The sequence below is a fragment of the Paenibacillus sp. FSL H7-0331 genome, assembly GCF_001956045.1.
This window is the reverse complement of record NZ_MRTH01000004.1, coordinates 1-57,671: the sequence shown is the minus strand read 5'-3', so window position 1 is coordinate 57,671 and position 57,671 is coordinate 1. Positions and strand designations below refer to the sequence as shown.

Here is a 57,671-nt window from a genome sequence, read left to right as displayed (position 1 = left end):
CAGCCTCGATCTGTTTATGATAAGTATCCACCGTATACTTGGCGTCAAAACCCATTCCTTTGAGAATATTTAATGCCATAAGAGCAACCAGCCCCTGGCCGTTCGGAGGAATTTCCCAGACATCGTAGCCTCTGTAGTTGACCTGGATCGGATCCACCCATTCCGGCTTATACGCGGCCAGATCCTCTTTGGTCAGGAATCCTCCGTGCTTACGGAAAAAACGATCCATCTCCTCAGCCAGTGTCCCTCGATAAAACGATTCCGCCTGCGTTTCCGCGATCGAACGAAGTGTGCGGGCATGTCCCTCGGAACGCCATATTTCTCCGGCATAGGGTGCGCGTCCATTTGCAGCAAAGGTTTCCATCCAAGGATCGTATAGACTGCTGTTCAAAGCGCTGATCGCCTCGAAGCCATGCTTCCAGTATTTCGCAATGGTCGGTGATACCGGGAACCCCTGTTCCGCATATTCGATAGCGGGCTGCAGCACTTCCGCCAGAGGCAACCGGCCGAATCGCTCTGACATCGCCGCCCAAGCTGCTGGCGTTCCCGGAACTGTGACTGGTACCATTCCATAAGTCGGCATAGCGCTGTGTCCAGCCTCCCTGACCTTGTCGACAGTAATCGCCGCTGGAGAAGGGCCGCTTGAATTGAGGCCATGCAGCTTCCCATCCACCCATATCAGAGCAAAGCAATCGCCGCCAATGCTGTTGGAATTGGGTTCAACCACCGTTAAGCAGGCAGCTGTAGCAATTGCGGCATCAATCGCATTCCCGCCTTTTTTCAGTATATCCAATCCTGCTTGTGCAGCTAAGGGCTGTGTCGTCGCGACCATACCTTTTCTGCCATAGGTCACCATTCTTTGAGAAGGGTATGGGTTAAATAACGGATCATAATTCAGCATAGTAGGATTCTCCTTGTTCATTCAAATTGAACATCAGGCCCTCATTGGAACCTGACTGTTCTTAGATGTTAATTATTATGCCACTAATGAACATCTGTCAATGTTAGCTTTATGGAACGAAATGGCTTTTGGACAAGCCAAAAGTGCTGACATCGCTGCTTCATTCTTCGGAATATCCCATCGTGGTTACTTCAAGGTAACTAATTGCATAATAAGTCAGTTCTTAAATAATTTCTTCTTATCCTGTATCATGAGGATCAGTATGAAAAAATCGAAAATATCGGCCGCTGCTAGTATCGCTATTAAGCAGACAGATTGATTAAACAGGAGGAATATAAACATGCAATATCGGAATTTAGGCAGAAGTGGATTAAAAGTCAGTGAGATTTCGTTGGGAAGCTGGTTAACCTACGGTACCGCGGTGGAGAAGCAGACAGCGATCGATTGCATCAAATACGCTTACGATAACGGCGTTAATTTCTTTGATACAGCCAACGCGTACAACCGCGGTGCTTCGGAAATCGTCGTCGGTGAAGCGCTTAAGGATTATGCACGTGAAAGCTATGTCATTGCGACAAAGCTGTATTTTCCAATGGGTGATGGACCCAACGATAAAGGACTGTCGCGCAAGCATATCGTTGAACAGTGCGAAGCCAGCCTGAAGAGGCTTGGAGCGGATTATATCGACTTGTATCAATGCCACCGGTTCGATCCGGAGGTGCCGTTAGAGGAAACGCTGCGCGCTCTGGACGATTTGGTCAGTCAGGGAAAGGTCCTGTATGCCGGAGTGAGCGAATGGTCGGCAGCACAGATTACTGATGCGGTCCATATAGGCAAAAGGTTGAACCTGAGACCGTTAATTTCAAACCAGCCTATCTATAACATGCTTGTCCGTTATATTGAGAAAGAAGTGCTGCCAACCTCCGTCAAAGAAGGCTTGGGACAAATCGTGTTTTCTCCGCTGGCACAAGGCATATTGAGCGGCAAATACAAGGCAGGCCAGCCGATTCCATCCGAAAGCCGCGCGGCCAACAGCGATATCAACCGCTGGATTAGCAGCTATTTGCAGGACGATGTTCTTGGGTGCGTGGGCAAGCTGGATGCCATTGCCACAGATCAGGGATTGACCTTATCGCAGCTCGCAATCGCCTGGATATTAAGACAGCCGGGTGTCAGCTCAGCGATTGTAGGAGCCAGCCGACTAACGCAAATTGAAGAAAATATCAAAGCAAGCGGCGTTACCTTGACTCCTGATGTTGTACAGGCCATCGATGGTATTCTTGACGAAATTAACGGTTTCGTGCCTATCTGGTAGAAAGTAGCAAAAAACTCGTCTTGAGCCGATGAAGCCAAGGACGAGTTTTTTTTCGTTATTTAAGAATATAAATATTCCAGAAAATGAAACAAATGTAGGACTTGCTACGTCTAATGAAGTGGAAAATATTAGCTTATATGTGAATGAAAAAGTTGATTTTACAGGAAAGAGGTTAGGTATGGCAACATCATCAATTCCCCATTCATACAAAAAAGACAGGGAGCGTGGAAACAAAGGTGATAAGGACAGGTCTCTCCTGTATTGGCTTTCACTCGCACTGATTACTGTTTTTTTATTCGTATGGTTGTTTCAAACCGGGCTTTTTTACGGTTACACGGTACAATATGAATATGCATTGAATTCTGCGTTATTTTGGGCGGGGATCATGCTGTTTGTACTTAGCATTTATCAAGCTTATCATTGGAAATTAACGGATGTCAGTGATGTCCTCGGGTTATGGATATGGACGATCCCCGCTGCTTACATCCTTGCATCTGTCCATGCCGTTTCAAGCCATTATGCTTCCAGTATGATTATGTTAAATGTGATGTACAGTATCTTTTTTGTCCTAGCCGTAGCTTTTGCCAAAAACAAGCTCGGTGCACGAATTATCCAAAATGGTATCGTATTAGCTGGTTACGTCGCTGTCATTTATTGTTTTATGAATATGTTTGGCAATGCTTATTTTAGGGATGCGGTGATGCTGTCCGATCAAGGGCTGAGGCTAAGCTCGGTATTTCAATATCCCAATGCGTATGCCGCTTATTTGTTAGCTATTCTATTATCTGCTTTGTGGTTGTTAATGAATGAACGCAAATGGTATATGGTCTCGATCCACGCGGTTATGATAGTGCCGCTGCTCGTGTCGTTCCTTCTCACACTTTCCAGAGGTGGACTGGTCGTATTGCCTCTGATTGCTCTGGCCATTTTACCTTTTTTCAGATTCGCACAGCAAATTTGTTTTTTTGTGTACGCGATGATCGGTGCCGTCGGTGCGCTGCTGATACTTGAGCCTGTCAGAAGTATTACGACCCGTATCTTTCAGCAAGTAACGGCAGGTGACCCCCTTCAACCCGCTCTACTCAGCCTGTTTGATTCTGAATCGTTAAAGGGCTGGCTGATTGTAGGCTCTGTATCGATAGTAGTGGGTCTGGTCATTACTGTCATTCAGCGTTATGTGGTGCCGAAGCTGGAGCAGCGAACGCTTGCGATTAACAAGTATCGTATAGCCAATCTTTTTATTCCGATCATTCTGATTGTAGCGGGTTTGTTCGGTGCTATACTGCTGTCAGGAAACAATTTTGTTTCCAGGCTCCTGCCCGTGGAATTACAGACTCGCCTGCAATCGATTAATTTCCAGCAGCATAGTGTTCTGGAACGATTGACGATGTACAAGGATTCTATGAAATTGGTGAGTGATTACCCCATTACTGGAGCTGGGGGTGGCGCATGGACGATTTTATATCAACAGTATCAAAACAATCCTTATATCGTTAAACAGGTACATAATTTTTTCCTGCAATATTGGGTTGAAACCGGCTTGATTGGATTACTGGTACTGACGGCCCTGCTTATTGCTATTTATTATTTATATATCAGGCAATACTTCAAACAAAACATTGAAGATCGCGGCAGCTATCAGGTTTTCTATATCGTGTCGGTATCGATTTTGATCCATAGCCTACTTGATTTTGAAATGAGCTATGCTTATCTGGCTTCGGTTGTTTTTCTTTCCCTTGGTGGTTTGGCTGCAGGTTTGAGGTTCGTCCCATCCTTAATCAAGGAAAAGACTTGGATCGGGCGAATAAATCAAGGAAAAACACGCTTGATATACCCGTTATTGATCGGTATCGTCTCGATTGTTGTCATGGTATCCGGACTTAAAGAGTTAAATGGTAATCGGCAGTACATGGCGACACTAGAAAAGCTGCAGAGTAGCGAACAGGTTCGTTTTGAAGATGTGATGAAACCGATGAATGCAGCCTTGGCAGCGACACCTGCTCATCCGGACTATGTGAATCTAAAGCTAAGCCTGCTGTATCAAGCTTATAATCAATCTAAAAATGCTAACATGTACGAAGAGGCCAAAACCTATTTGGAGTTGTTGAAACAAAAGGAACCCTATAATAAAGAAAGCCTTGAGACCGAGTATAACCAATACATCACGGAAGGGAAGTTAAACGAGGCTTTAGCAGTGACAGAGAGAAACCTGCGCAATAATAGCTGGGGCATTAATATCAGGCCAGGCGGACAGAACTGGTATGAACGTGCGATTGGTCTTTATGCTGAGCTGGGTGATCGTGCAAGAACGGACAACAACAAGGAATTGAATGGTAAGCTATGGAATCAAGCCGTTGAGACTTACCAGCAGGTGCTGATCCGTAAGGAGTCTTTAAAAAGCCTACCCAAAGGACAGATGCAAGGGGAGCCATTTGATGTTACTCCTGGCATATCATTGGCCATAGGGAAAATTTTTGCGGAACGGCAGGATTACAAAGGGGCGGTAGATGTACTGCGAGTGAATGCTGGCCTTCAATCGGATGCCCCCATTTCACGTATGATCGTGAGATGGTACTTGGCAGCCTTGCAAAAATTAGGGCAAAATGATCAACAAACCTATGATGCCTATATAGCTAAGTTCCCTGAGGAGAAATCAGAAATTGCCAAATTGGCAGCTTCGATATGATGATAGAACCCAGTTGCCGCGGTGGCAGCTGGGTTATTTTTTTGCCTCGTTCATACAAAATGGACATTGTAAAAGATTTGTAAGAATTTTAAGCATTTTTTTGTAAAACTTCTCTAGTAAACTAGTGATATCGTTCTCGTTCGCACGCAAACGAAAGTCATTTTCAAGCAAGGTGGTTACTCATGGAAAAATGCAATGTATTGATCGTTGACGACGATGCCGAAATTGTGGAGGCCGTCAGTATTAATTTAAGAAGGGAAGGTCTGAACGTGTTTACCGCCAGCAATGGTCTCGAAGCCCTGGAGGTGCTCGAAAGGAATGAAATCCATCTGATTCTTCTGGATGTGATGATGCCCAAGCTGGACGGCATTCAAGCTACGCTTAAAATCCGGGAAACCAAAAACATTCCGATCCTGATCGTCTCCGCCAAAACCGAAGATGCCGACAAGATTGTGGGACTAAACGCGGGGGCCGACGACTATATCAGCAAGCCTTTTAGTCCTTTGGAGCTGATCGCACGGGTGAAATCCCAATTAAGAAGATACACTCGCCTCGGCAACTACAAGCCGTCCGAAGATGTCATCTACACCCAAGGGCTGGCCTTGAACAAAAGCACGAAGACGATTACCGTTGACGAGGAAGTGGTACGTCTGACCGCGACAGAATACAAAATACTAGAGCTTCTTATGGAAAATAAGGGGCGCGTGTTTTCCATTGAAGAAATCTATGAAAAAGTGTGGAGAGAACCGAGCTGCAATGGTGAAAATACGGTTGCGGTCCATGTAAGACGCATACGGGAAAAAATCGAAATAAACCCGCGCGAACCAAAATATTTGAAGGTGGTATGGGGTATTGGATACAAAATCGAAAAATAAACACCTGCCCGCGTTTGCCCCAATCTTGCTTGTTTGCTTCGCGGCGCTAGCGCTACTGCTAGCTATCGATATTAATAATAAACGAGCTTACATATATGGCAACCCTTTCTTTCAAGGTGATTTCTTTTATGGTGTACAGGTATTTATGAATGTGCGTGACATAACGAAATACCGAGCTGAATACGAAAACTACAACAGGCTTAGCGAGAAAGAGAAAGTTAGCGAAGATACGATCCGGCAATGGAGGGAACAATTTGACTACCTAACGAACGAAACGCTGAGCGGGACAATCATGATTCCAGAGCTGGAAAGCTCCGCAGATGAGGAGTTGAAATTGTCGCCCCCTGTCGCCTCTTCTCTTCGTGCGCTTCAAGAAAAAACGGGACAATGGATGTCAGCCGAATGGAGTAAACAAGTTGAGGACGCATGGCAGTCGGAGCTTCTTGACAAGACAAAAAAATACATTTCAAAAAGAGACTCGGAATACGAGGAGTTGAAAAGGACCGCAGCCCGTCTTGATCCTATCATCAAATATTCGATTACCGATAAAAAGAATCATCAAACGTACACGAATAGATTGAGTAACCCTAACGGAGCATTGGAAACACAAGAGAATTCGGAAACCACGCATACGATGATATTTCCACTTCAAAAACCGAATAAACAGCTGATCTGGCTTAATGACTATTTCAAAGCGAATCAGTTGGAAGGAAGTTTTACCTTTTATGCAGCTGTAGAACCGGCAGATTTAGCTTTCGGTACCGAAGTCATCATGTTCAAGGACTACGTCACTTTGTTAGGAATCCGGAAGCAGCTGCAGTTTGAATTTGCCGGTCTTGTGGCAGTAGTGGTAGCCATTATCCTTCTTCTCGTCTACATGCGAAAAAACGGGGTAAAGGAGAATGTATGGAGTGGAACGTTCACAGCCACATGGCAGTGCATCCCGCTCGATATTCGCATCCTTATATTTATCTTAGCTTCCTTCTACGCGTTAACTTACGGAAGGACGGTCTATGATTGGGATATGCTTACGCCGTCCAACTCTGTTTACCGCTGGTCCCTGCTCGCTATGCTCATCGCCTGCATTAGCATTTACCTGAATGATGCGCTGCTCCTGTATCGTAGAAAGGGAGCTGTCTACGGGCAGTGGAAGGCAGGGTACATTCTAACGCTAAGCAGGCTGATGAAAGCGGCTTTTGTTAATAAAAAAATACTACTTAAATCCATACTAATCTTCCTATTAATAGCGTTACTTGGGCTGTCTGTATGCTTAGGATTACAGGAATCGGAATCAGGGGTCTGGTCGCTGCTATCCGTCATTTATATAGCTGCTTATATGTTGATCGCCGTTCCTTATCTCGTCAAACGGGTGGGAACGTTGAACTACGTGCTCGCCGGCATGAGCGAGATATGTGCCGGACGTTTGAACGTTGCGCTTGAGGAACGCGGCAAAGGCGAGCTGTCTCATATGATCCGGCAGTTGAACAACATGAAGCAAGGCTTTCAAACCGCTTTAGACCTACAGTTGAGAAGCGAAAGGTCCAAATCCGAATTGATTTCCAATGTTTCCCATGATTTGAAAACGCCGCTTACCTCCATGATCAACTACATCGATTTGCTCAAAAAAGAAAGCCCGCTGCCAGGTGAGTCCAATCACTACGTGCATATTTTAGAGAAAAAAACACAGCGGCTCAAAATGCTGATCGACGATCTTTTCGAGGTATCCCAGTTTTCCAGCGGCGCCGTCGTACTGGCACTGGAGACGGTCAATGTGGCTGCACTTTTGCAGCAGGCTCTCGCTGAATGCAGCGATAAAATCGAAGCGTCCATGCTTCATTTTCGAATCCATATCGAGCGTCCCCATATCTTCGCCCAGCTGGACGGCAATAAGACGTGGAGGGTATTCGAGAACTTGATTCATAATGCGCTCAACTACTCCATGCCGGACACCCGGGTTCATCTTTCATTGACCGAGGAACAGGAGCATGTCGTTCTGAAAATCAGCAATGTCTCAGCTTACGAAATTTTATTTGATGCGCAGGATCTGTTCGAACGCTTCAAAAGAGGCGATGCTTCCCGGAACACAGAAGGCTCCGGCTTGGGTCTTGCCATCGCTAAGAGCATTATTGAGCTTCAGGGAGGACGGCTTCATATAGAAATCGATGGTGACTACTTTAAAGTAACCGTTAACTTAAAGAAGTAAGCGCAAGGGCTTTTCCGAAATGACTGAGGAGTGGCACGTTCGACGCTTAGTAGAAGCTGTGGATAGTGTCAGGCTTGATACGGTCTTGGTATATTAAGCTCATTCCTGTAAATCGGGGATGAGCTTTTATATGGAATCTAATGGATGATTTCTTACACCGGTCCTTGCCCAGTCGTTGCATGTACAAAACCAGGTAGCCTTCGCCGAGATCGGTAGTGACAGCCCTCAAGGCTTATTGGAATACACCTAATCATATTGTTTGTTGTAGCTGCTTTCTTCTTATTTGTTCGTTATGCTATTAGCCTTCAGTATGATGTAGAGTATCTCCTGCCTTGGAGCCAAGCCTTCTCCCATCCATACTGCGAATAATCAGTACTGATTTGATCAGCCCCATACATAACAAAAGGATAGATAGGAAATAAAGGACATGTCCTAAGCCTGGTAAGAACGAAAATGTCACCGCCCACGGAGCTTGAGCTAGTTTGGGTACATAGAAAAGAATCAACGATGGAATTAGCAGATTAAATAGCAAAATGTACACACAATTGATAGCAATGCGCAAGGGTGTAAAGGTTGGCTTCAGTATCCATCTATATAAATTGTAGACGGATCGAGAGACCCAAGCCAGAACAGCCAGTACGATTAAATCAGCAATCATGTACGTCTTGTTAAAACTAGGCAGGTCAGCTTGTGAACGCTCTTGGCCGTTAAGAATTCCATTAATTCCGGCCACTATACTATCGTAGGGAACGAGCGGATCGTATGCGTTAATAAGAAGAACAATACCATAATCCCCATTCATCACCATCAGCGAAAACGTATTTTCTGTTGAACCGTTATGAAAAATGACATTCGTGTTTTGGTTGACAACCCAACCCATGGCGTAAAATGCACCGTCTCCCATAGAGGAAGCAGGCTGGTGCATGTGGTTGACACCCTCTTTGGATAATAAAGTCTGGTTTTTAAAATATCCCTGGTTTATTTGGGCAATTAAATAATTCGACATGTCCTCCGCACTTGAAATTAAATAACCCGATGCCACAGTGCCCTCATGTTGTAGTTGTTTGGTCGGAACCATCCATCCAAATATAGATTGGTACCCCGTTGCCAAGCCGTCTTGCTCAGCCTCTACTGCCGAAGCATAGCTGTGCTGCATGTCTAATGGCTTAAAAATGTGATTGTCTACATATTGGGGATAAGCCTCTCCCGATACCGTTTGAACAATTCCACCGAGAATATTATAGTTTAAATTCGAGTATTGAAATACTTGTCCTACAGGTTCGGTAAGCGGCGTATGCTTCAGATCTCGCAAATGTTCCTCTATGGACTTATGACCGTTCGTGATGCCAAGTCGTCCGTCATAAGTAGAGAGTCCGCTAGTTTGATTTAGTAAATGTTTGACTAGAATATTCTTGGACACTTCTTCATCGGCTAATCGAAACCACGGCAAATATCGCTGTACCGGCGCTTCGAGATCAATCTTACCTTCTTCAACCAATTGCATAATAGCTAAGGCAGTAAATGATTTACTTGTAGAGCCCAGAACAAAAGGGGTTTGTGACGTAACTGGCGAATGGTCAACGCCGGAATAGCCGTAGCCTTTCAGATAAAGCGTTTGATTGCCCTTTACGATCCCCAAAGCAGCGCCGAGTACGTGAAGTTTGTCTATAGCAGACTCCATGAACGTATCGATTTTTTCTGCATCCACATTCAATGGATCTGATTCAGCATAAACTGCAAGCGGTGAAAACAGAGCAAGTACCGTCAATATTATCATCTTCATAAAACTGTTATAAAAGTTGAAATTCATTTTCTACTTCTCCTTGGTATCATAATTCTAACGTTCCAATAAACTGAGGATGGTATCAACAACAAGAGAGGGCTCATCGTGAATGACCATATGACCGCTCTTCTTTGCTACAATAAGCTGACTGGCAGTGGAAATTGTAAGCATTTCTCGCTGTCCGGCTTGCCAGATATCCTCAAGCCTTTTACCGTTATCTTCGGAAATGCCAGCTTTGGCGTAGTCTTGAGGTACCCCTCTGGCAATAACTCTCACAGGTAGCGTATTCAAGTTTTGTCCTCGAATTGCGTCTTCTGTGCTGTTCGCCAGTTTTCCCTCTTCTTCTTTGGCCTCAAAAAAACTGGGTTTGGCAATAACGTTGATAAACCGCTCCCTGTCTTCCTTTGCAACCAGACCTTCCAGCAAAACATCCTGGAACAGTCGCAAGCTTCCCGACATCTTTAATAACTTTAAAACAGTAGCCGATGGGTTTCCTACAAATTTCTCCTGCTCGTAAATCGCCTTCGTATCCCGTTCATCATTTTCGGGTCTCGCATCAACAAGCACTAAACCAGTGACTTCATCTCGATAGGTTTGTGCAAATAACCGGGCGTACATCCCTCCAAGCGAATGACCGACAAGTATATAGGGCCCGTCGATACCCTCTTTCTTCAAAGCGGCATGCAGCTCTGAAACAACGTTGGCTCCTGTCCGTTCCCTATTCGCTTTCTCGCTCCACGCATATCCGGCACGATCATAACTCACGACGGTTGCGGATTTAGCCAGCTGGTCGGGGATATCTCTCCAGGATAAACTCGTTTCTCCGCTTCCTGCTTCAACAATAATGGTGGGGGAACCAGTACCGATTTTGTGGATGTGCAGACGATATCCACCAACATCGACTAGCTTACCTGGGGGTGGATAATTTCCTTCAGCTTGCTCAGATGAAATCCATTCATAAACAAATCCTGATCCAATGATGAACATAATGACAGATACAAAGATCAGCAGTATTCTTTTCCACTTTATGATTTTGGATGATTTCTTTCGTAAGCTAACTCTACTCATTTGGCAATATTTCCTCTCATGGTTATCTTTTATTTAATACATTGTATTATTTAAATGATTATAGCACACTGTATTATAAAAAAGAAACCATGTATAATGGAGCTATGCCAAAAATCGTAGATCATGAAAAACAGAGACATATCGTCGCCGAAGCAGCCTTAAGAGTCATCGAAAGATCGGGCCTTGAACAAGCCACCGTTCGCAATATCGCAGAGGAAGCCGGATTATCCGTAGGATCAATGAGACATTACTTCTCCACACAGGTGGAATTGTTTGCCTTCTGTATGAACCTTTTTGTTCATCGCATTCAGGAACGGATTGAAGCATGGGATTTTGAAGGACCGATTCTGTTGGATTTGAAACGTTTGCTTTTGCAGTTTTTGCCCGTGGACAAGGAAAGAATAATGGAAATGGAGGTTTGGTTTTCATTTAATGCCAAAGCATTGATTTATCCGGAATTGAAAAGATTAAGCGAGGACATGCAGGATGGCTTATACAAAGCTTCGAAGTTTGTGATTGATACGCTGGTGGAGCAGAAGCTGATAAGGCCGGGATTGGATCCCGATTTGGAAACAGAGAAATTGTACGCGTTAGTCGATGGGTTAGCCGTTCACCAGCTTATGCAGCCAAAACGGCTGACAGCAGACCGACTTGAAGCTATAATAGACCAACACTTGGCTTCGTTATGCAAAAATGAGAACCCCTGACCCTATCAAATATGGGAAATATCTGATAGAATCAGGGGTTCAAACTCACTAAATTGATTGTTCAAGACTCATCTATTAGGTACCATTTTCTTCAATTTACGGGTCCTCCAGATACCAGTGGCACATTGCCAAGCGCCCAGCTAATTAGAAAATAAATCAACGGGCCGAACGTAATCACACCCATCAGGAAAATAACAAGGCCAAGTCCGCTAAATTGGTTTTTCGGTTCTGAATTTTTCATTAATTCCATAAATCATACCCCCACCTATTCATTATTAACTTTAGCTGCTTATAGTAATGAGTATAAGTCGTTAGGTTAAGAACGTAAGTGATATAAATCATAGAAAATTAATAAAAACGCTGATTGAAGCGTTTCGAGAAGCCGCTTGTCCTTGAGGAAAATCCAACCCTAAATGGCAAGCTCCATCCAAATTCGCAGATTGTCAATATCTATTCAAGCGACGGCCACTTACGTACACAACTCCAGCAGCGGCAAGCAGCATGCTGGCACAAACGCTATACATCAACGAATATGACCAATGGTCAGCGATGGGTCCCATTGCCATATTGCCGAGCACGACGCCGAAGTCTGACACCGCAATAAATACACCGATAAGCGTATTGCGGGAAGCTGCTGGCAGCACAAAGGTTAAATACGTCATCAACGTTGGATACAGCAGTGCCATACCAAACCCGTTTAATACAGCCGACGCATACATAAGGGCAGCTCCATAATGTATAGACATGGCTAATAGCTGAATGCCTACGGTTAAGCACAGCAGCAGGCCGATAACTAAAGGCGCATGCCAATTCCCTTCTGAAGGCACTTTTTTGCGAAGAGCAAATCTAGCTAATACGATGACGCCAGCTTGAACCATGAGATAGAGGCCAGCATTGCCGACTCCGCTTTGTTGTGTATACAGCACAATGAACGTTACAACAGCGCCAAAGCCAGCGGAAGCAATGAGCATAGCCATACTGCATACAAGAAAGGCACGATTGCTCCATAATTGGCTGAGCTGGGCCATCATGGAGCTTTTTGGCTTCATGTCATCGTTGCTGATCAAACGGGACGGAAGCGGCGAATGGTATCCTATAATGCTGGCTGCAAGGCCAATAATGAGCATGGCAGAAGCGAACGCCTTCATCCCGCCCCAATCCCACAAATATAAAGCGGCTATGGGTCCGATTACGGTAGGCAGCATGCCTGCTAACAAATACAGCGATATGCCTTGCGAACGCTCTTTTTCGGGTAACGTGTCGACAATGCCCATTTGCAAGGCTAAGGAGAAAAAAGCTGTCGTAATGCCTTGCAACGCACGAAGAACGAAATACCACTCCAGACCGAATTGTGCATACAGAACCAAAATAACAAAGTTTGCAGTTAACAAAATACGCAGCACGAATAGTGGGCCAAAGCGGTGGACAACGTTGCCCGCCCATGGACGGAACAGCATGCTGGTCATCATATAAGCGCCCATCATGATACCAATTTCGGTATTGCTTGCCCCTTCGGCTTCACCGCGCAGGGGAACAACAATATTAATAATGGGATTTGCACTGAAAAACAAAAACGTAATGACATAAAGTCTAATAAAAGGCGAGGATACGGACATATTTGTGCTCATTGCGGGATATTAGCTCCTTTCAAGTACGGTATAGTGGCCAGAGGCCATCACGTAAAAAAAGTGTGGGGCCCCCACGTTGAATCGCCTCGTGGTTATGCCTCACACACTTAAGTAAATTGCTGCACGTTTCTCACTTTCCGATTGCCAGGATGGTCAGCTAGAACAGATTGCAGCAGACTTTGTACAGCAGGATGTGGCGATGTTAAGATTTGTTCCTTTTCTTCAAACATTTCAACCAGCTCGCCATGGTCTAACACTGCTAACCGATCTGACAGAAAATAGGCGGCTTCCAAATTATGTGTTATAAATAAATAAGAAAGCCCGAATGAACGTTTTAAATCGTTTAACAAAGCTAAAATTTGGGTTTGAGTAACCATATCGAGGCTGCTTACCGACTCATCAAGCACGATAAGCTTCGGCTTTAAGGCAATCGCTCGGGCAATATTAATTCTTTGCAGCTGTCCACCACTGAATTGATTCGGATATTTGGCCATATCCTCCGCTTTTAAACCGACCATTTCCAACAGCTCACCAATTACATGCTTTTGTTTGCTGGGTGACCTGATTTCGTAGTTATCGAGCGGCTCTCCAATGATCTGTTCTACGGTCATTCGTGGATTTACCGAGGAGTAACAATCCTGAAAAACGACTTGCAAATCTCTTCTGGCCTGCTTTCGATCAGAAGCACTCATGTTGTAAAGATCTTGTCCTTGAAAAATAATTTGGCCGTGTGATGGCTTCTCCAAGCCCAAAATAACTTTGCCGAGCGTACTTTTCCCTGCACCGCTGCTTCCAAGCAAACCGAGACAAACGCCCTCATCAATCGTTAGTGAGACATTGGAGAGGACAGGAATGAGTCGGCGCGGCAAGCCGAACAGTCCGGCTTTTCCATAGGCAAGGGTGATTTCTTTTACATGCAGCAAGCTCATATGGTTCTACCCCGTTTGCTAAATTACATTTACGGTCATGTCCTCATTTTCAATGAAGCAGGCAGCTTCAGCCTGGCGTTTAACAATGTTTTCGTATACTCATTCTTGGGAGCATCGAACAGTTCAAATACATCGGCTTGTTCAACGATAGACCCTTGATGCATGACGATAACTTCATCCGCCATCTCCGCAATGACGCCCAAATCATGGGTAATTAATAAAATCGTTGTACCACATTCCGCTCTCAGCCGTTCAAGCTGCTTTAACACCTGAAGCTGGTTGACCACATCCAAAGCAGTCGTTGGCTCATCGGCGATTACGACGGCAGGCTTCAGACACATGGATAGGGCAATCATGACCCGCTGAAGCATTCCCCCGCTCAGTTGAAAAGGATACAGCTTCATGAGCCTTGAAGGCTCAGGCAAGTTTACATTTTCCAGACAAACCGCTACCAGCTCGAATGCTTGCTTTTTGCTCATTTTGCAATGCATACGGATAGTTTCCATAAATTGATGGCCTATCGTATACACGGGGGTGAAGGCATTCATCGGATTTTGCATAATAAAGCCAATCTCTTTGCCTCGAATGCGCTGCATCTCTTGCTGGGGCAAGCCGTTCAGCTCACGTCCGTTTAATTGAATGCTGCCTTCCCTGATAGCTTGTTGACTTGGCAATTGCAGCAAGGAACTGCAGGTTACAGTTTTGCCGCTGCCGCTTTCTCCGACAAGACCAAGCACCTGACCTTGCTTTAAATCAAAATGAATATTTTGAATGAGCGGGAGCAAGCCCTGCTTCGTCTTCATTGTGACGTTCAAACCGCTTACCTGCATCACTTTGCGAGGCTCTTCCATCGTAGGTCTCATTCCTGTTCAAAAATGTTTTTTTACCCCAAAATGACTGGATAAAGCTTCTCCCAGCAAATTGAAATTAATAACAACAAGCAAAATAAGCAGTCCTGGATACAGCATTAATTCGGGATGGCTGCGAATAAAAGCTTTGCCTTCATGAATCATGGCTCCCCACTCGGGTGTAGGTGCTTGAATGCCCAGACCGAGAAAGGATAGAGCAGAGATATCCATAATCGCCCAGCCCATTTCCAGAGTGCCGATGACGATAATGGGTGGCAGTACATTTGGAATTATATGTAATCTAATAATCTTCCATGAAGAGGAGCCGCTAATCCGGGCAGCAGTTATAAACTGGCGTTCTCTCAAGCTGACAACGAGACCACGAAACATTCGCGCATAATATACCCATTGCACAAACAGGAGGGCTAGCACGACTTGCATAATTCCAGGACCAAAGATACCAACAATCCCCAATACGAGCACAAGATTTGGAAAAGCCATAACCCCATCGCAAAACCGCATGACAGCATAATCGATCCAGCCGCCTCTGTAGCCTGCCGCCGTTCCAACGAGAAGCCCCATTCCTAATGAAGCCATAAAGACCATGAAAACAAGACCTAATGATATTCGGGCTCCAAACAGGAGACGAGATAAATTGTCGCGTCCTAAGTGATCGGTTCCTAATAAATTGTCGGGTGAAGGCGGCTGCAGCTTAAGCTCCAGATTGACCTTGACTGGATCATGTGGCGAGATCCATGGCGCTAGAATCGTAATAAGAAAGCAAAGCAGCAGTACAGCGGAGCATACCGCAATTGTCTTCCTTCCTTTGAAGGTATTGTGAATGGTTGCAATCAATGAACGCTTCTTCCCTTCAACGAAATTCTCGGGTCCATATACATTTGCACCAAATCAACGAGCAGATTGCTTATGAGGAACAGACAGGCTGCGAGAACTACGTAGCATTGAATAACGGGAATGTCCCGATTAAAAATGGCCTCTACGAAATACCGTCCAAATCCGGGCCATGAAAACAGCTGTTCTACGATAATCGTTCCTGTCAGCAATTTGCCTAAATTCATGCCAAGACCGGTAATGACGGGGGAAATCGCAATTTTCATAACATGCTGCAAAATAATCGTTTTTTCCTTCATTCCCCTCGTCCGAGCGTACATCACGTAAGATTCCTGCAATTGCTCCAATATGCTTTCCCGCAGCAGTCGAGTATAGATGGCAATGAGTCCCAAAGACAACGTTAATGAAGGAAGAACGAGATGTTTCCAAGTGCCGATTCCGTCTACAGGCAGCCAATCCAGCTGAACAGAGAAGAAGAAAATCAATAAGTACCCAAGCCAAAACTGTGGGATCGAAGCGCCAAAATACGAAAGCAATCTGCTCAAATAGTCCACCCAGCTATTTTTATAAATAGCCGACCCATACCCAAGCAGGACGCTGACCACAATCGTTAAGCACATACTGCTTAAGGCAAGCTGCAGCGTAGCGGGCAAGCGAAGCCTCACTTCTTGCCAGACAGGTTTACCCGAAAGATACGATGTGCCAAAATCAAGCTGGGCTATACGTGCCACAGCATGCCCATATTGCACAAACAGCGGCATATCCAGCCCCATCTCATGTCGTTTCTCGGATAGCAGCTCTTCGGTCGGTTTAATATGTGCTGCGGAAAAATAAGCTTCCGCCGGATCGACCGGCGAAAGATGAATGAGTATAAACGTGATGAGTGTCGCAAAAAGAACCATGGGGATAATTGCCAGAAATCGCTTCCCGATATAGCTGCTCATAAAATGGAAGGGACCTCCTGTTCGTTACGGTTTGATTGTAATTCCATCAAAGGGATGATCCCAACGGCTAGCGGGAAATTTAAAGTTTTTGATTTTTTTCTGGTAAACTACCGTTTGTTTAATATAAGAAATAGGCAGGATGACCGACTGCTCATGCAATGTTTTCAAAATAGACGTGTACAACTCCTGGCGTTTGGTCTCATCAGTTGAAGCCAGTGCCGCATGAATTTGCTGATCCAGCTCTGCCTTCATCGGGATACGGCTGTGAGCTTCGGAAATGCCGAAATTCGGCTCACTTACAGAATTGATCAACGAGTGCGGATCATAAGGTACACCATAATTGAACCAGAAGTGGATGTCGAATTGGCCCTCTCTCAACCGTTTGGGTATAACGGCTAACTCAACGCTTGAGAGGTTCAGCTTAACCCCAATTTCTCCCCATTGAGACTGAATCGTTTCTGCCATCGTTTTTTGAATGAGATCTCCCTTATCATACATTAACTCTAGTTCCAGCCTTTGTCCGTCCCTTTCCCTTACGGTTTGGCCCGCCTTCAGCTTCCATCCTGCTTCTTCCAGATAGGCCTTAGCTTTATCAATATTATAGTTTATCGGCTGGGCGTTGATATTGGAGTAAGGATAGTTTTTGGACAAAATGTTGTCTGCCTTTTCCTCTACGTCTCCCGTTATCCCTTTCACCATGGCTGCTTTGTTGAAGCCGTGCTGAAGAGCAAGCCGCACCCGGTGGTCTGCCAGCTTTTCATTTAATGTATTTAGCAGCAGGCTTCTTGTACCTACAGGCTCGGATAATTCGGTTTCATATTTGCCCGAAGCTTTCAATTGCTGGAAGGCATCCATGCTAATGGCCCCTTCGCCAAAAATCAGATCCAGCTCGCCCTTCTCAAAAGCCAGCACTCGCGTTTCGCCATCCGGTATGATTTTAACGGTTATCTTGTCAATTTTGGGAGCCTCTCCCCAATAATTCGGATTTCTAGTGAATACCGCATATTGATCTTGCTTATAATCGGCAAGCAGCCACGGTCCAGTACCTATTGGTTTCTTTATGTCTTTGGTAGTGTTCCCATCATCCGGGAATCCAGCTTCGGCAAGAAAACGGAAAGGCCGCACGATCGCCAAATCCTGCAAGGTCGGATAGTAAGGATCAGTCAAAGTTATTTTAAACGTATGTTCGTCCACAGCTTCCGTCTGTTTAAGCACTTTTACTAATCCAACCCAGCTATGAACGCTTTTGTTTACCATGATTGCATCGAAATTCTTTTTTACAAGAAAAGCGTTAAAGGATGATCCATCTGAGAACTTGACATCTTTGCGAAGCTTGAAGGTGTATTCTTTGCCATCAGCTGAAATGGTCCATGACTCAGCCAAATAGGGCTTAAGCTGACCGCCTTCTTTATAGCTGACCAGTGGCTCGTAAAGCATGGATTGGGCAAATAATTGCGATGGATAGTAAACATGAGGATTCAAGGGTCCTATATCTCTCAGCCACGCAACGGTGATCGCTTTATTCGTTTGGGCTGTATCGCTTGTTACCGTCTCCTTGGTGTCGGTCGAAGCAGCGTTTTGCTGTGTGCATCCCATTGCCAGCATAAGTAAGGCTAGAAGGATGACTATCTTAGGGATGAATGTGTTTCCTTTTATTCTGAACATTTAAGTAGGTACCCCTTTTTCTATTGAGAATGATTATTATCATCAATAATACTATGAATTCTCTTCGATAATAACAATAGAGAAATGTCTGATTTTTTTTTGGACAAAATGAAGAACGTGGCTAATTTCTTGATAGGCTATTTATATTCCGATATACTATTATAATCATGATGATAAAAAGGGGTCCGCTGATGAATGACTATCCATTGTTAGAACCAGATGAAACATCGGCTTCCCCGCTACTTCCTTATTTGTACGTTCCTGTGAAAGTTCATATAGTAGATTCAGCACTCAATTCATCCGCCAAGTCTTTACAGCGGTCGGGTCATCGTATCGTCGCCTTTGTCCAGAGCGAAGGCAAGCTTCATCTAGAGGGCCATTCCATCCATGTCGATAAAGGAGTGTGCCTTCTGCTCGCACCAGATGCGAAAGCAGAAATTGAATTGAGCGGCAATGGCGATTATTTGGATGCGGTGTACGTCATTTCATTCGATGCCTACCGTCTGGGAGAGCCGCAACCAGCTAATGAGATCGGATTAAAGCTGCCTTATGAGACGAAGATCGATGTGACTTCCATGTCCCGTTTTGTTGATTTGCTGGAACAAATGGCAGAGGTGGCTTCAACCGATCAAAGCCATCAAGAAGTAGAGAAGCTCAAGCAGCAAATTCGCCTGCAAGAGCTGCTTGTTATGCTTATGGACAATGTCACAGCTTCGACTTCCGCATCAGATGCGACACTGGCTGTAGAGCGTACCGTAGCCTATATAGCTCAGCACTACCGGGAGGAAATTACCGTTGAACAGCTATCCAGAATGTCCGGCGTAGCCCGCTGGCAATATAGCGCTTTATTTCAGTCTTTGACAGGCAAGAAGCCTCTCGATTATTTGACAGAGCTGCGAATGAATCGTGCGAAGGAACTATTGCTGCTGACCGACGATCCTTTGCGGGAAATTTCCCGTAGGGTCGGTTATAAGGATGAATATTATTTTGCACGCAGGTTCCGGCATACGATGGGCTTGACGCCGAAGCAATATGCGAGGACTAGAAGCTACAATCAACCGGTGAATGACCAGGGCGCTAATCCCTTCTCAAGAGTAGTTGCGGTTGGTTATGTACTTGGGGATTTGCTTGCTCTGGGCATCAGACCCGTTGGTGCGGATATGACCGTTATCGGTAAGAAGGTTGTTTATCGCAATGAACTGCACAACATTTCAGATATTGGCTTATTAGGGGAACCAGGCAAAATAAAAGCGCTGAACCCGGATTTGATACTGTACAGCAGCTTTCGGCAGGATGAGATGGAGGATCTGTCCAAAATTGCGCCTACTGTTTCTATTGACAGAAATGAACCGACTTATACTCGGATTCTCCAGGTAGCTAAGCTGTTCGGCAAGCAAAACCTTGCTCAACAGTGGATTGAGAGTCATAAGCGGAAATCCGAGGAAATGTGGCGTCATCTTGCTGCCCATAAAGGAACAAGGGAAACAGCTGCAATTTTCGTCTATGCGGAAGGCAGATTATTTGTGATGGGGATGAAAGGAGTCGCTTTGACGCTCTATCACCCAATGGCGTTTGAGCCTGCTGACAAGGTGAGGAAGATGATCCAATCGGGAATTCCCTTTCATGGAATAGAATTAGAGCAAATGAGCGATTATGATGCTGATCGTTTGTTTCTGCTAGTGGATGAGAGCGAGCGTTCCAGAAAAGAAGCAATGCGTGTAATGAATAGCGCCTACTGGAATTCGTTTGACAGTCAACACGTTTATGTGACTGAAGCCAAATGGAATTTCGACGATCCTATTACAATGGACAGGCTTCTTCCGGCATTGCCGCGTATTTTTCGAATGTAACCATCGGCATACGCCATTACCGGATATTCCACATTCTTTGAACCTCTACTAATGTCTGACCATTAAATTCCATTCTGTATACATCTGGTTTGGATGTATGCAGTAAAAAATCCAAATCGTATTGTTTGTCATAATACCCCATCATTAAAGTCATGACCGCTCCATGTGTACCTAGTGCTATTTTCCGCCCTTGATAGACCTTTAATAGTTGTTTCAAGACCGTTATAGCTCGATTCTGACAAGCTGTATTAGATTCCCCTCCCGTTAAAGCATAGCGTGGATCAGAAAAAGACTTCTCCAACAGAGGGAATAATTCCTTATCGGGCATTCGGTTGTCTTCATTGGAAAAAATTCTTTCTTTAAGATCTTCGAATACTGTAATTTCTTGTCCTGAGCATCGAGCTAGCTCCTGAATGGTCAGAATGGCTCGTTGGTATGGACTGGAAACGAAAATTTCAATCCTCTCACCTTTTAGTAATTCAGTGATTTGATTAGCATCTGATTTTCCTTTTTCTGTTAATCCTCTTGTTCTTTCATATCCTTCCGTCTTCGGTGATTCGCCATGTCTAACCATGTAAATGATAGTTTTCATCATAGCCTCCATAAAAAGTTAATGGGATTACTTACCTTTTCGAGAATGTGAATGCGACTTGACCTGACATATCAACAGACCCAGATGTAAAGTTGGCATCCTTGTAGACAGTGCAGCTTGCCGATAGCGTATGTAAGGTATCCGGCCAGCTGCACTGGTCTTTGTTCTGATAGTGTACTAGCCTTCCTCCCGGTATTGTCCCGGAGTCATACCTACAGTTTTCCGAAAGGAGCGAATAAAATTGGCGGAGTTATTGTATCTCAACCGCTCTGCGACTTCAGAAATTTTCATGTCGGTTGTCTTCAGCCATTTCTTCGCTGTTTCCATTCGATATTGAGTCAAGTATTCACCGAAATTAATGCCAGTCTCTTGACGGAATACCCGACTTACATAATGAGGATGGTAATTAATGCGTGAAGCGCACCCTTCAAGCGTTAGCTCCGAGTCGAATTCTCTATGAATTATATCAATGATAGCTTCCGAAATATGTTTAAACTGAGATTCCCTTCTGCTGCCAAGCTCAAGTATGAATGGGGCTACGAACGTGGTCCAAAACCATTGTTCAATCTCCTCAATGGATCTGAGATTAAATAAGGTTTGAATTAATGTAGCCTCGTCTTGATTAATAAGACCTGTCGGAATTGAAAATTCCTGACCAAATCGAATAATATCCACCAATAACCGAAGTAAGGATAACTGATAGTCCTGATGCTGTATGCGATGCTGAAACAACTCCCCCATAAATTCCTTTAAGGACCTTTCGGATTGCTCCAGATTGCCTGTCCGCATAGCATCAAAAAGCGATTGCTCGCGCTCCTGCGGAAATAAATATAAATTGCTTCTTTGCGGCTGAACGTCTTCGATAAAAAGTATCGACTCCTGTCCGAGCCCGACTCTGTACTTCAATGCTGTTACGGCTTCGTGAAATGCCTGCGGCGTTTCGGACATCGTAGTAAAAGGGCGGCTGATCCCCATACTTACCTTAATTTTCAAGTATTGTACAATTGCTTTTTGAATCGTGTCGGAGAGCGAAAAAATTTGCTCTTTGAAATCGGCATCGCCTTCCTGCGATCCGATTATCGTGACTTGGCAATCTGCCGTTACAATAGGTACAAGCCTTTGCTCGGCGGGGATCAATTCACCGACAATATTGTTAATGGCAAACATGAGCAGGTCCCGATCCGTCTCTTCAAATCTGGTATCTTTAAGCGTGTCAATTTGCACAGCAAGAACGGACATGACAGGCCAATGACGCTTAAAACCGTACAAACTCAATTTTGCCTTGAATTCGTCAGACTTGATAGTGCCATTAAACAATTTTTGCATAAAAAATTCCTTAAGCTGAACTTGCTGACCCTTCAGCTCATTCATCAGCAGGGATTGATTCTGAATTAAGTAATCGACGCGTTCGCCAATGAACTGAAGTTCGCCTCTCTTGTTTTCGGTAGAAGCCGCAAAGGGTTCTCTTGTAAGAGCCGTATAGATGGATTGAATGGGGCTATACATTTTTTTCGACCCTAACCATGCGAGGATCAGTGTGACCAGCAGAATGCCCACGCTGACTAATAGGGTAAGCCAGCCGATAATTTTGTTGTGTTCATTGATTTCCTCAATTGAAGCGATAGAGACATATTTCCAGCCGTTGTATAAGGACTTCCGGTAAGTAACGGTAACTTCTTTACCCTCCTTGGAGGTTCTGTATTGCCCATTGGCATCATCGGTTTCCACAATGGGTTTTAAGTAAGCTTCGCCGGACAAGTTGTTCCCCAGCATCGCACGATCGTGGTGTCCAATGATGTTGAAATTTTGATCCAAGAGAAACGTGCTGCCTGTCTTTCCGTTATGTAACGTAACAAGCTCTTTAATCGTATCCGGCAAAAGCTCAACGCTTATTATTCCTTTCGGGTTAATGGCGTTAAAGGGAAATTTTTTAACAAAATAAATAGAGTGTATCGAGCCTTGGGAATCTGCGCTATTATAAGCAATGTCCTTATTCAGGCCGCTTGTCCAGAAAGAGCCTCCCGCAAGCCGAGAAAATGCTTCCATCTGAGATCTAGCACCTGGGACGCTGTATTCATTAACCCCACTTCCATTAACAATCCATTTTTGGGATAAGCTGTATAGAAATACATCCTTGGTACCGAGCTCATAGGTTTGAATTAGCGAAATTCCTTTGAACAGCTCGCGTACTAATTCGAAATCCTTACTGGAAATCTCATTATCAAAGGCAGATGTGACAACTGGTGATTGCAGCAGCTGCGTAGCGGAAGCGTCTATCGTCTTAAGAATTTGCTCAACTCGCATTTGGGTTTGCTGCAGCAGCTGCTTATTGCTTTCGTTTACTTTTTCTTGTACCGTCTGGGATGAGTTTAAGTAAGCAAAGGTGCCGAGTACAACAACGGGAACGGTTCCGATCAGGACAGAAAATAACATAAGCTTGATTAAGTATGAGGGGGATCGAAGTTTCATAATGCCTCCATGTATTGGTTCCTTGAGTATACTTAAAAACGCTATATTATACCACACTATTAGTGAGTGCGTGTTCAAAGACGGCGTTCCAACCTCTTTTAGGAACATGAAAAGGAAGAAGGAAGAGTCTTATGACCCTTCCCGGTAAACCCTACTTTTTTGCTTGTTTCGCATGCTCGGCGTTCATTTCTTCAATGACTTTATTTCCGCCACTTTGCTGCCACTTATCAAGCGCTTGCTTCCAACCAGCTTCGTCTATTGAACCCATGATGTATTTTACTACGGCATCATCGATAATTTTGGAAATCTCTTTACCCTTCTCTACTTCGGTATTAGAGATATACGGAGCAGCAGGATTTGCAAGGGCAATAGTCGCATTGTCTTGAAAGAGCTTATAGCTGAGCTTTTCAAGATCATTGCCGTAGCTTATAACTTCATTTTGCATAACCATAAATTGGTTGCCGTCCAGGATTTCCGTTTTCAATTTGGGATCGGTGCTTTGCTTATAATTTCCATTTTCTACGGTGTACTGCTTGCCTTCGAAGCCATATTTCATCAGGTTCTGAATTTCTTTACCCGATACTTTATCGAAATATTCAAGGATTTGCTTGAATTCCGCTTCTGTCTTCACACTCGTTTTTGGAATCATGTACATTCCCAGATAACCGGCTCCCGCGCGGGTCTGCTCACCTTTCGGACCCGAGATGCGATTAATCAAATTAATTTGGGCTTTCGGCTCAATTTTCTTAATATTATCATCGATCCCTTTACCGTCGAACATATTATCGATCCAAACACCTGCTTGACCCTTATTTATCACTTGCCTGCCGTCTTTCACGATAGCAAAGTCTTGATTGATGATTTTTTCGTCATACAGTTTTTTGTAAAAATTTAGCGTATCCAGGTAAGCAGGAGTCATATGGGCCGGAGACAGCTTACCATCTTTCAACTCCCATTCATTTGGACCACCCATATAAACAAGAATATCTTTGAAACCTGCTATGGTATTGCCCTGCATCCCAACGGCAAGCCCGATCGTATCTGGTTTGCCATTCTTATCCGGATCACCCGTCGTAAAGGCTTTCAGCACATTGTAGAACTCATCCATATTCTTCGGCGTCTTTAATCCCAAATTATCGAGCCAATCCTGACGAATCATCAGACCGAAACGAGCGAGATCCCGTTCACGGTAAACGCCATAGATTTTGCCGTCTATGGATATGTTTTTAAGCACGATATCGGACATTTTGCTCAAATTCGGATAGCTTTTCAGATAGGGACCAACTTCCCAAAACATACCCGAACGGGCGGCGTTTACAATAAACGAGGCTTTCGGCTCCAACGCAACGAACGTCTTGGGTAGCTCTCCGGATGCAACCGTAGCGCTTAATTTATCCGTGTAAGATGACGAAGGCACCCATGAAACTGTAATTTTGGTGTTTGTCTTTTCTTCGAGCTGCTTCAAGACCGAGCTGTCTGTCGGCATTTGTTCGGGATTGTAGGTAGGTAACATCATAGTAAGATTAAGCGGTCCCTGCTGCCCGGCAGCTTTTGGATCTCCTTGAGGATCCTTCCCGCCGCATGCCGTAACGGCTAAAGCTACTATCGTAAGCAAAACGGCGGCCTTTATTCTGGTTTTCTTCTTGTGACTTCTTTTCATTTTAATATCCTCCTAGAGTTTTGTTTCAGTAAAACGATCCTTATAACCAGTAATTATATCTTCTATCCTTTGACTGAACCAAGTAAAACTCCCTTGGCAAAGTGCTTTTGTAAAAATGGATATACAAGTAGAATCGGTAAGGTCGATACCACAATAACAGCCATTTTGACGGATTGCTCCGGGGGAGCGACATAAGTCGCATCCATCTGGGCCGAGTCACCGACTCCACCTGAGGATAATATTACGATCTGTCTTAACAGCACTTGAATAGGCCACTTGGTGTTGTCGTTGATATAGAGTACTGCATTGAAAAACGTGTTCCAATGTCCTACCGCATAAAATAATGAGAATGTAGCGATAGCAGGCAAGGATAGAGGCAATACGATCCGAAAAAAAATGCCTACGTCGTTACAGCCATCGATTTTCGCTGATTCCTCTAACCCATCCGGCAGCTGCTGAAAAAAGTTACGCATAATAATTAAGTTAAATGCGCTGATCGCGCCAGGAAGCAGTAAGGACCAATACGAGTTGATCATCCCAAGCTGCTTGATAACCAGAAACGTTGGAATCATCCCACCGCCAAATAGCATCGTAAACAGAACGAGCATGATGATGGGTTTCTGGAAATCCATATCTTTCCTGGCAAGCGGATAAGCCATCAGACTCGTAAAGAAAATGTTAATAAAAGTGCCTACAACCGTAATGTAAACGGTAACCCCCAAGCTCCTGACAAGAGTTTGCGTAGAAAAAATGTATTTGTATGCATCAAGCGTAAACTCTGTGGGAAACAGGATGAACCCTCGTAGCAGCAGTTCTTTCTGGGTGGCAAACGAGCCGGCGATTATGTAAATAAAAGGGGCAACGGTCATTATGGCAAAAAGGGTCAGCACCGTAGTGTTCAGGCTGTCGTATATGCGACTCCCCCAGGTTGGTCTGTGAAGCATGGCGTTTAGACGCTCCTTTTTTTTAACTCTCATTAGTAAATGCCTTCTTCTCCGAATTTTTTGGCCAAATAGTTGGAAGCTACTACAAGAATCAAGCCAACAACTGATTTAAACAAACCGACTGCTGTACTGAAGCTGTACTGCCCTTGACTAATACCGACAGCATACACATAAGTATCAAACACTTCGCCAATATCGCGATTCATCGCATTCAGCATCAGGAAGATTTGCTCGAAGCCAGTATCGAGGAAATGACCGAGCCGAAGGATTAACAGTATGACAATCGTGGTACGGATAGCGGGCAATGTGATGTGCACTAGCTGGCGAAACCGATTTGCTCCGTCCATGCGGGCAGCTTCATATAATTGCGGGTCCACTCCGGCCAGTGCGGCAAGGAATATTATCGTACCCCAGCCTGTTTCTTTCCAGATGACCTCGGCTGTAACTAACGTTCGGAACCAATCGGGACTCACCAGAAAATTGATTTTTTGTCCGCCAAATCGCACTAGCAGCTCATTAACAATCCCATTTTCAGTAGTTAAGAAAATGTAAGCTATCCCGACAACAACAACCCAAGACATAAAATGCGGAATGTAAATCAGGGTCTGAAAAGTCCGCTTAAGAAACTCTTGTCTCAATTCATTCAACATGAGCGCAATAATAATGGGAAGCGGGAAGAAAAATACAATATTATAGAACGCTAAAATCAGAGTATTTCGAAAAAGTACAATAAAGTTGGAATCGTTAAAGAAACGCTCAAAGTGCTTGAGTCCGACAAAGGGGCTATCCCAAAAGCCAAGAAAAGGCTGATAGTCTTTGAATGCAATAAATATTCCGTACATAGGCCAGTACTTAAAAATCAAAAAGTACAGAAGACCAGGTAAGACCATGAAATAAAGCCATCGGTTTCGCAGCAGTTTTTTCCATAGCATGGATGACTTCGAAGCTGCCGGGATACGCGCTTCCATACTCGTTTGCATATTGCCTTCTTCCTCTCATTTCTCATGACTGATGTAATGTTTACACACTTAATGACTGATGAACTGATTACAAGTTTCGTAGCCTTATCATAATCGTGATGCCCAATTGCCGTCCATAGTCTCTACTTGCTCACCTTGCAAAGCCCCCTGCTCCAGAGGGGGAAACACGGTCTGATAGTCATTTGTTGCACATATTGTCACTGGTTGTTCTATGCTATCCGAACGGTAAAATATGAGGCTTGTGCGGGTTCTGTGAAACAAAAGGAATGAACCCCAAAAAACCGTCAGGGTAACTTTGAAGTTACCCTGACGGTTCGGTTTCTTTAATCGGCTCGACTATCGTTGCTATATTGGTGATTTTAGGTTAAAACAACACCATTGTGCAGCAGCACCTTCTGCAGCTGAGCCACATCGACCTCAGCAGCCGTAGTACCCGCAGCGCTGGCTATAGCTGCTGCTGTCCCTGCAGCTTGGCCGGTGGCCATACAGCTTGGAGTCAATCTTGTTGTTGCCAATGCTTCATGGGTAGTTGACAGGCAGCGACCAGCTACGAGCAGATTGTGCACCTGCTGTGGCACCAAGCAGCGATAAGGAATATCATAAGCTCCATCACCTCGGACCAAAGCCTCCGTAACGCCTTTGCCGGATGGATCGTGGATATCGATCGGATAACCGCTGCGCGCAATAACATCTCCAAAGCGTCTTCCTGTAACCACGTCATCCATACTAAGACGATATAACCCATCAATTCGTCGGGTCTCGCGAACACCAATCTGTGCAGCGACAGAGGAAATGGAAGCTTGTGAGAATCCGGGAACCGATTTTTGCAAAAACTCGGCCATCATCAACACCTGTCGAAGACCTTCCTCTTCGGCTAAAGTCAAGTCCTCGATGTCCGTACCATCCAGACCTTGGACACGGGTACAGTTGACCAGAATTTCGTCAGGCTCCGGTCCGGCGAATAGCAGCACCTGATCCCGATTAATCGGCAGCTTGGCCGCATTCCATTGGGAGTAAAAGCCTTGAATGCCCGTTAACGGCAATTCATTCAGCTCATGAAACGGTGTTTTATGATAAAAATTAGTTGGATTGTTGATCATCTCCTGGCGAATGACTTCGAGATCTACTCCGCGCATACGAAATTTCATTGTCATCGGTTGGGTCCGTTTATCACCCTCACGCCCTGTCTGTGTAGGGGCTCCGGACAAATAAGCCATATCCGCATCCCCGGAAGTATCGACGAACATTTGACCAGTAACCTGAATATGTCCCGATTTCCCGGAAAGCTGAACGGACTGGATAACCTTATTTTCAACTTGAACACCGTCTACAAAGCTATGCAGGAGCAGCTTTACCCCAGCCTCCTTCAGCATATCGATGGCAAGCAGCTTATAAATCTCCGGGTGATAAGGAGTCACTGTACGGACAAAGCCGATTGTATCGCGTAAATGTCCAGGTGATCCACCGCGTTCAATCAGCCGGTCGATGATTTCCTGAGCGATCCCTTTAATAACCTGCTGCCCGCTTTCCGTATGAAAGGTCATCCAGGGGTAAACCGAGGCGGCGGTTGACATCCCTCCAAGGAAACCATACCGTTCAATCAGTATGGTGCTTGCTCCTTGTCTTCCGGCGGCTATAGCCGCATTAATTCCAGCGGGGCCTCCTCCGACAACCACAACATCCGCCTGTAGCTTACGAGTCATTATCATCACTCCTATTCCTTTAATCCTGTCATCGCTACGCCTTCAATAAATTGCTTCTGCGCGAAGAAAAATACGATTAGCAGCGGCAATGTTGCCATGGTTGAAGCACTCATCAAATGATGCCACGATGTGCCGGCTTCATCCGTAAACAGCGATAGTGCCAACGGCAGCGTCATAAGCTTACGGTCATTAATAAAAATGAGCGGTTCAAAAAAATCGTTCCAGCTGGTTAAAAAAGTAAAAATAGTTAAGGTCGCGATGGCCGGCCTGGCTAAGGGGACCATAATATTCCAATAAATACGGAACTGTGAGCATCCGTCGATCATCGCGGCTTCTTCCAGGTCCTTGGGCATTCCAAGAAAAAATTGGCGCATGACGAAGACACCAAAGACACCGCCCGCCCCGAAGATCGGCAGTATAATTAGAGGAAGATGTGTATTGATGAAGCCGATATCCCGCATGAACAGGAACAAGGGAATAGCTGTTACTTCAGAAGGAACCATCATGGTGCTTAACAGCAGTAAAAATATCAGGTTTCTGCCTGCGAAAGGAATTCGACCGATTGCATAACCGGCCAGAGAAGCAAAGAATATTGTTCCAATGACAACCACAATGGCAATATACAAGCTGTTAAAGTAAAACAGATGAAACGGTATGAGATGTAGAACTTCCGTGTAATTTACCCAGCGGATCGGCGACGGTAAAAATACCGGAGGAAAAACAAAAATTTGGGACGGTTCCTTTAATGAGGTCGAGATCATCCAGATAAAAGGGAACAGCAGCAGGAGCGAGAAAAGCGTTAAAATGGCATAGTGTGCAGTAACACCCATCCGTCTGGAGGCCGTTTCCAGTAAGGATCTAGTTTTCATGAAAAATCCACCTCTTCCTAAGCGCCCACTGAATCAAAGTGAAAGCCATAATCAGAAAGAAAAGAATATAAGCCAAAGCCGAAGCATAGCCGAATTCAAACAGCTTGAACGCTTTTTCCCAAATGTAGTAGACCATCACCTTGGTGCTGCTTCCGGGTCCACCCTGAGTCATGACATAAATCTGGCCAAACACCTTCATAGAGCCAATGACCGTCATGATAATGGTGAGAAACAAGGTCGGCGTTATGAGTGGAATCGTAACTCGTATAAATTGAGTGAATCGGTTGGCACCATCTATTTTTGCGGCTTCATACAGATGAACAGGCACCTGCTGCAGAGCTGCAATAAACAGTACCATGTTTAAGCCGACGTTCTTCAGCACGCTCGTAATGATGACAGCCGGCATCGCCAATTGAGGGTTATACAACCAGGCAGGCCCCACAATTCCGATGAGCTGCAAAATCTGATTAATAAAGCCGGAATCTGTAGCGAACATGTATTTCCAGACGATCGACCAGACGATTAACGAGGTCATAACAGGAACGAATATTGCCGTGCGGAACCAGCTGATGCCTGGCATGCTTTTGGCTAGCAGTACCGCGAAAAGAAGAGCAATAGCAATATTGAGTGGCACCAGCCCGGCTGCAAAATAAAAGGTATTGCCGAGCACAACCCAAAAGTCGTGATCGGATAGGATGGTTACGTAATTATCAAAGCCGATAAACTTGGCTTCTCCAAGTAAGGGCCAATCCGTCAGGCTCATGTAAAAGGCTTGGAACAGTGGAACCATCAATATGGCAGCAAACCCCAAAACCATAGGTGAAACAAAAATCCATCCAGTAATATTCGCTTCACGCTTCAATGGATTCATTGCCTTTTTTCTTCTTGCTGAAGGCGTGCTTTCCATATATATTCACTCCTAACTGTCGATCGCATTGCGAAAGTCGTGTATCGCCCGTCTTATTTCATCGACGCTTTTGCCAATGACGACAGCGCCAAGCAGCAAGGCTCGAACTCCGCTATCCTTTAGAGCCGGAACATCTCCAGGCACCAATTTGCGCTGAGATGGAACGATTACAGGCAAATCAGCTGTTTGCACCAACCAACGATATCGAAGCAGATCAGCAAAGTTTAGGGGTGTTCCATATTGCTCTGAAGGAATAACGGAAGCTTCCAGGGCTTGGATCGGAAAAGCTTTGGCTGCTTCGAGCAGTCTGGTATCAAACGTATGATCAATAGCAAAGGTAGGAGCCAATTGTGGATAGTTTAATAAGAACGTTGGCATGTGCCAGGCATAAATCGAAAAGAAGTCTATGCCGAGTGAGATCAGCTGCTCGATTTCCTGCGGATTAATGGCATCAAGCGAGCCTCCAGGAACGATGCCTAAAGGTCCATTCAGCATGGAACGAATTTGACCGAATGTCTCTGCATACTCGGATAAAGGCCCAAAGCTGTTCCCACTGGCGCGATGATCTACATTGATATGTACCTTCAGTCCATCAGCACCTTCCTCAATGGCTGCTTGCGCCAATGCCAAATCATTGGAAGGCAGGCTGACGAAGAGTTGAAGCTTAGGTTCATGTAACGCTTGGCGTAACCGATTCATAGTAGTATCCCATCCTGTAGAGCTGCGGCCCATTATGAAATGAACCACAGCTTACATCATTGTTATTTTTTGAGCAGCGGAGTAATTTTATCTTCCATCGTTTTCATAATCTGTTCTGGCTGTGCAGTTTGACCAAAGAGCTGATCAAAGCCACCCAATATCTCATTATCGATTTTTTGCCATTGAACATGTCCTGGCTGTACGACGGCTTTCTCCATCTCGTCAATTACAACTTGTTTAATGATGGACGGGTCGGGGCTGTCAGGCTGTTTAAGAAATGAATCCGAGTTCAGCACAGTCTTGCGTGGTGGTACGAAGAACGTGGAAGAAGTCTGAATGCCTTCCTGACTGGCAAAAAACTTCAGCAAATCCTTTACTTCTTTTTGATGCTTGCTTTCTTTAAACACAACGTATCCTGCTTGGCCCATCATAGGAACCGACCCTTTTGAACCCGATGGCATTGGAGCAATACTCCATTTAAAATCCTTGATCGTACGGGCTTTAGACATATAGCTGTATCCATCGAAGAACATACCGATTTTTCCGGTTTCAAAATTGATTTGTTCTCCTGCTTTAGGATGGGATTGATCAACAAACATCATATTTTGAAGCATTTTCATAGTCTCTACACCGTATTGGTCAGACCATGTGAATTTCGTCATATCTTTATTGAACGGTCCACTGCCGTTAGACCATGCGTAGGAAGCAAGCATAATCCAGGTTTTCCAATCACGGAAGAAATTGGCCCCGTATACTTTATTGGCTCCCGTACCGCTTGTTAGAGCTTTGGCGGATTTGGTAAACTCCTCCCACGTCCATTTCCCTTGCTTGGCCAGCTCATTAGGAGAAGCAAGTCCTGCTTTATCAAATAAATCCTGGTTATAGAACATCACGCTTGGAGGTGTTGAGAACGGCAGTCCATACAATTTCCCTTCCTTCGTAAACAAATTCAAGGTGGAAGGAATAAAATCGTTCAAATTGAAGGCTGCATCACTTTTGATATCAGACACATCGGCCAAAATGTCATTGGCCATGAATTGCGGCACCATCCGCTCGGATACCCAGGCAATGTCAGGCAGCTCTCGTCCGGCAGCAAGCACGGATACCTTCTGCTGATAGTCTGCGAATGGGATGGATTCCAGCGTTACTGTGATGTTGGGATTTTGCTTTTTGTAGGTTTCCAGCAGCTTGGCATACATATCCAGATGTGCCTGGTTCCCCCACGTCAAAAACTTCAATGTTACTGGTTTATTGCTGGCATTTCCTGAATTACCACCCGCATTACTGGATACGGCTGCTTCCTGCTTGGAACATGCTGTGGACACGATGACCATAGCTACGACTAGAAGACTGCTTAACCATTTCTTTTTCTTCATACAATTCCCCCCTTAATAATAAGTAAACCTCTACAGCCCTCATTATACGGGTAGCCCTACACCAAAAAAATCACGCAGTTTTCAGATTTGGTCCGTTATTTATATATATTTTACAAACCTTGATCCTCTCGATATGCGCCTGGAGACATGCCAACCTGCTGTTTGAATACAAGCATAAAATGTTTGGGACTCTGGTATCCCGATAGCCGTGCTACATCGTAAATTTTTAATTGGGTCGAGATAAGTAAGTATTTAGCTCTCTCTATTCGGGTTTCCATAATGTAATCAGATAAGTTCATAGCGGTTTCCAGTTTAAATAATTGACTGAGATAAGCCGGATTTAAATGGACGTATTCAGCTAGAGCCTGCAGCCGCAAATCCCCTTCCGGATGGCCCTGTATATATTCCTTGATTTTGCGAATAAGTCGTTTTCCGTCACTGTTCTTGATTATGGTTTCATCTGGGGCTCCTTCAGTATGAAGGACAGCCCGAGTCGGCTGCCCGCCGTGTTCTTGAAGCTCAAGAGTTTGATAAATGCGTTCGAGTGCGGATACCAATGCCAACCGATTAATAGGCTTGAGCAAATATTCCGATACTCCGAAGCGCATCGCTTTTTGCGCGTACTCAAAATCACTATAGCCACTTATAATTAATAGCGGCATATGCGCATAGCGCTCTCTCACTTTGGCAATTAGCGATAACCCATCCATTTCGCGCATTCGTATATCTGTAATGACCACATCCGGTATTTCAGCTTGCAAATATGCTAAAGCTTCTTTTCCATGCGAAGCTTCTTTGACAACTTCAAATTTACTGGATACTTTGGTAATGAGATTTTTAATACCTGTACGAATGATTTCTTCATCCTCAACCAGCATGATTTTATACATCTTCCTTCGTCCTTTCCGTAATCGGTATGGTAATGGTAAAAGCGATTCCTTGGTCAGGACTTCCATCAAATTGAAGCTCATAAGAAGCGCCAAACATTAATAAGAGACGCTGGTAAATATTTCGCAAGGCAACACCTCGCTTCTGAACGTTATCGTCTGGCAAGGAAGACCTTAAAGACGATCTCAATTGTTCGATTTCATTCTCCGTCATGCCGATTCCATCATCTCGAACCGTCAGCAGCAAATCATCCTCGAATCGAACGGCAGAGATCCATATCGTGCCACCTTGTGGCCTGTCCCCAACACCATGAAAAATAGAATTTTCAACGAGCGGCTGCAATAGCAGCTTGGGGACCAGGGCGTTCTCAAGCTCTGGCTCGATATCAAAAATAAAATGCAGTCTATTACCGTATCGCAGCTGCTGGATTTTTGCATAGGAGCCTACAGAAGCCAGCTCTTCCTTTAGCAGCACCAGCCTGTCGTAGGGATCAACCGAATATCGCATCAATTGTCCTAGCGTAGAGATCATGTCGGATACCTCGTAATTTTCTCGTTCTAGTGCTTTCATATTGATCGATTCAAGCGTGTTGTAAATAAAGTGGGGGTTGATCTGGCTCTGCAGCGCCGCTAATTCGGCCTCCTTCTCTCTTAATCCTATCACATAGACTTCTTTGACCAGGTGATTGATCTCCTCAGACATCCGGTTAAAGCCTTTGCTCAGTTGTCCAATCTCATCCTGCGTTACGACCGGCACGCTTTGATCAAACTGTCCCATTTCGATCAGCTGCATTTTGCGTTTAAGCTGAATTAAGGGACTGCTTAGGTTATAGGAGAAAATAAAGGCCAGAATACCAGTGGCAACAACGAAAATAACGGCTATGATGATGGTGAAGTTGCGTAAATTTTTAGTCTCTAACAGTAAGGAATCCACTGGAATAAAGTCAATAACCTTAAGCCCAGAATAATCGGAATAATCAACAATGGCTATAAAGGGCCTTCCACCCAGAACCAGATTCTTGACCTTATTCTCATTGGATGGATTCGTAGAACGGATAGCTGCTGCTAGACGGGGCTCCAGCGTGGGGCTGCTTTCTTCAAATAAAAACTCATTACGGTCATTCACTACGAGTATGCTGCCCTTATCCTCAAACTTGACATTGGACAATATTTGCCGGAATACGTCCAGCTTTAAATCTATTTTAATCATACCTATTACGTTATTGGTGTCAGGCTCACGAATCATACGGGCTACGGAAAACACTTGCGTGGAGTTTTGGGCGTAATAGCTTGGTTGATGCTGCGGGATGATGACCCAGGCTCCATCTGCTATCTGCGCTCTTCGATACCAATCTTCCTGCCGTACATCCACGTAAAAATTCATCAGAGACGAGTCTACATTGGAAAATATAAATCCGTTATCAGCAATAATCTGAATGCCTTTTACTTCAGATCGATTGTAGGCGGAGCCTGAGATATACAGGAACATTTTTTCCATTTCCGCAAGCGAAGGACGGGTTTGAGCATATTCGGGCTGGCTGTATTTATGCAAAATGGTTAATACTTGTGTATCGTATAGTGGCATAAGAGAGAGTCGCTGCATTTCCATTAGCGTCCGGTCCAGATTGCGGTTAATTTGCCCGACAATTTGCGTTGAATAGTCAGCCGACCTTCTTTGGACAGAAGCTGAAAATTCATAATAGGTGAGGATTCCCTGCAAGCTAAGCGGGATAACCAGAATCAGTATGAAGATCAACAAGATCTTGGAGCGCAGACCTAACTGGGAATATAAGGAAAAAGAAGGATTTCTTCTGTGATTCATAGCGCACTCTCCTGTAAATAATCAACTAAAATCAACCTGCTCAAGGGTGGATGTTTTTTCTATGGTAACAGATTTATACGATATTTGTTAATTAACTTTTGCAAAAAAATTATTTCCAGATGGTATTGTTGCTGTTACATACAAATAGAACCTGCCACCTTGGCAGGTTCATTAATACTTGGTATTGCCTCCAAACAATCTATGCATTCCTTGCTTATATCTGGATTGTAGTATCCAATAGTAAGTTTCTCAATAGTATATTACTTTTTTTTACACATTGAATCGAACTTAACTGCCTGTGAGACTTATATTTTAAAGAGAGAAGGGTAAAATAATATAGTTGACAGTACTTTTGTATGGCAGTATAGTATTTTTACTAATCCTATTGTATAAGTGGGTAATGAAGGGGTGAACCATGTGAAAAACAATTTACTTGATGCTTTTCTAACCAATTGGATCAGCTTGCTTGTCTCTGCCATTCTGATAGGTCTGCTTTATGTGCTAGCAAGAAAGCGGGTCAATTTCGGATACCGTGTGTTGTTGGCGCTTGGACTTGGATTGGTTGCAGGGATATTCTTTAATACTTTTAAAATTGATGCAACCAGTGTTGGAACCATCGGGACAATCTATGTCAATTTGGTCAAAATGCTTGTTATTCCCTTAGTATTCGTTCTGGTTATTACAAGTATCACCTCAATATCCAGTCTCGGGCAGCTTCGTAAAATCGGCATTAAAACCATTTCACTATTTCTAGTTACTACCGGTATTGCAGCATTGATCGGCTTGCTAGTGGCTCTGGCCTTCGATCCGGGTGCTGGAATTTCGCAAACCATGCCGTCTAGCTTTAAGCCGCGGGATATTCCAACATTTTCGCAGGTTATTCTGGACCTGATTCCGACCAATCCGATCAGTGACATGGCAGGAGGTAAAGTCGTGCCTGTGCTTGTGTTCGCTTTCTTCGTAGCGATTGCCATTGTCCATGTCGGCACAAAAAAGCCGGAAGCCGTGAAGCCAGTCAAGCAGGTGATCGATTCGTTTACCCAAGTCATGCATCAGGTGACGAAGTACATCATTCGTCTGACACCTTATGGCGTATACGCGCTTATTGCGACTATGGCTGCCAAATACGGACTTGAGACGTTAGCGCCATTAGCTAAAGTGATTGCTGCGACCTATGTAGCTCTGATTATTCACTTTATTTTTACTTTTGGTGGATTGGTTACTTTTGTCGCCAAGGTGAATCCTTTTAAATTTTTCCGTAAGGCATATCCAACGATTGCGATCGCATTCACCACACGGAGCAGCTATGTCACGCTCCCGGTCAATCTGGAGGTCATCACGAAGCGGCTGCGCGTATCGCCTCGTATCGCAAGCTTCGTGGCACCTCTTGGTGCTACGATGAATATGAACGGCTGCGGCGGCGTCTGGCCGGCTGTAGTGGCGATCTTCGTTGCTCGGGTATACAATATTCCATTAGGTATCACCGAATATGTGCTGCTGGTGCTGGTCAGCATGATTTCCTCGATCGGGGTGGCAGGCGTACCCGGTCCGGCATCGATTTCGACGACAGTGGTGTTAACGGCATTAGGACTGCCTATCGAAGGCCTTGGACTTGTTCTTGCTATTGACGCTGTCGTTGATATGGGCCGGACCGCAGTGAATGCAACAGGGACGACTGTCTGCGCTCTGTTGGTGGCCAATTCTGAGGGCGAATTCGATAGGGAATCATTCAATAGGGATGAAGAAGACCAGTTGGAACTTAATCATACTTGATTGGATTTATGAAGGGAGGAGCTGTAATCGGCTGCCTCCCTTTTGTCAGCTTATTTATACTGATTATTTACTACTGGTCTTCGCCCACTCGTCCAGCTGCTTCTGCTTCTCATTGATAACTTTCTCAAGCCCCGCAGCTTTCAGCTTCGTATTAAGCTCCGTCAGGTTCGCAGCTGGATCCAGTTGTGTTCGCTCCTCGCTTCTTCCTAATTCCCTATTGAGTAAGTCGAAGGCTGACGGAGTCTAGACAGCGAAAACACCAGCACACCAAGTTCGGCAGCACTCCCAATGGACTGGGCCAATGCACCAATCGCTCCATTCCAATCTGGAACAAGCCAAATGCCAATCAGGAGTACAACTAAAGTCATAACAATATTTGAACCCTGGGACCACACCATAATACCGGTTTGGCTGCGCAGCATGACAATTCCGTTGCAAAAGTCTACCCAAGGAAAAATAAGCGAGAACAGTACAAATATTTTTAGCGCTTGTGCGGTAGCTGTCAGCAGATCACCGTTAATTCCAACGAGATTCTGTAATACCCAATGTCCCAGCGGGGTGAATCCCAACAAGCAGAGGAAAAAACCTGGCATAATTCCAAAGATGATTCCAAACTTAAAAACAAGATGAGGTGCTTTTTTGTAATAATTCAGAACGATCTGATGCATATACGTCTGAAAGCTTATCGCAAGCCAGGTAATACTGAATGCGATAGTGTAAGAGGCAATGGCTAATTCCATATTAACCGTTTTGCCCAGCAGCACATTAATCGCAGGAGTGACACTAACAGCAAGAAATACGGATATGAGCATCGGCCGATAAAATCGAAAAACACCTCGAACATCCCGTGATTCGCCATCATCCGAAAAAGCCGGCAGCTTGTTTACAAGCATACGCCCCTCCGCATAACTCACTGCCGCTTCTACAATCATACCCGCCAAAAAAATAAAAGCACCCGTCCTGCCGCTAATTAAATGCGGATTGCTGATAAATAATAAAGATAATCCGTACATTACGGATAACCGGATAATCATGGCAATCGTTAGCCACTTGGTACGCATTTTGGAAATGATAATTCCCTGGTAAATACATCTAAGTACAGAAAAAATAGTGACCAGTACCAAAATCCTATAGGTACCGAGAATATCCGTTTGAAGTTCCTTAGAAGCCCCGAACACATATCCGAACAACCAGACTCCGGCAGGAGTGTATGCAACAACGGAAGAAATCAAAAGAATAAAAATAATCAGGAATAAACAAACAATTAAAAGCGATTTAAACGTACGTTTATCTTTTACCAGCACGGTACACGTTTGCCTCATTAGGACAGCTGCTTCTTCTGTCAAACCAAAAATGCTGAAAGCCATCGCATACCCCGTTATCACGATTTCAGGATTTATGATCGCATGGGCCAACGTACTATTAATTATGACATGAGAAACCGATATCAGTAATGCGGAAAAACCCAAAGGCAAAAAAAATGCAATCATTGCCCTAAAACGGATAGTTTGGTCTAGTTGAGCCATACCGCAATTAACCTCCATGTTCATGCTGTTTTGACAACGACATTATCATGAATTTCCAAAAGTTGCAAAGAAAATTTCAGGCACAAACATGACTTATGTCATATAAATTAGAAAATAATGGTAAAAAACAACCAAAATACAGCTGTCCTGATGAATTTCTTCATCTTGGTAAGCATATTTGATTCATTTATAATAAGAATAGTCAGATAATTTAAATAGTGGTTGCAAGTTAAAATGACTGAGGATTTGGTAGATTTTGCTGGATAAAAATGGGGGTAAACAATGAAGAGAATATCTTTGGGTAATGTCAGATCATTAAGGAAGATTAGGATTTATATGGATGGATCCAAAAGATACTGCGTTGAAGTCGTCGGTTCTTATTTAGATAATTCAAAAGTAAATGGAGTTTACGATACATGGAACACTTTGGAAGATGCATTGGTATGTGCAAGAGGCATCTCCAAAATGTTCACATCCAAGTTTGGCGTAGTATCCATTGAAATAGGCATCAATGAAATTCGAAAAATTGATTAAAGACGTGCAAAGCATTTCGCATTTTATGATTTTACCAACACACGACGAAACCATTCATAAGTGAGTTTACCCGATATTTCATGCTCACCCTCGAATAGATCTAATTCCAAATTATCAACAGCACCTAATAAGTGATAAATGTTTTGAAGCTTCTCATATGCCTCTTTGGTGGCGTGAACGGGGAAAATCGGGTCTCGCGTTCCCGCTTCAATGAGCAAAGGCTTAGGGGCGATCAGACTCAGCAGATCAGGCATTTCCGCAACAAGTGACAACCCAGGGACGTAATTATCCACACAATGATGCATAGATAAAATACTGGCTTGGAAGGTGTTGGTGAACCCGCTTACAACAGCGGCAGAAATCCGATCATCTAAGGCAGCTGCAAATGAGCAGACAAGACCTCCACCAGAAATGCCCATACATCCTATTCGTTCCGCATCAACATCTTCACGTGTAAGTAAGTAGTCCACACAACGCAGTGTCTCAAAAACTCGATATCCCGCCATCGTCTGGCCTATTGCCAGGAGAAACGTAGATAACCTATGGCAGGAGTTCGCTGCCTTGGTATCCTCTTGAAGCTTGCGGTCTCCAAATCCAAACAATTCGGGCGCGATGGTAAGAAAACCTCGATTGACCAGCTCAACGGCAAAATCCTTTTGGTACCCTGGATTGCCCGTTTTTGTCGTGCCATCGGGGTTTAGACCCACGATATCCTTACTACCGTATCCGTGACCGTGGCAGGCGATAACCGCCCCAAGACGGCCTTTGCTTTCTTTTGGGATAAGGACATAGATGGGCATATAGAGTCGTGGATAGGTTTGAATTTGAATGCGCTGACGGATATACGTTCCGCAGTCCTCCGATTCGAGCAGAACCGGTGAAAGACTTGGCACCTCAGTAGGAAAACCGCCAAGCAGTTCAACCAACTGTTTCTGTAAACGCCCTCTCCACTCCTCCCATTCCAGCTGCGAGTCCGCACGAAAGCTTTCAATGGGACGCACGCTATCATATAAATCCTTAAGATACTCATCCGGGTTCCACACCAAATATCCCTCCTACGATTTGTAATCGAATTCATACTTCGAACAATTCGAGATCGTTAGAAAAATACCTTCAAATTTGCAATGCATTTCCTTAATGGCTGCTTTGCCCTATCTTAACCTAAGACTTCCTAAAACAGAGTTAGTGGCTTACTCATTACTCATCATATTCCGGATATAAATTTCCTGTTGTTTGAGCATATAATCCGAAGCATTTCTCATCATCTCGGCAAAGAGCAGGCTTTCTTCCTCACCTAGATGCTTAACGAGACCAACGAACATATTGAGGCGGGCCTCATTAATACGTTGTATATGCTTTTTACCTTTATCTGAAAGCTGGATTCTGACAACTCGCCGATCGGCAGGATCGGCATGACGCTCGACAAGTTCCTGTGCTTCCAGACTGTTGATATGCTGCGATACCGTTGGCGAAGTGACATTCAGTTTTCCGCTTATTTCCGAAACCATCAATCCCGGACTGTCATCCTTGACATTCATACTGATGAAATAGAGAACCATGATCTCGCCTGGCTTTTGATTGTATACCGTGCGATTCTGCATCATATTTCCACCAACCTGCGATTGGAAGTACGATTCCATTAACTGCTTTGCGATTTCCTTCTGCTCTTTAGACAATCCATTCACTCCTCGAATACGAATACATTGGAAACTACATAGCTTAGTAGATCGGTTCAGATGCAATGACGATAGATTGTTCTAAGACTCCATTACGGCTGCATATCGCGTTGCGATGGTGTAAAATACTTCCTTGGGCTCCCAAGGCATGTCGGCGTATGTCGCTCCCTGGCTTTCTTGCAGAACCCGCACGATCCCATAAGACGCTCGATCAAAATCGTGATTGGGGTCTTCGTCGTACGGCAGGTTGTGGCAAGCAAAGGTACACCAGAATGCTGTGTCGACTCCAGCTTCTTCGAAAATGTTGACGCTATCGTTGAAGTATTGGCTCTGTTCGGACTCATCACGCTCGTAGCTGCCTGTCAGACGAACGGCACGCGCACCGTCCCACTCGACGATGAACATGCCGCGTGCGCCCAGATCGTGTGCACCCTTGAAGGTCTTACATCCGAACTCGGAGATCACCAAAGGCTTATTTGAACTGGAGGCCAGCTTTTTGATTGAATCAGCATAGAGATGAGCAACCTCAGTAGAGTTGTAGGCGTCGACAGCGATGAAGTCGAAAGGCTCCCAGTTCACAGGTTCGATAGGCAGGGCCGCGTACGTGACACGACCCCCGAACTGGGCTCGGACTACGTCTACAGCACGTGCTAGGAAGTCGTTGAGAGGAGTCGGTAGTTTCGCGAACGCAGTACGGCTAACCGTCGGTTCGGACAGAGCCGCAATGCGCTCCGACAAAGTCTCGCCGGGCAAGAAGCCGCGGGTAAAGAGCATGAGTTCTGCACCCGTTACCATGACAACCTCAGCTCCTGTAACCCGGAGGCGTTCGGCGCGTTCGGCACAGTCCGCGAGCAAGGCAAGCAACTCTTCTTGGTCAAGATCGTTTGTGAACGGTGAGAACCATACCTCAAGGCCTGCTGCTGCTGCCGCTTGTGCAGCGATCTCCAGACGATCGGGCTCGCCGCCTGTCACTCTTACGGCAGTGCAATGCAGGTCGCGCCGTATAATTTCCATCTCCCTGTACATTCTCGCCGCATCGAAGATGGGGTGTGTGCTGGTTCCTTCACTTAGAAATCCCGTGTCATAGGTCAATCCACGCATGCGCATAATGAATAAACTCCTTTCGTTTTCAAGATACATAGTTTATCTAATAATTTGATTACTAATTAAATAGGTAACCTAAGTATATGTGAATAAAAGTAGATAATCAACTAAATTGTTGCTTAAACACTGCCTTAAATTCACCTTGAGCTTAATAAAAACAAGGAGCAATTGCCACGGCATACTGCTCCATCTTCAATAAATTAAAGTAATAAAATGTTATGACCTCAACTTCAAGGACTTACGACATTCGTGACAGATTTAATCTTTCTCAGTTTGATTGAAGACAGGGCATCCTCATTTAAGGCAGCAGACAAATCACAGTTAGATCCTAACCAAAAGTCACCATAACGCTCCATGACCAATACGTCCCCGCATCGGTAAAATGTATGAGTAGGTCCCTCTTCTTTGGGGCTAATATAGTACCCATTTAGCCACACATCTTCAATCGGCTTATCAAACAACATCTGTATATTTAGTGCGTTCCTGTGACATACATAACCCAATGCTACTTGCCAATGACAAGAAATGAGAAAAGCACCTCGTAGGGAAGGTGCTAATCCCGTTTGACTATTTGTCATTGTGAATAATCAGTTTTTTCAAAGCCGTTCTTGCATATTGTCCTTCTCCATCAGACCACCTATTTATTTTTCTAAAATCAGTGTTGTCTGTAATCTGATCTATGTTACCGATCAAGCGTTTATCTGCTAACAGCTTAATATCAGCATCGACAATTTGATTCGCAATAAGTCTAGCAACGACTTCACCATTCATCACTTTGAAGGGGCGATCATAAAAGCATGAAACGTCATTAGGAATCTTTTCTGTGACTTTAAGTCCGTTGTGCATATTTGATAAATGCTTGTAAGCATTATTAAATGCATGCTCACGTTCTCTCCATGTAGTTGCCGTTTGCGCAGTCCAAAGATAAGGCATTAATTGATCACTACATTTCAAATGCTTGAATGCCGTACCAAACCATTTCGGATAGGGGGCATATTGACGCTCCATTAGAAAACAAAGGTTTATGATATCACGGACAAGGCGTGAAGCAATAATAGCTGAGCCAAGTTCGTCGCCTATAAAGCCTGATCGAAGCATTAGATGTTCTTCTTGACCGATGCGTTGCCAACTTGATGCCATTAGGTATAACCAGACATCTTGAGGGTAATAATCGAGTTGATTTCGTAACTTGTATAGTAGTCGATGATCGTCCCTGTAAACTGCTCCCCTAATTATCTCAAGAAGCGACTGCGAAGGAAACGTGAGCCAATCCACTGACTCTATTGGTCCATCTTGGTTAACAGCCAAGTAGCTTTCAATGAACCTTGGCACCGTCGTAATTACAGTCATTCGTACATCAACCGAGAAGCCATAAAACCGCCCCGGAGCTCGTTCCTGTAGAGAGACTTGTATTTGATGGGAATACCCGATATCTTGTTCGTTAAGAAAAAGATATACCCGGGGTCCCCAATCGTGATCCGTTGACATTTCTGTATCATAGCCCAGCACTTCACTGCCGGGACCCAATAGAGCCGATGAATAGGACAAAAAAGGGTAGGAGTCCGTCATGACAGGCTCAACGACTTCCGTATGAAATCGACGACATAATTCTATTCCATTTATAAAAGACATCTTCATTCCTCCGTAAAAAGCAAGTTATGCAACGGCATAGCTGCCATGTAAGTATGTCCTCTTCCCGACATCAAACCCACTCATTCAAATGAATCCGAGCTATCACGCACACACCGACTCCATCGCTCCAGCTCATTCGTGCATACAAGCACATTCGGAAATCTCGCCCGAAAAGCCCGCATCGAATTGCTGAAGCTCCTCCCAAGTGTAATCATACACCTTGCCAGTACCGTTAGTCGTGCGATTAATAGTAGGATCATGAATGACAACAGGAATTCCATCCTTGGTCACGTTAACATCCAGTTCAAGATAGCTGAAAGAGCGTTCGATCGCTGCACGAAAAGATGCCAGCGTATTCTCGGGAAACTTCCCCCGGATCTCCACGATGTCCCAAACCTGGTATAATTGTAACTAAAGTGCACCTCCTATGCATGAAAACAAAATTATACAGTCTTCCATACAATATCACCACAATCGAACCATCTGAAGTTATAATCTGTCTACAAGAGCTGTGTTTGTGAAAGGGCATAATTAATGGCTTTGGCCATCAAGTTCTCATCGTTGATCGTATAAGGGTACACCTGCTCGTTACTTCATGTCTTTTCACGATAAATGTGACTAATGTCAGTCTTCGTCAAAGTAATGCGGCAATATTGAAGCTCTAATTCTAATGGTACAAAAGAAAATGGTTGGAACGGAGGACTACTGTATTGAGAAGTGAACAAGAAATGATGAATATCCTTGTAGATTTTGCTATGAATGATGATAGAATCCGATTGGTAACTTTGGAAGGGTCACGTACAAACAAAAATATTCCCCCTGATACATTCCAAGATTATGACATTTCTTACTTTGTAACAGATGTTGATTCTTTCAAGGAAAATGATCAATGGCTTAAAATTTGGGGGGATCGTGTTATGATGCAAAAACCCGAGGATATGGAGCTTTTTCCGTCAGAATTAGGTAATTGGTTTTCATATTTAATTCTTTTTGAGGATGGTAATAAAGTAGACCTAACACTTATTCCAATTAACGAGGTGGAGGATTATTTTACCAAGAGCGATGGTTTAGTTGAGGTCTTGCTTGATAAGGATACTCTAATCAAAAATGAAGTGATCGCTGATGATCGTCAATATTGGATTAAAAAGCCAAATGCAAGAGAATTTGATGATTGCTGCAATGAGTTCTGGATGGTTTCAACTTACGTAGTAAAAGGATTAGCGAGAAAAGAAATACTTTTTGCTATTGACCATTTAAACGAGATTGCAAGACCTAATTTATTGAGAATGATGGCTTGGCAAATTGGATCAGAGCAGGGATATACCTTTAGTGTGGGGAAAAACTATAAATTTATAAATCGTTACCTTCCAAATGAAGATTGGGAATCATTACTATCAACCTATTCTGAGAATGGGTATCAGGAAATGTGGCAGTCTTTATTAACTAGTTATGAGTTATTTAGAAAATACTCAAAGGCTGTGGCAGAAAGTCTCGAATATAAGTATCCAGATTACGATGAAGCCATTACTAAGTATACTGAAAATATTTATACCTCATTGACTTGAACTAATGTGAATTAACAAGATTTCCGCTACGCTTGCCGCAGCGTTCAACACGGGACGGAGCAAGCCGGACACGAGGTTAAACTGCGTTTCGTGGATGATTATATTATTCTGATTTCCGGATCGATACTCCGTGGAGCGGAAGGGTATGGCCTTCGGATTAACAAATCGGAGCGATAGATTTCAATGCTGTGTTCTATACAAATAATTATATTTAATAACAAATATTTACATTTTTTACATGTGCCTTATCAGGATTGAATCCCTGACATCATCGCTACCCGCGAAAAGTACTCCCATCCGCTCCCCAGTTGTAGACGACACTCTCACTATTATCATGAAACATTTTCAACAACTTAGAGTAGCTAGTCCATGACAAATACGTCCATTCACATATAGATGAGAGCCTGCCGTCAAGGCAGACTCGTTCAAGCTTAAATATTTCACAACTACCGTTTCACCTTATAAAACTCATGGTACAGCTTCATCAACGCCCGCTTCTCAATCCGCGATACATACGAACGCGATATCCCTAACGATTTGGCGATCTCTCGCTGCGTCCGCTCCTCACCGCCGGCTTCCAGCCCAAAACGGCCCACAACGACCTCACGTTCCCGCTCCTCTAAAATATCCAGATTCCTATAGATCTTCGACTTTTCAATCTTCAGCTGGACCAGATCAGCCACATCATCCGCTTCGGAACCGAGAATATCGATTAACGTAATCTCGTTCCCTTCCTTATCTGTTCCAATAGGGTCATGCAGGGATACATCCTTGCGTGTTTTCTTAAGTGATCTTAAATGCATAAGTATTTCGTTCTCGATGCATCGGGCAGCAAAGGTGGCCAGTTTGGTGCCTTTGTCTGGGGAAAATGATTCGATCGCCTTGATCAATCCAATCGTGCCGATTGAGATCAGATCCTCTAGATCCTCGCCAGTGTTGTCAAACTTTTTGACGATATGAACACGAAGCGATGTAAGATGGGTCTCGACCGATGTCGGAAATTTAAAAGTATAAAATGTTTTTATATAAATTGAACTAAAGGAATTCATTTCCACATCGTCGAAATAAGAATTACAACCTGAATGCGACGGTGAAACCATGGAAACGACACAAGCATTTATTCAAGTTGAAGCCTTGATGAAAAAAGAGAAAGATCGGCGCATGTTCGAGCGGTACCAAGCCATTTATCTGTAATTAAGAATACTCTGGAGATTTCAGAGATCATCGGTAGAACGGAACGAACGGTCTTTAAATATTTGCGTGCGTATCGCGAAGCTGGTATAGCCGGATTGCAAATGAACTACTCAACGGGAGCCCCGGAGCGACTAACGAAGGAACAACAAGAACAACTTAAACAGACCATTGTCTCTTCCGTTCCTCACGAGGTAGGTTTTTGTACCAAATATAGTTGGACCCTGTATCTCACTGGCGAATATATCAAACGGGAATTCGGTCATACCTACTCGCTGCGTGGCATTTCAAAAAAGGCGCATCGGCTTGGGCTCAGCTACACCAAACCCACCTATACACTAGCTGCGGCGGACGAAGCCAAGCAACAAGTATTCACAGAAGTGACTTTCCCTACTTTGAAAAAGATTAATGGACGAGGAAATCGCTCATTTGCTCTTCGAAGATGAGTCTATGATCTGTGATTATCAATGGCACTCTCCCCAAGTTTGCGCTTCAACTCGGGAAACGTCACGTCTCGAAAGGCGGTTTGGGCCTTCAAATCTGCCTTAGCAAGGGTATAGGTTGCCTTGGTGAAGCTGAAACCCGACCGCTTCAGAACTTTGCTAACGCCACGAACGCTATAGATAATGTTAAACTCACGCTCAATCCAAGAAGCAATCAGCGACAGTGTCCAATTGTAGCGTGCTTCAAAGCCTACATCTGCGGGCTGCTTGTTGATCAATAATTCAGCCAGTTGTCCGAGCTGTTCTTCGTTCAATCTAGGCGGCTTTCCAGGCGAATGCTTCATGAGTAGACCTTCCAAACCCTTTTCTTGATAGCCCTGCCAATAGAGGCTGATGGTTTGGCGGACCAGACCCAAAAGACCGCTAATTTAAGCAAAGCTGTGTCCTTCCAGGTGCAGACGCACGGCCAGATAACGTTCATACAGGCGTTTGTCGTTGGTTTCTTTCATGGCTTTATTCAGCCGGAAATGAAAGCTGCACTTGGCAAATTGCAGCAGTTGTACAAAACGGGGCAGATTGACCAAGAGTTCGGTGTCAAGGATTCCAAGAAAGCAGATCAAACAAGCAGTGCTTCCGAACATGTGGCCGTGCATGCCCAAAATGTGGCGGCCGATGTCATAACCACCGTTATCAGCAGTGCCTCCAATAAAATCACAATATATTTGTACATCAGCATATAAGTTCTAGGTACCGGAAGGGATAACAAATGGGTTATCGCCTGTTGCTTCTACTCCTCTTGCCATGTAGAAAAGCAGTGCAGAAACGTCATCAACAGCAAGCCGACAAAAATTATGACATTAAGCATCATAATCAGACCAAGTCCTTCCTGAGGTAGGTGCAAATAAAACCTTTGCGATTGGTTACGATATAGGCCTGCTTCATATAGATATCTGGAATGGCGATGGATACCAGATCCGACGTTTGCTGATGAGTTAGCTGTTTAAATACTTCGCGAATCAGCATGATAGTCGTAAGGGGTACGTAACGTTCTCTTCCCGTGCAGGGTTCAATTACTTTTCGAAATAAAGCCGTATTCCGTTTCGCCTTGGTGACCCAATCAAATTGATGGGATTCCAAGAATGAGAAGAAATTCTTACATAAATACCATCGATCCATCGCCACCCATAATCGGCAATCCACCGACTCACGCAGCATCAAGAGCATTTGTTTGGCGAGATCCAGCTTAGAAAGACCTTTGCCTTTGACTGCAGGCTTATGCCAAACCGAGTAAAACAAGGGATACTCCAGCCCGCTTTTTAAGACAGCCTGAATCACCACCAGATTCATCGCCCATGCATACGTTTTAGTAGAATGATCGAAGAGCCAGCTAAGAAAAGGGAGTTGCTTCGCGTAAGGATGAACGCAGTGGGTGTCGTCTAGATTTACCACATCCCCTTCTTGAAGCTGAGTTTGCTCATCTTGTTGTAGACGTTCTACACGCTTTTTCCCAAATGTTCTCCAAGCAAGGATGTAGTGAAAAAGCGGCTCATTGTGTACTGAGCAAGCTTCCAAGGTTTGAACATAGCCTTCAACAACGCATCTTTCTCCGCCAGATCTGCCATTTGGACAACGGAAGAACAATGGGAAACCAATCCGACGACATAGAGAAAACAAATCAACCAGGACGGTGTACCACTGCGTTTCATCATACCCGATTGAGCCAAGAGTAAGGAGAAGTCAAACCGTTCCCACAGGGAGCGCAAGATCGGGGCACCTGCGCATTCAACTATCTGATGAGTATGTAACACTTAATTATAATGGTCATGTTTATGTTCCAGTACGGTTTATTGCAGAAAATTTGAATAGTGCAGTTGTTTTTGACCCCTCACAAAAAACTGTAATTGTTGATAGCAGTACCCACTCTGATCTGACACTTATGGACCCCAATGAAGAAAGAGTGCGTGTAGGAGACTTGAAACTGACCTATACAAATGGGAAAACTGTTATAAGTCGAAAGATCCAAGTGATTGGCGGGAAAGAACAAAATACCGTTAGAGGCACAAGATTGAGGTTTCTCGATAATCAAAATAAGATGTTGGCAGAGGTCTTAATTTCGGAACCAGAAGGTTCCAGTTCCATTGAAGTAAAGAAAAATGATGTAAAAGAATTTTACAATTTCAACACAGGGGGATATATTACCGGCTACAAAAATGTAACTCTATAGGCATGCTGAATGAAATTAAGAACGTTCGCCCGCCCCGGTAGAACAAGTAAATAACAGATCAATCAATTAACTGAAAAACTAAATTTTGTTAAGGAATCCGATTAGTCAAGAACGCTGAGAGAAACAGGTCTTATAGAGCTCAGCGATATGGACATTTTTTGCAATTAAACAGAAATCAGACGATGATATGAGAAAACATTTTTTCAATCTGGTGGGCAATAATGATCTTCGTTATTTTTAATGCTATAACTTTAGCTTCACCGAAATATTGAAGCAAAACAGGTTGCAAATAAAAAAATCCTTGAATATCAAGGGCTTTAATGTAACCTATTTTAGTTCTTCGTACAGTTAACTACAATTTATTGAGGAATTGCTATCTTTTTTAATTCTTGCACCACAACCAATATATTCATAAGAAAACTGTACTTCACGAAAGCCAAGCGTTTCATAAAGTCTTTTGGCAGGATTGCCGTCACGTGCTAGGCAAGAATTCCTCCATCGTCGTTACTCAAAAAATCTGATAGAACTAATTGACATTGTGCGCTTATATGTTCAAAACAAGAGCCTCCAGCCGCAACACGGCAGGAGGCTCTCTTTATTTCACTGTTTATGAAGGCGTCGGCGGCGCTTCCTTCGCTTTTTTTCGATGGAACAGACGTCCCGCGCTAAGCTTCGTATTTTCGATCATTTCATAAACGACCGGCACAATCAGCAGCGTAAGAATCGTGGACGTCGTCAATCCGCCGATAACGACGACCGCCAAGCCTTTGGAAATGATCGTTCCTTTGGACAGCCCCAGCGCCAAAGGCATGAGAGCGAAAACCGTCGCACCCGCCGTCATAATGATCGGGCGAAGCCGCGACTGCCCCGCTTCCATCAACGCCTCGCGCACGGAGCGGCCCATTTCCCGCAATTGTTGTACGCGGTCGATTAGCACGATCGCATTGGTTACGACGACGCCGATTAGCATGAGGAATCCGATCAGGGACGTCAGGTTCAGTGATTCGCCGGTGACGAGCAAACCAAGCAGCCCTCCAATCGCCGCAAGTGGCAGTGAGAACAAGATGGCGAACGGCGCGCTTGCATTGCCGAACGCAAGAACCATAATTAAGTATACGATAAAGACGGAAGCCGCCATCGCAAAAAACATGTTTGTGAACTCTTTATCGATATCTGCCGCAGCACCTTTCAATTCCGTATGTACGCCGGGAGGCAATTCGATCTCGCTCAGTATTTGAGACGCTTGAGCACTGACGCCGCCTTTATCCTTGGAGTCGATTTTGGCGGTAATACTAACGTATTGCTCCTGATTATCTCGAGGGATCGAGGCCGGTCCTTCGACCTGCCGGATTTTCGCAATTTCGTTCAACTTGATCACTTGTCCCGTCTGGGTCGTGATCAGGAAGTTTCCGACTTTATTTACCGAGTTTTTGAAGCTGGTTTCCATCATAATTTTCGTATTGTAGGTTACATTATCGAACTTCAAATCGCCGATTTTTTGCTCGGACAGCCAGGAGTGCATCGATTCGATAATTTGTCCGGAAGAGAGGCCGTACATGCGGGCTTTGTTCTGGTCGACGGCAATTTCCACTTCCTTATTTGTTACGCTCAAGCTGTCTTCTACATCAAGAAAGCCCGGAATTCCCTTCATCTTCGCTTTTACCATTCCGGCCGCCTTAATGAGCTCATCCACGTCATCGCCTCTCAGGATGTAAGAGAAGTCGATGCCGCTTCCTCCGCCTCCTCCGCCAAAGCTGACAATGCTGCCACGAACTTCACTTTCTTTCGGTACCATAGCAGCGATCTTTACTTTCATGTCATCGACGAGCGCTCTCGCATTCGTCCCATCGGTAGCCGAGGCATTTAACGAGAACCGATAGCTGACCGATTCGCTTCCTCCGCCTCCGATGAGCGACTGCACGTATTCGAACGCAGGCTCGCCCACGCCGTTCTTCGTCTCCCTCATCATTACTTCGATACTTTTGGCGATTTGGTCCGTCGTCTCCAGTGAAGTTTCTCTCGGCAACATGACTCTAAGGCTCAGCTTCTTATCGGAATTGCTGGTGGGCATGAACTCCTTGGCAAGAAACGGTACGGTGCCCGCAATCGATACGGCAAATGCTAATAATGCAAGAAGCATACTTTTTTTACGGTTGTTAAGCGACCATTGCAACGCCTTCAAATAACCGGCCTCTGCTTTGCCGACCTTATGCTCGTCGTGATGCTTAATGTTCTTCGAACGGAGCACAAGCAGCTTGGCAAGCATCGGAATCACGGTTACTGCTACGATCAATGACGACAGCAGAGCAGCCGACAACGTGATCGCGAACGGACGGAACATATCACCAAGCTCTCCTCCAACGAAGGCAATCGGAGCGAATACCCCTACCGTAGTCAACGTCGAGGACGTAATCGCGGATGCGACCTGCTCCGTAGCTTTAATAATGACCGATTCGCCTTGCTCATGCGTTTTGACCAGCTCGCTGTATATATTCTCGATAACGACGATACTGTCGTCCACAACACGGCCGACCGCGATAGCCATGCCGCCAAGGGTCATAATGTTGAGCGTAATGTTTAAAGGTGCCATGATCAAAAGCGTAATCAGGATAGATAAAGGAATGGAGACAAGGACAATGATCGTCATACGGAAGTTTTTAAGAAATACGAGAATCATGATAGAGGCCAGAAGAGCTCCAAGGGCCCCTTCTTTGACCATTCCATTAATCGATTCCTGAACGACTTCGGAGTTTTTCGAGATCGATATGAATTCAATGCTCGGGTATTGCTTCTCCCATTGGGCCGTCATTGCGTCCGCCTTTTTCGCAAACTCAACCGAGTTCGTTCCATTCGTTTTGTACAAAATGACCCCGATCGACGGTTGTCCGTTCAAACGCGAGATGAACTTGGACTCGGTGATCGCTTTGATCTTGACGATTTGCTTGAGCAGCAGCGTATCCCCGGCTGTTGTGTTGACCTTTATGTTTTCCAGGTTGTAAATGCTGTTGATATCGCTCGTCACGCGAACCATTCGCATGATACCGTCCACCTTCAGTGCACCGACCGGGCTCGTGCGAAGGGCTGACTGGATGGCCCGCGTTACATCTGCAGGCATCAATCCGTAGTTGTTCATCGCATTGCCGTCCATCTCGAGCGTCAATACCGCTTCCTCATTGCCCATAGACTCCACATGATCTAACCCTTTAATCGTGGTGAATCCAGGCTGAAACACGTCCTTGTACAGCTTATCCAGCTGCTGCTGATTCATGTTGCCTTTGCCGATGACCGCGAGCGTGTACTCCGGAATGGCAGCCATACCGAACGTCATGACTTTCGGCCGTTCCGCTGATTGGGGCAAATTGACGTTGGAAATCAGTCCCTCTACATCATTCTTCGCTTTATCCGTGTTCTGGCCATGCTCCAACGTAATCTGAATCGACGAGAAATTATCGCTAGAAGATGACTGCAGATTTTTAATCCCACTGAGCCCAGCGACCGCCTTCTCCAATGGCTTTGTAATCTGCTCCATAATATCTTTAGGAGGAGCCTGATACTGGGTTTGAATGACGACGTAGGGAATGGACACCTCGGGAAACAATTCCGCTTTTAGTAAAGTAGCTGCATAGGTGCCTCCGCCAAATAACAGCAGTATGATGATCAGTACGGCCGCTACATTTTTCATGGAAAACCACGTTAATGAGTTCATCTCTCTACTCCTCGTATCTAAGTTTGCTATATATAAGACGGAGTTTTTTGTAATTTCACTTCACTTTCGTGTTATTTTATGTAAAAAAATTTTGGGGCCTTCCGATACCGCACACAAAAACCGCCCGGAATGTCCCCGAACGGTTCGATTTGACCTATTAGTACCATATATAGATGCGGATTCTGGACATGTAGCTTAGTTATGGGCAAGTCGATTAGAGAAGACGTCGGTGCTCTATTCGCTATATATCATACGACAGAAGCTGCTCTTGGTTTAAAAATTTTTATAAATGAGAAAGGAGAAAGGTTGGCTTATTCCCCCACCACTCCAAGTCAAAAGACCTGATCTCGTCCAAACTTAATTGTTGTACCGTTTGTACTATTGAATTAGCAAAAGGGAGAAGATATTTGACTATTGAAATGAAACTTCGACAACCCACAAAATGCCGCGGATGTGTCTGGGGCATTTTGTGGGTTGGTATGAAACAATTCTGTCCGAAGATAAAATGTGTTAGAGTTTTTGAATAAGTTAAGCCCCCATCCATCGGGATCGAGGGCATTTTTTCTGAAGGAATTTTTTCTAATAATGCAGATATGGACTCAAGGGGATTGTTTGCATGCAAATATAAATTCCATGTGGTGTATTATGAGAAAAATATTCGGACTTATTTTGGCCTTTGCTTTTACGCGTGAATGGCGGCTACCGTCTATCAGCCGCCCACGTGCTGCAGTAATCAGCCAAGCTTCGGGTTTATCCCCCACGAGGAGGGCAATGTTTCCAAGGCGACAAGAAAAGCATCGGCAAGTCCCGCTGGCCAGTTAGTGCTGTTCTGGCAGCGCACGTTCCGTAATCACCATATTTTCATATTTGCAATAACCCCCTGGGGGATATAATCAACAATTATCTTATATAAAGTTGCGAAATCAAAGGAGGCTTTAAAAATTGGTGCTGGACACTCCCACGAGGGACATGGACATTGGCGTGGACTCAAGCATTGTATAAAACAAGGGTATTCATGATCTCATTAATGCCCATGATGATTACAGCGAGCGGCTACGATTCATAATTTTGGATATGCTTTAACATCGATTCCCTCTTGGATTGTTTTTATGCTAAGCCATAGACTACCTACTAAACGCTTTCGCAGTGAAGTCGTTACATCTTTATTGCAATCAGTGCGGTTGTACACTTCTGCGACCAGTCACGGTTACTGTGGAATGGTGCTGTAACTTTCGTTGTGCGGATCGCCAAGTCAGGTTCTTACATACAATTCACCGAGCACCACCCTGACGAGTTTGCCGGCCCACTGCGCCGCAACGGATCAATCATTCCTGTATCGCTCCAGCAAGACTTAGCGACTGCACACGTACATGAGCATATACATAAAATATGAAGGACATGCGTACCGCATCCTCATGGAGAAAAGAAAGGACATTCACATGACTGAAAATCATACACATGGACATGACCATGAGCATAAACACCGGAAACAGATCGTGAACCTTTTAGCCCGGATTGAGGGCCATTTGAGAGCTACCAAGGAAATGACAGCCGCCGGGCGCGATTGTTCTGAAATTCTTCTGCAAATCGCTGCAGTTCAGAAAGCGTTAGACGGTGCTGCCAAGCTTTTACTTAAGGATCATCTTGAGGGTTGTGTAGTCTATGCTATTCAAAAAGGAAATCAGGAGCAAGTGTTAGCCGATTTGAATACAGCATTGAAGACTGTTTTTATTGAGTAGTTTCGTTTATCTAATTTCGTTTTCTGACATAGGGTTATTACATCAATCTATACTGCAATTGCCACATTGTACTTGTCACCCGACAGTTGTTGTCGTTGGTTGTCAAATGAGTTGGCATCCTTAAGCCTTGGATGCAGGCTGCTTCAATGACACTTGAATGGATAATTGCTCTAACTGCTTTTCGTCAACTGTACCAGGAGCATTTGTCATAAGATCTGTAGTACTAACTGTTTTCGGGAAGGCGATCGTTTCGCGCAGGTTGGTACGCTTAGTAATTAGCATAATTATACGATCGAAGCCAAATGCAATTCCTCCATGAGGAGGTGTTCCGTATTCAAAAGCTTCCAGCAAGAAGCCAAATTTCTCTTGTGCTTGTTCCTTAGAGAAGCCAAGTGCGCTGAATAGTTGCTCTTGCACTTCGCGTTTATAAATCCGCATGGAGCCTCCGCCCACTTCATAACCATTCAATACAAGGTCATACGCTTGAGCACGAATTTGTCCAGGATCTGTATCAAAGAAGTGCAAATCCTCTTCCTTAGGACGAGTGAACGGATGATGCTCAGCCACAAAGCGTTTAGCTTCTTCGTCATAGCTAAGCAGCGGGAAGTCTACAACCCACGCAAACTTGAACTCGTTCTCGTCAATAAGACCAAGCTCGCGTCCAATTTTCAAACGCAGGTTGCCGAGTACATCTGCTACCACCTTTTTGGTGTCGGCGGAGAACAACAGCAAATCTCCTTCTTCAGCACCTAGACGTTCTTTCAATGCTTCCAATTCCTGCTCTGTGAAGAACTTAACGATTGGCCCTTTTATTTCACCATCCTTCAGAACAACCCATGCCAAACCTTTCGCACCATAACGGGATGCAAATAGTCCTAGGTCATCGATTTCCTTACGGCTCCAAGCGCCGCAGCCTTTAGCGTTCAATGCTTTTACTTGACCGCCTTTTTCTACAACACTTGCAAATACTGAAACTCCCGAGCTTACTACGATGTCGGATACATCTTGAAGCTCCAAGCCAAACCGCAAATCCGGTTTATCTGAACCGTATCTACCCATCGCATCTGCATAGCTGATCCGTTGGAACGGACGTGGAATTTCAGTACCCGTTGTTACCTTGAATAGATTTACTGTAAGCTCCTCCATTAAATCCAGCAGTTGATCCTGCGAAAGGAAGGAGGTTTCGATGTCCACCTGTGTAAACTCAGGCTGACGGTCAGCACGAAGATCCTCATCACGGAAGCAGCGAGCAATTTGATAGTAGCGCTCCAAGCCGCTTACCATCAAGAGCTGCTTGAAAATTTGCGGTGATTGCGGAAGTACGTAGAAATCCCCTGGATGCAAACGGCTCGGAACAAAATATTCGCGGGCGCCTTCTGGCGTATCTTTGGTCAAGATAGGAGTTTCCACTTCAAGGAAGCCGTTGCAATCAAGGAAATCACGGAACACTTTGGCTGCTTTGGATCGAAGAGCCAGCGTACGCTGCATTTCCGGGCGGCGCAGATCCAAGTAACGGTATTTCAAACGCAAAGACTCGTCGATCTCGATACCATCCTCGATGAAGAATGGAGGATTTTTAGCTACATTTAAGATTTCAATCTCGGTAACCTGAATTTCGATATCACCTGTTGCCAGGTTCGCGTTTACTGTAGCCACTCCACGTTCAACTACTTTACCGCTAACTGCTAGCACATACTCGTTACGTGCGCGATCTGCTGTTGTCAAAGCCTCGCCTGAAAAATCAGGATTGAAAACGATTTGAACCAGGCCACTCCGGTCGCGCAAATCAATAAACAATACGCCACCCAAGTCACGTCTTCTTTGTACCCAACCGTTCAAAATAACTGTTTCTCCTACGTTCGCTTTCCTTATCGCTCCGCAATGGTGTGTTTTCAACATCATGATTTCATCAACCTCCGGCTCTATATTATTAACAACTCCTACTCAATGCTTCTGCAACCTAATCAATTGGAACCGTCTGCTATTTCCCTTTGGCCATAGCTTTAACGGTAGTATTCCCCTGTACCAACTCATTCACGCCCAAGTGGCTACGCATGAAGCCTTAAAGGAGTCCTCAAACCAATCTAAGATTGATAATTCATCGCTGTGAGGTGCTCCTTGACACTTGCCAAATTTACACCCTACTCTTCATCCCAATATTCTAAAATAGTCGGTACCTTCTCGCAACACTTCAGATCCACCTTACAGTCCAGAATTACGTATAGGTGGATTACGGTCATATCCAGACTGGCAATGCAGTAAATTATGCGTGCCTTTTTGATTTCGAATGCTCGTCTGTTCGAACTCTCCTTTCCTTTACCTGCAAATGTAAAATCCCGCGAGATCACAGAGATTGCAGTACTTCATTTACTTTGCAATAAAAAAATCTCTCGCCCCTGACGGCTAAGTCAGGGACGAGAGATTTTTCTTTTACATTCTCCCGTGGTACCACCCACGTTTTGTATCTTATGCTTGACTTGGGACATCCAAGGAGATCATATGATCTTAAGATACACACTTCAAGCGGTTAACGCCCGCGATACGCAAAGCAGCTACTGCACAGACCATTATCTGTGGTTCCCTGTATGTCCTCCGGGAGGTCTGTTCGTCCGGTTCGCATAAAGAAGCTTGCAGCTAACATTGACAACTGACGTGCACTAGTGTGCAACCTATCCGTACAATGTGGCTTCTCTCTCTGGGTATGCAGAATTCGAAGTACTTTTTCCCTTCAACAGATCATTGTTCAATTTCATTATGCATAATTGTAATATCCATATTTGGAAAAGTCAAGACGATTCACAGAAATACAATCAACCTCCGGCATGTAAATTCGCACGTCTCTGTTTAAACCCATTCCCACAAGGACCGGGCGATCCTTGCAAAAAGCAGCGCTTGCGTCCAGCGATCGCTCACCTCGCACTGCTTGTCGTGTAGGTCGCTCACAGGGTTTTGGTGCAACAATTGCAACTGATCAAAGATATCCGCGATTTTGGTTTTGTTATGCTGTCTAACCAAACAATGTATTGATAAATTTAATCGGATAGGAGGCTACCCATTAATTGAGTAGCCGACCTTCCACACCACCGTACGTCAGACTGTCTAACAACTGAATGCTGAGCACTCTTTAAACCGCGAATTCATGCTATTTTGCTCAAATAAACGTCATGCATATTTGATTTCAAAGGAGCTCGGTCTCTTAAGAGACGTATGAGCTCCTTCACGCCTATTATTTTGATCACTCTCTTGAAATTATAGGCAAGACAAATCAGACTGGTCTCAGTACCTACTGACTCCAACCCACGTGTTAAAAAGTATGTATAGCCCCAGTGACGTTTTATCGTCCCGAAAGGGTGCTCAACAATTTGCCCTCTTTGCTTATATATATTACTTTGTCTT

At 44.6% G+C, this 57,671-nt stretch carries 48 protein-coding genes and 2 pseudogenes (1 of these 50 running past the window's edge); 14 read left to right on the top strand and 36 right to left on the bottom strand.

Translation table 11 applies throughout. From position 1 onward, the window contains the following. On the bottom strand, nucleotides 1–901 hold the 5' portion of the coding sequence (locus tag BK127_RS07170) for a gamma-glutamyltransferase family protein (RefSeq protein ID WP_076229347.1). 710 nt of this gene lie to the left of the window's left edge; the window shows 901 of its 1,611 coding nt (coding positions 1–901); its start codon is at nucleotides 899–901; the stop codon falls past the left edge of the window. Nucleotides 902–1,241: 340 nt separating this feature from the next. Between BK127_RS07170 and BK127_RS07165 the strand changes: the two genes are divergently transcribed. The 4 genes from BK127_RS07165 (at nucleotide 1,242) to BK127_RS07150 (ending at nucleotide 7,980) form a co-directional block, all read left to right on the top strand. Next, entirely contained in the window at nucleotides 1,242–2,216 is a 975-nt protein-coding gene (locus BK127_RS07165) for an aldo/keto reductase family protein (protein WP_076229346.1), read from the top strand. A gap of 178 nt (nucleotides 2,217–2,394) precedes the next feature. Then, nucleotides 2,395–4,902: an O-antigen ligase family protein gene (locus BK127_RS07160; protein ID WP_076229345.1), complete on the top strand. Its 2,508-nt coding sequence runs from the start codon at nucleotides 2,395–2,397 to the stop codon at nucleotides 4,900–4,902. A 182-nt stretch (nucleotides 4,903–5,084) separates the two neighbouring features. Beyond that, nucleotides 5,085–5,777 carry a response regulator transcription factor gene (locus tag BK127_RS07155; protein ID WP_076229344.1) on the top strand — a complete coding sequence of 231 codons (693 nt, stop codon included), beginning with the start codon at nucleotides 5,085–5,087 and terminating at the stop codon, nucleotides 5,775–5,777. Continuing rightward, a complete protein-coding gene (locus tag BK127_RS07150) occupies nucleotides 5,755–7,980 on the top strand; it encodes a sensor histidine kinase (RefSeq protein ID WP_076229343.1) in 2,226 nt (741 codons plus the stop codon). Before BK127_RS07155 ends, BK127_RS07150 begins: the two co-directional genes overlap by 23 nt. 298 nt (nucleotides 7,981–8,278) lie before the next feature. Here BK127_RS07150 and BK127_RS07145 read toward each other — a convergent pair whose 3' ends face one another. Together BK127_RS07145 and BK127_RS07140 are read right to left on the bottom strand one after the other, a co-directional pair. Continuing rightward, nucleotides 8,279–9,790, bottom strand: a complete 1,512-nt coding sequence (locus BK127_RS07145; RefSeq protein ID WP_076229342.1) for a serine hydrolase domain-containing protein — start codon at nucleotides 9,788–9,790, stop codon at nucleotides 8,279–8,281. A 27-nt stretch (nucleotides 9,791–9,817) separates the two neighbouring features. After that, nucleotides 9,818–10,831 carry an alpha/beta hydrolase gene (locus tag BK127_RS07140; protein WP_076229341.1) on the bottom strand — a complete coding sequence of 338 codons (1,014 nt, stop codon included), beginning with the start codon at nucleotides 10,829–10,831 and terminating at the stop codon, nucleotides 9,818–9,820. Nucleotides 10,832–10,935: 104 nt separating this feature from the next. On the opposite strand from BK127_RS07140, the gene BK127_RS07135 reads away from it, so the two are divergent. After that, the gene (locus BK127_RS07135; RefSeq protein ID WP_076229340.1) at nucleotides 10,936–11,538 is read left to right on the top strand and encodes a TetR/AcrR family transcriptional regulator; all 603 of its coding nucleotides are present in this window, start codon (nucleotides 10,936–10,938) and stop codon (nucleotides 11,536–11,538) included. Nucleotides 11,539–11,629: 91 nt separating this feature from the next. On the opposite strand, the gene BK127_RS43600 is transcribed toward BK127_RS07135, so the two are convergent. The 7 genes from BK127_RS43600 to nikA all read right to left on the bottom strand — a co-directional run bounded on the left by BK127_RS43600 (nucleotide 11,630) and on the right by nikA (nucleotide 18,404). Then, complete coding sequence (locus tag BK127_RS43600; protein ID WP_179097410.1) at nucleotides 11,630–11,788, bottom strand: hypothetical protein; 159 nt, start codon at nucleotides 11,786–11,788, stop codon at nucleotides 11,630–11,632. 193 nt (nucleotides 11,789–11,981) lie between these two features. Next, nucleotides 11,982–13,166, bottom strand: coding sequence for a staphylopine family metallophore export MFS transporter CntE (gene cntE / locus BK127_RS07130; RefSeq protein WP_076229339.1), 1,185 nt, complete (start codon nucleotides 13,164–13,166; stop codon nucleotides 11,982–11,984). A gap of 107 nt (nucleotides 13,167–13,273) precedes the next feature. Continuing rightward, nucleotides 13,274–14,095 (bottom strand): nickel import ATP-binding protein NikE, encoded by an 822-nt coding sequence (nikE, locus tag BK127_RS07125; protein ID WP_076229338.1) that lies wholly within the window; start codon nucleotides 14,093–14,095, stop codon nucleotides 13,274–13,276. 35 nt (nucleotides 14,096–14,130) lie between these two features. Next, entirely contained in the window at nucleotides 14,131–14,946 is an 816-nt protein-coding gene (nikD, locus tag BK127_RS07120) for a nickel import ATP-binding protein NikD (protein ID WP_076229337.1), read from the bottom strand. An 18-nt stretch (nucleotides 14,947–14,964) separates the two neighbouring features. After that, nucleotides 14,965–15,798 (bottom strand): nickel ABC transporter permease subunit NikC, encoded by an 834-nt coding sequence (nikC, locus tag BK127_RS07115; protein WP_076229336.1) that lies wholly within the window; start codon nucleotides 15,796–15,798, stop codon nucleotides 14,965–14,967. Next, complete coding sequence (nikB, locus tag BK127_RS07110) at nucleotides 15,795–16,739, bottom strand: nickel ABC transporter permease subunit NikB (RefSeq protein WP_076229335.1); 945 nt, start codon at nucleotides 16,737–16,739, stop codon at nucleotides 15,795–15,797. The genes nikC and nikB overlap by 4 nt, the downstream gene beginning before the upstream one ends. A gap of 24 nt (nucleotides 16,740–16,763) precedes the next feature. After that, nucleotides 16,764–18,404 carry a nickel ABC transporter substrate-binding protein gene (gene nikA, locus BK127_RS07105; protein WP_076229334.1) on the bottom strand — a complete coding sequence of 547 codons (1,641 nt, stop codon included), beginning with the start codon at nucleotides 18,402–18,404 and terminating at the stop codon, nucleotides 16,764–16,766. A gap of 191 nt (nucleotides 18,405–18,595) precedes the next feature. Between nikA and BK127_RS07100 the strand changes: the two genes are divergently transcribed. Beyond that, nucleotides 18,596–20,254: a helix-turn-helix domain-containing protein gene (locus BK127_RS07100; protein ID WP_076229333.1), complete on the top strand. Its 1,659-nt coding sequence runs from the start codon at nucleotides 18,596–18,598 to the stop codon at nucleotides 20,252–20,254. Nucleotides 20,255–20,270: 16 nt separating this feature from the next. On the opposite strand, the gene BK127_RS07095 is transcribed toward BK127_RS07100, so the two are convergent. The 12 genes from BK127_RS07095 to BK127_RS07040 form a co-directional block, all read right to left on the bottom strand. Then, complete coding sequence (locus BK127_RS07095; RefSeq protein ID WP_076229332.1) at nucleotides 20,271–20,846, bottom strand: histidine phosphatase family protein; 576 nt, start codon at nucleotides 20,844–20,846, stop codon at nucleotides 20,271–20,273. A gap of 177 nt (nucleotides 20,847–21,023) precedes the next feature. After that, nucleotides 21,024–23,315, bottom strand: a complete 2,292-nt coding sequence (locus BK127_RS07090) for a helix-turn-helix domain-containing protein (RefSeq protein WP_076229331.1) — start codon at nucleotides 23,313–23,315, stop codon at nucleotides 21,024–21,026. A gap of 151 nt (nucleotides 23,316–23,466) precedes the next feature. After that, nucleotides 23,467–24,975, bottom strand: coding sequence for an extracellular solute-binding protein (locus tag BK127_RS07085; protein ID WP_076229330.1), 1,509 nt, complete (start codon nucleotides 24,973–24,975; stop codon nucleotides 23,467–23,469). 62 nt (nucleotides 24,976–25,037) lie between these two features. Beyond that, a complete protein-coding gene (locus BK127_RS07080; protein WP_076229621.1) occupies nucleotides 25,038–25,919 on the bottom strand; it encodes a carbohydrate ABC transporter permease in 882 nt (293 codons plus the stop codon). A 32-nt stretch (nucleotides 25,920–25,951) separates the two neighbouring features. Continuing rightward, on the bottom strand, nucleotides 25,952–26,899 hold the full coding sequence (locus BK127_RS07075; protein ID WP_076229329.1) for an ABC transporter permease: 948 nt from the start codon (nucleotides 26,897–26,899) through the stop codon (nucleotides 25,952–25,954). 359 nt (nucleotides 26,900–27,258) lie between these two features. Then, nucleotides 27,259–28,602, bottom strand: a complete 1,344-nt coding sequence (locus BK127_RS07070; protein WP_076229328.1) for an FAD-dependent oxidoreductase — start codon at nucleotides 28,600–28,602, stop codon at nucleotides 27,259–27,261. A gap of 11 nt (nucleotides 28,603–28,613) precedes the next feature. Further along, nucleotides 28,614–29,432, bottom strand: a complete 819-nt coding sequence (locus tag BK127_RS07065) for a carbohydrate ABC transporter permease (protein ID WP_256711229.1) — start codon at nucleotides 29,430–29,432, stop codon at nucleotides 28,614–28,616. A gap of 28 nt (nucleotides 29,433–29,460) precedes the next feature. Continuing rightward, the gene (locus BK127_RS07060) at nucleotides 29,461–30,378 is read right to left on the bottom strand and encodes a carbohydrate ABC transporter permease (protein WP_076229326.1); all 918 of its coding nucleotides are present in this window, start codon (nucleotides 30,376–30,378) and stop codon (nucleotides 29,461–29,463) included. A 12-nt stretch (nucleotides 30,379–30,390) separates the two neighbouring features. After that, the gene (locus BK127_RS07055) at nucleotides 30,391–31,077 is read right to left on the bottom strand and encodes a hypothetical protein (protein ID WP_076229325.1); all 687 of its coding nucleotides are present in this window, start codon (nucleotides 31,075–31,077) and stop codon (nucleotides 30,391–30,393) included. Nucleotides 31,078–31,139: 62 nt separating this feature from the next. Continuing rightward, nucleotides 31,140–32,453, bottom strand: a complete 1,314-nt coding sequence (locus BK127_RS07050; protein ID WP_076229324.1) for an ABC transporter substrate-binding protein — start codon at nucleotides 32,451–32,453, stop codon at nucleotides 31,140–31,142. Nucleotides 32,454–32,563: 110 nt separating this feature from the next. Then, nucleotides 32,564–33,343 (bottom strand): response regulator transcription factor, encoded by a 780-nt coding sequence (locus BK127_RS07045; protein WP_076229323.1) that lies wholly within the window; start codon nucleotides 33,341–33,343, stop codon nucleotides 32,564–32,566. After that, nucleotides 33,336–35,162 carry a sensor histidine kinase gene (locus tag BK127_RS07040; protein ID WP_076229322.1) on the bottom strand — a complete coding sequence of 609 codons (1,827 nt, stop codon included), beginning with the start codon at nucleotides 35,160–35,162 and terminating at the stop codon, nucleotides 33,336–33,338. Before BK127_RS07040 ends, BK127_RS07045 begins: the two co-directional genes overlap by 8 nt. Before the next feature lie 417 nt (nucleotides 35,163–35,579). Here BK127_RS07040 and BK127_RS07035 point away from each other — a divergent pair, with 417 nt between their 5' ends. Beyond that, nucleotides 35,580–36,935, top strand: a complete 1,356-nt coding sequence (locus BK127_RS07035; RefSeq protein WP_076229321.1) for a dicarboxylate/amino acid:cation symporter — start codon at nucleotides 35,580–35,582, stop codon at nucleotides 36,933–36,935. Nucleotides 36,936–36,998: 63 nt separating this feature from the next. Here the strand turns inward: BK127_RS07035 and BK127_RS45670 are convergent, their stop codons facing one another. Both BK127_RS45670 and BK127_RS07030 read right to left on the bottom strand, forming a co-directional pair. Beyond that, the gene (locus BK127_RS45670) at nucleotides 36,999–37,118 is read right to left on the bottom strand and encodes a DUF3502 domain-containing protein (RefSeq protein WP_341165529.1); all 120 of its coding nucleotides are present in this window, start codon (nucleotides 37,116–37,118) and stop codon (nucleotides 36,999–37,001) included. Nucleotides 37,119–37,141: 23 nt separating this feature from the next. Further along, nucleotides 37,142–38,425, bottom strand: coding sequence for a multi antimicrobial extrusion protein MatE (locus BK127_RS07030; RefSeq protein WP_179097409.1), 1,284 nt, complete (start codon nucleotides 38,423–38,425; stop codon nucleotides 37,142–37,144). Between the two features lie 318 nt (nucleotides 38,426–38,743). Between BK127_RS07030 and BK127_RS07025 the strand changes: the two genes are divergently transcribed. After that, nucleotides 38,744–38,995: a hypothetical protein gene (locus BK127_RS07025; protein ID WP_144026397.1), complete on the top strand. Its 252-nt coding sequence runs from the start codon at nucleotides 38,744–38,746 to the stop codon at nucleotides 38,993–38,995. 23 nt (nucleotides 38,996–39,018) lie between these two features. On the opposite strand, the gene BK127_RS07020 is transcribed toward BK127_RS07025, so the two are convergent. From BK127_RS07020 to BK127_RS06995, 5 genes are all read right to left on the bottom strand, one after another. Further along, nucleotides 39,019–40,038: an alpha/beta hydrolase family protein gene (locus tag BK127_RS07020; protein WP_076229318.1), complete on the bottom strand. Its 1,020-nt coding sequence runs from the start codon at nucleotides 40,036–40,038 to the stop codon at nucleotides 39,019–39,021. Between the two features lie 147 nt (nucleotides 40,039–40,185). Then, nucleotides 40,186–40,671: a MarR family winged helix-turn-helix transcriptional regulator gene (locus BK127_RS07015; protein ID WP_076229317.1), complete on the bottom strand. Its 486-nt coding sequence runs from the start codon at nucleotides 40,669–40,671 to the stop codon at nucleotides 40,186–40,188. An 81-nt stretch (nucleotides 40,672–40,752) separates the two neighbouring features. Further along, nucleotides 40,753–41,778 carry a glycoside hydrolase family 113 protein gene (locus BK127_RS07010; RefSeq protein WP_076229316.1) on the bottom strand — a complete coding sequence of 342 codons (1,026 nt, stop codon included), beginning with the start codon at nucleotides 41,776–41,778 and terminating at the stop codon, nucleotides 40,753–40,755. A gap of 564 nt (nucleotides 41,779–42,342) precedes the next feature. Further along, a complete protein-coding gene (locus BK127_RS07000; RefSeq protein ID WP_076229315.1) occupies nucleotides 42,343–43,407 on the bottom strand; it encodes a DUF4037 domain-containing protein in 1,065 nt (354 codons plus the stop codon). 132 nt (nucleotides 43,408–43,539) lie between these two features. After that, entirely contained in the window at nucleotides 43,540–43,791 is a 252-nt protein-coding gene (locus tag BK127_RS06995; protein WP_076229314.1) for a glycerophosphodiester phosphodiesterase, read from the bottom strand. 326 nt (nucleotides 43,792–44,117) lie between these two features. Here BK127_RS06995 and ant(6) point away from each other — a divergent pair, with 326 nt between their 5' ends. Beyond that, nucleotides 44,118–44,972: an aminoglycoside 6-adenylyltransferase gene (gene ant(6), locus BK127_RS06990; RefSeq protein ID WP_076229313.1), complete on the top strand. Its 855-nt coding sequence runs from the start codon at nucleotides 44,118–44,120 to the stop codon at nucleotides 44,970–44,972. A gap of 446 nt (nucleotides 44,973–45,418) precedes the next feature. On the opposite strand, the pseudogene sigK reads toward ant(6), so the two are convergent. Then, nucleotides 45,419–45,940, bottom strand: a pseudogene (gene sigK, locus BK127_RS06985) (RNA polymerase sporulation sigma factor SigK); the annotation flags it as partial. Between the two features lie 225 nt (nucleotides 45,941–46,165). Here sigK and BK127_RS06980 point away from each other — a divergent pair. Next, nucleotides 46,166–46,609: a winged helix-turn-helix domain-containing protein gene (locus tag BK127_RS06980; RefSeq protein ID WP_305954288.1), complete on the top strand. Its 444-nt coding sequence runs from the start codon at nucleotides 46,166–46,168 to the stop codon at nucleotides 46,607–46,609. 2 nt (nucleotides 46,610–46,611) lie between these two features. Here BK127_RS06980 and BK127_RS06975 read toward each other — a convergent pair whose 3' ends face one another. Then, the gene (locus BK127_RS06975; protein ID WP_179097408.1) at nucleotides 46,612–47,022 is read right to left on the bottom strand and encodes a winged helix-turn-helix domain-containing protein; all 411 of its coding nucleotides are present in this window, start codon (nucleotides 47,020–47,022) and stop codon (nucleotides 46,612–46,614) included. Between BK127_RS06975 and BK127_RS42390 the strand changes: the two genes are divergently transcribed. After that, nucleotides 47,005–47,346, top strand: a complete 342-nt coding sequence (locus BK127_RS42390; protein WP_144026395.1) for a hypothetical protein — start codon at nucleotides 47,005–47,007, stop codon at nucleotides 47,344–47,346. The two genes, BK127_RS06975 and BK127_RS42390, sit on opposite strands and share 18 nt — an antisense overlap. Nucleotides 47,347–47,476: 130 nt before the next feature. Here the strand turns inward: BK127_RS42390 and BK127_RS06970 are convergent, their stop codons facing one another. Beyond that, a complete protein-coding gene (locus BK127_RS06970; protein ID WP_144026394.1) occupies nucleotides 47,477–48,055 on the bottom strand; it encodes a hypothetical protein in 579 nt (192 codons plus the stop codon). 44 nt (nucleotides 48,056–48,099) lie between these two features. Then, a complete protein-coding gene (locus BK127_RS43595; RefSeq protein WP_179097406.1) occupies nucleotides 48,100–48,369 on the bottom strand; it encodes a hypothetical protein in 270 nt (89 codons plus the stop codon). Here BK127_RS43595 and BK127_RS06965 point away from each other — a divergent pair. Further along, on the top strand, nucleotides 48,294–48,830 hold the full coding sequence (locus BK127_RS06965) for a stalk domain-containing protein (RefSeq protein WP_076229311.1): 537 nt from the start codon (nucleotides 48,294–48,296) through the stop codon (nucleotides 48,828–48,830). The two genes, BK127_RS43595 and BK127_RS06965, sit on opposite strands and share 76 nt — an antisense overlap. Nucleotides 48,831–49,437: 607 nt before the next feature. Here BK127_RS06965 and BK127_RS06960 read toward each other — a convergent pair. Beyond that, the gene (locus BK127_RS06960) at nucleotides 49,438–52,536 is read right to left on the bottom strand and encodes an efflux RND transporter permease subunit (RefSeq protein WP_076229310.1); all 3,099 of its coding nucleotides are present in this window, start codon (nucleotides 52,534–52,536) and stop codon (nucleotides 49,438–49,440) included. 177 nt (nucleotides 52,537–52,713) lie between these two features. On the opposite strand from BK127_RS06960, the pseudogene BK127_RS45525 reads away from it, so the two are divergent. Continuing rightward, a pseudogene (locus tag BK127_RS45525) lies at nucleotides 52,714–52,897 on the top strand (DUF3231 family protein); the annotation flags it as partial. 1,054 nt (nucleotides 52,898–53,951) lie between these two features. Further along, nucleotides 53,952–54,275: a metal-sensing transcriptional repressor gene (locus BK127_RS06955; RefSeq protein WP_256711210.1), complete on the top strand. Its 324-nt coding sequence runs from the start codon at nucleotides 53,952–53,954 to the stop codon at nucleotides 54,273–54,275. A gap of 120 nt (nucleotides 54,276–54,395) precedes the next feature. Here the strand turns inward: BK127_RS06955 and aspS are convergent, their stop codons facing one another. Together aspS and BK127_RS06945 are read right to left on the bottom strand one after the other, a co-directional pair. Further along, the gene (aspS, locus tag BK127_RS06950; protein ID WP_179097425.1) at nucleotides 54,396–56,174 is read right to left on the bottom strand and encodes an aspartate--tRNA ligase; all 1,779 of its coding nucleotides are present in this window, start codon (nucleotides 56,172–56,174) and stop codon (nucleotides 54,396–54,398) included. Between the two features lie 1,238 nt (nucleotides 56,175–57,412). Continuing rightward, entirely contained in the window at nucleotides 57,413–57,658 is a 246-nt protein-coding gene (locus BK127_RS06945; protein ID WP_076229619.1) for a transposase, read from the bottom strand. Nucleotides 57,659–57,671: the final 13 nt, after the last annotated feature.

Bases quoted from the DNA above. Each gene is read 5' to 3' on its own strand.
- BK127_RS07165 (WP_076229346.1), top strand. From the start codon at position 1,242: ATGCAATATCGGAATTTAGGCAGAAGTGGATTAAAAGTCAGTGAGATT.
- BK127_RS07160 (WP_076229345.1), top strand. From the start codon at position 2,395: ATGGCAACATCATCAATTCCCCATTCATACAAAAAAGACAGGGAGCGT.
- BK127_RS07155 (WP_076229344.1), top strand. From the start codon at position 5,085: ATGGAAAAATGCAATGTATTGATCGTTGACGACGATGCCGAAATTGTG.
- BK127_RS07145 (WP_076229342.1), bottom strand. From the start codon at position 9,790: ATGAATTTCAACTTTTATAACAGTTTTATGAAGATGATAATATTGACG.
- BK127_RS07140 (WP_076229341.1), bottom strand. From the start codon at position 10,831: ATGAGTAGAGTTAGCTTACGAAAGAAATCATCCAAAATCATAAAGTGG.
- BK127_RS07135 (WP_076229340.1), top strand. From the start codon at position 10,936: ATGCCAAAAATCGTAGATCATGAAAAACAGAGACATATCGTCGCCGAA.
- BK127_RS43600 (WP_179097410.1), bottom strand. From the start codon at position 11,788: ATGGAATTAATGAAAAATTCAGAACCGAAAAACCAATTTAGCGGACTT.
- cntE (WP_076229339.1), bottom strand. From the start codon at position 13,166: ATGAGCACAAATATGTCCGTATCCTCGCCTTTTATTAGACTTTATGTC.
- nikE (WP_076229338.1), bottom strand. From the start codon at position 14,095: ATGAGCTTGCTGCATGTAAAAGAAATCACCCTTGCCTATGGAAAAGCC.
- nikD (WP_076229337.1), bottom strand. From the start codon at position 14,946: ATGGAAGAGCCTCGCAAAGTGATGCAGGTAAGCGGTTTGAACGTCACA.
- nikB (WP_076229335.1), bottom strand. From the start codon at position 16,739: ATGAGCAGCTATATCGGGAAGCGATTTCTGGCAATTATCCCCATGGTT.
- nikA (WP_076229334.1), bottom strand. From the start codon at position 18,404: ATGTTCAGAATAAAAGGAAACACATTCATCCCTAAGATAGTCATCCTT.
- BK127_RS07100 (WP_076229333.1), top strand. From the start codon at position 18,596: ATGAATGACTATCCATTGTTAGAACCAGATGAAACATCGGCTTCCCCG.
- BK127_RS07095 (WP_076229332.1), bottom strand. From the start codon at position 20,846: ATGAAAACTATCATTTACATGGTTAGACATGGCGAATCACCGAAGACG.
- BK127_RS07090 (WP_076229331.1), bottom strand. From the start codon at position 23,315: ATGAAACTTCGATCCCCCTCATACTTAATCAAGCTTATGTTATTTTCT.
- BK127_RS07085 (WP_076229330.1), bottom strand. From the start codon at position 24,975: ATGAAAAGAAGTCACAAGAAGAAAACCAGAATAAAGGCCGCCGTTTTG.
- BK127_RS07080 (WP_076229621.1), bottom strand. From the start codon at position 25,919: ATGCTTCACAGACCAACCTGGGGGAGTCGCATATACGACAGCCTGAAC.
- BK127_RS07075 (WP_076229329.1), bottom strand. From the start codon at position 26,899: ATGCAAACGAGTATGGAAGCGCGTATCCCGGCAGCTTCGAAGTCATCC.
- BK127_RS07070 (WP_076229328.1), bottom strand. From the start codon at position 28,602: ATGACTCGTAAGCTACAGGCGGATGTTGTGGTTGTCGGAGGAGGCCCC.
- BK127_RS07065 (WP_256711229.1), bottom strand. From the start codon at position 29,432: ATGGGTGTTACTGCACACTATGCCATTTTAACGCTTTTCTCGCTCCTG.
- BK127_RS07060 (WP_076229326.1), bottom strand. From the start codon at position 30,378: ATGGAAAGCACGCCTTCAGCAAGAAGAAAAAAGGCAATGAATCCATTG.
- BK127_RS07055 (WP_076229325.1), bottom strand. From the start codon at position 31,077: ATGAATCGGTTACGCCAAGCGTTACATGAACCTAAGCTTCAACTCTTC.
- BK127_RS07050 (WP_076229324.1), bottom strand. From the start codon at position 32,453: ATGAAGAAAAAGAAATGGTTAAGCAGTCTTCTAGTCGTAGCTATGGTC.
- BK127_RS07045 (WP_076229323.1), bottom strand. From the start codon at position 33,343: ATGTATAAAATCATGCTGGTTGAGGATGAAGAAATCATTCGTACAGGT.
- BK127_RS07040 (WP_076229322.1), bottom strand. From the start codon at position 35,162: ATGAATCACAGAAGAAATCCTTCTTTTTCCTTATATTCCCAGTTAGGT.
- BK127_RS07030 (WP_179097409.1), bottom strand. From the start codon at position 38,425: ATGATTGCATTTTTTTTGCCTTTGGGTTTTTCCGCATTACTGATATCG.
- BK127_RS07025 (WP_144026397.1), top strand. From the start codon at position 38,744: ATGAAGAGAATATCTTTGGGTAATGTCAGATCATTAAGGAAGATTAGG.
- BK127_RS07010 (WP_076229316.1), bottom strand. From the start codon at position 41,778: ATGCGCATGCGTGGATTGACCTATGACACGGGATTTCTAAGTGAAGGA.
- BK127_RS07000 (WP_076229315.1), bottom strand. From the start codon at position 43,407: ATGTCTTTTATAAATGGAATAGAATTATGTCGTCGATTTCATACGGAA.
- BK127_RS06960 (WP_076229310.1), bottom strand. From the start codon at position 52,536: ATGAACTCATTAACGTGGTTTTCCATGAAAAATGTAGCGGCCGTACTG.
- BK127_RS06955 (WP_256711210.1), top strand. From the start codon at position 53,952: ATGGAGAAAAGAAAGGACATTCACATGACTGAAAATCATACACATGGA.
- aspS (WP_179097425.1), bottom strand. From the start codon at position 56,174: ATGTTGAAAACACACCATTGCGGAGCGATAAGGAAAGCGAACGTAGGA.